This is a genomic window from Micromonospora sp. NPDC051924, from assembly GCF_055586005.1.
Genome location: NZ_JBVJJA010000022.1, coordinates 1 through 54,561, shown reverse-complemented (window position 1 = coordinate 54,561; position 54,561 = coordinate 1). Strand labels below are relative to the sequence as shown.

At 73.2% G+C, this 54,561-nt stretch carries 58 protein-coding genes; 24 read left to right on the top strand and 34 right to left on the bottom strand.

The genetic code is table 11. From position 1 onward, the window contains the following. Positions 1-141 precede the first annotated feature (141 nt). The 11 genes from ACZ6S5_RS18840 to ACZ6S5_RS18790 form a co-directional block, all read right to left on the bottom strand. Positions 142-987, bottom strand: coding sequence for a RecB family exonuclease (locus ACZ6S5_RS18840; protein WP_466002127.1), 846 nt, complete (start codon positions 985-987; stop codon positions 142-144). A gap of 140 nt (positions 988-1,127) precedes the next feature. Beyond that, complete coding sequence (locus tag ACZ6S5_RS18835; RefSeq protein ID WP_466002015.1) at positions 1,128-1,742, bottom strand: MarC family protein; 615 nt, start codon at positions 1,740-1,742, stop codon at positions 1,128-1,130. A 31-nt stretch (positions 1,743-1,773) separates the two neighbouring features. After that, on the bottom strand, positions 1,774-2,640 hold the full coding sequence (locus ACZ6S5_RS18830; protein ID WP_466002013.1) for a PHP domain-containing protein: 867 nt from the start codon (positions 2,638-2,640) through the stop codon (positions 1,774-1,776). A 54-nt stretch (positions 2,641-2,694) separates the two neighbouring features. Then, positions 2,695-4,029 carry a hypothetical protein gene (locus ACZ6S5_RS18825; RefSeq protein WP_466002011.1) on the bottom strand — a complete coding sequence of 445 codons (1,335 nt, stop codon included), beginning with the start codon at positions 4,027-4,029 and terminating at the stop codon, positions 2,695-2,697. Continuing rightward, complete coding sequence (locus tag ACZ6S5_RS18820) at positions 4,026-4,703, bottom strand: SigE family RNA polymerase sigma factor (RefSeq protein ID WP_466002010.1); 678 nt, start codon at positions 4,701-4,703, stop codon at positions 4,026-4,028. The genes ACZ6S5_RS18825 and ACZ6S5_RS18820 overlap by 4 nt, the downstream gene beginning before the upstream one ends. A gap of 103 nt (positions 4,704-4,806) precedes the next feature. Then, positions 4,807-5,676 (bottom strand): PH domain-containing protein, encoded by an 870-nt coding sequence (locus ACZ6S5_RS18815; protein ID WP_466002008.1) that lies wholly within the window; start codon positions 5,674-5,676, stop codon positions 4,807-4,809. Between the two features lie 6 nt (positions 5,677-5,682). Beyond that, positions 5,683-5,841 carry a hypothetical protein gene (locus tag ACZ6S5_RS18810; protein WP_200215318.1) on the bottom strand — a complete coding sequence of 53 codons (159 nt, stop codon included), beginning with the start codon at positions 5,839-5,841 and terminating at the stop codon, positions 5,683-5,685. Between the two features lie 118 nt (positions 5,842-5,959). Continuing rightward, a complete protein-coding gene (locus tag ACZ6S5_RS18805; protein WP_466002005.1) occupies positions 5,960-6,646 on the bottom strand; it encodes a DUF6758 family protein in 687 nt (228 codons plus the stop codon). 71 nt (positions 6,647-6,717) lie between these two features. After that, the gene (locus tag ACZ6S5_RS18800; RefSeq protein WP_466002003.1) at positions 6,718-7,341 is read right to left on the bottom strand and encodes a TrmH family RNA methyltransferase; all 624 of its coding nucleotides are present in this window, start codon (positions 7,339-7,341) and stop codon (positions 6,718-6,720) included. Positions 7,342-7,391: 50 nt separating this feature from the next. Further along, positions 7,392-7,883 (bottom strand): hypothetical protein, encoded by a 492-nt coding sequence (locus ACZ6S5_RS18795; protein WP_466002001.1) that lies wholly within the window; start codon positions 7,881-7,883, stop codon positions 7,392-7,394. Between the two features lie 178 nt (positions 7,884-8,061). Continuing rightward, positions 8,062-8,577: a MaoC family dehydratase gene (locus ACZ6S5_RS18790; RefSeq protein WP_302768842.1), complete on the bottom strand. Its 516-nt coding sequence runs from the start codon at positions 8,575-8,577 to the stop codon at positions 8,062-8,064. Between the two features lie 546 nt (positions 8,578-9,123). On the opposite strand from ACZ6S5_RS18790, the gene trxA reads away from it, so the two are divergent. The 3 genes from trxA to ACZ6S5_RS18775 all read left to right on the top strand — a co-directional run bounded on the left by trxA (position 9,124) and on the right by ACZ6S5_RS18775 (position 10,977). Continuing rightward, positions 9,124-9,492 (top strand): thioredoxin, encoded by a 369-nt coding sequence (trxA, locus tag ACZ6S5_RS18785; RefSeq protein ID WP_466001999.1) that lies wholly within the window; start codon positions 9,124-9,126, stop codon positions 9,490-9,492. Positions 9,493-9,637: 145 nt separating this feature from the next. Then, the gene (locus tag ACZ6S5_RS18780; protein WP_466001997.1) at positions 9,638-10,078 is read left to right on the top strand and encodes a hypothetical protein; all 441 of its coding nucleotides are present in this window, start codon (positions 9,638-9,640) and stop codon (positions 10,076-10,078) included. Further along, a complete protein-coding gene (locus tag ACZ6S5_RS18775; RefSeq protein WP_466002125.1) occupies positions 10,075-10,977 on the top strand; it encodes an MFS transporter permease in 903 nt (300 codons plus the stop codon). The genes ACZ6S5_RS18780 and ACZ6S5_RS18775 overlap by 4 nt, the downstream gene beginning before the upstream one ends. A gap of 125 nt (positions 10,978-11,102) precedes the next feature. Here the strand turns inward: ACZ6S5_RS18775 and ACZ6S5_RS18770 are convergent, their stop codons facing one another. Continuing rightward, positions 11,103-11,522, bottom strand: coding sequence for a thiol-disulfide oxidoreductase DCC family protein (locus ACZ6S5_RS18770; protein WP_466001996.1), 420 nt, complete (start codon positions 11,520-11,522; stop codon positions 11,103-11,105). On the opposite strand from ACZ6S5_RS18770, the gene ACZ6S5_RS18765 reads away from it, so the two are divergent. After that, positions 11,521-13,653: an intein-containing Rv2578c family radical SAM protein gene (locus ACZ6S5_RS18765; RefSeq protein ID WP_466001994.1), complete on the top strand. Its 2,133-nt coding sequence runs from the start codon at positions 11,521-11,523 to the stop codon at positions 13,651-13,653. The two genes, ACZ6S5_RS18770 and ACZ6S5_RS18765, sit on opposite strands and share 2 nt — an antisense overlap. 63 nt (positions 13,654-13,716) lie before the next feature. Next, positions 13,717-14,124 (top strand): CoA-binding protein, encoded by a 408-nt coding sequence (locus ACZ6S5_RS18760; protein ID WP_466001992.1) that lies wholly within the window; start codon positions 13,717-13,719, stop codon positions 14,122-14,124. A 12-nt stretch (positions 14,125-14,136) separates the two neighbouring features. Here ACZ6S5_RS18760 and ACZ6S5_RS18755 read toward each other — a convergent pair whose 3' ends face one another. Both ACZ6S5_RS18755 and ACZ6S5_RS18750 read right to left on the bottom strand, forming a co-directional pair. Next, positions 14,137-16,026 carry a hypothetical protein gene (locus tag ACZ6S5_RS18755; RefSeq protein WP_466001990.1) on the bottom strand — a complete coding sequence of 630 codons (1,890 nt, stop codon included), beginning with the start codon at positions 16,024-16,026 and terminating at the stop codon, positions 14,137-14,139. A gap of 94 nt (positions 16,027-16,120) precedes the next feature. Continuing rightward, positions 16,121-16,735, bottom strand: coding sequence for a TetR/AcrR family transcriptional regulator (locus ACZ6S5_RS18750; RefSeq protein ID WP_466001988.1), 615 nt, complete (start codon positions 16,733-16,735; stop codon positions 16,121-16,123). A 97-nt stretch (positions 16,736-16,832) separates the two neighbouring features. Between ACZ6S5_RS18750 and ACZ6S5_RS18745 the strand changes: the two genes are divergently transcribed. Continuing rightward, on the top strand, positions 16,833-17,477 hold the full coding sequence (locus ACZ6S5_RS18745) for a PH domain-containing protein (RefSeq protein ID WP_466001986.1): 645 nt from the start codon (positions 16,833-16,835) through the stop codon (positions 17,475-17,477). Positions 17,478-17,499: 22 nt separating this feature from the next. Here the strand turns inward: ACZ6S5_RS18745 and ACZ6S5_RS18740 are convergent, their stop codons facing one another. Next, positions 17,500-18,696 (bottom strand): acyl-CoA dehydrogenase family protein, encoded by a 1,197-nt coding sequence (locus ACZ6S5_RS18740; protein ID WP_466001984.1) that lies wholly within the window; start codon positions 18,694-18,696, stop codon positions 17,500-17,502. A gap of 180 nt (positions 18,697-18,876) precedes the next feature. On the opposite strand from ACZ6S5_RS18740, the gene ACZ6S5_RS18735 reads away from it, so the two are divergent. After that, complete coding sequence (locus ACZ6S5_RS18735; protein ID WP_466001982.1) at positions 18,877-19,293, top strand: DUF4190 domain-containing protein; 417 nt, start codon at positions 18,877-18,879, stop codon at positions 19,291-19,293. 3 nt (positions 19,294-19,296) lie between these two features. Here the strand turns inward: ACZ6S5_RS18735 and ACZ6S5_RS18730 are convergent, their stop codons facing one another. After that, a complete protein-coding gene (locus tag ACZ6S5_RS18730; RefSeq protein WP_466001980.1) occupies positions 19,297-20,190 on the bottom strand; it encodes an SDR family NAD(P)-dependent oxidoreductase in 894 nt (297 codons plus the stop codon). 117 nt (positions 20,191-20,307) lie between these two features. On the opposite strand from ACZ6S5_RS18730, the gene ACZ6S5_RS18725 reads away from it, so the two are divergent. Then, the gene (locus tag ACZ6S5_RS18725; protein WP_466001978.1) at positions 20,308-20,826 is read left to right on the top strand and encodes a DUF4190 domain-containing protein; all 519 of its coding nucleotides are present in this window, start codon (positions 20,308-20,310) and stop codon (positions 20,824-20,826) included. 45 nt (positions 20,827-20,871) lie between these two features. On the opposite strand, the gene ACZ6S5_RS18720 is transcribed toward ACZ6S5_RS18725, so the two are convergent. Beyond that, a complete protein-coding gene (locus ACZ6S5_RS18720) occupies positions 20,872-21,828 on the bottom strand; it encodes an HpcH/HpaI aldolase/citrate lyase family protein (protein ID WP_466001976.1) in 957 nt (318 codons plus the stop codon). 126 nt (positions 21,829-21,954) lie between these two features. On the opposite strand from ACZ6S5_RS18720, the gene ACZ6S5_RS18715 reads away from it, so the two are divergent. Together ACZ6S5_RS18715 and ACZ6S5_RS18710 are read left to right on the top strand one after the other, a co-directional pair. Beyond that, positions 21,955-22,779, top strand: coding sequence for an SDR family NAD(P)-dependent oxidoreductase (locus tag ACZ6S5_RS18715; RefSeq protein WP_466002123.1), 825 nt, complete (start codon positions 21,955-21,957; stop codon positions 22,777-22,779). A gap of 46 nt (positions 22,780-22,825) precedes the next feature. Then, positions 22,826-23,131 (top strand): hypothetical protein, encoded by a 306-nt coding sequence (locus ACZ6S5_RS18710; RefSeq protein ID WP_466001974.1) that lies wholly within the window; start codon positions 22,826-22,828, stop codon positions 23,129-23,131. 3 nt (positions 23,132-23,134) lie between these two features. Here the strand turns inward: ACZ6S5_RS18710 and ACZ6S5_RS18705 are convergent, their stop codons facing one another. Further along, positions 23,135-25,300 carry an APC family permease gene (locus tag ACZ6S5_RS18705; protein WP_466001972.1) on the bottom strand — a complete coding sequence of 722 codons (2,166 nt, stop codon included), beginning with the start codon at positions 25,298-25,300 and terminating at the stop codon, positions 23,135-23,137. Positions 25,301-25,361: 61 nt separating this feature from the next. Continuing rightward, positions 25,362-26,315 (bottom strand): DMT family transporter, encoded by a 954-nt coding sequence (locus ACZ6S5_RS18700; RefSeq protein WP_466001970.1) that lies wholly within the window; start codon positions 26,313-26,315, stop codon positions 25,362-25,364. A gap of 106 nt (positions 26,316-26,421) precedes the next feature. Here ACZ6S5_RS18700 and ACZ6S5_RS18695 point away from each other — a divergent pair, with 106 nt between their 5' ends. Beyond that, complete coding sequence (locus ACZ6S5_RS18695) at positions 26,422-27,129, top strand: HAD family hydrolase (protein WP_466001968.1); 708 nt, start codon at positions 26,422-26,424, stop codon at positions 27,127-27,129. 10 nt (positions 27,130-27,139) lie between these two features. On the opposite strand, the gene ACZ6S5_RS18690 is transcribed toward ACZ6S5_RS18695, so the two are convergent. After that, positions 27,140-27,655, bottom strand: coding sequence for a hypothetical protein (locus tag ACZ6S5_RS18690; RefSeq protein ID WP_466001966.1), 516 nt, complete (start codon positions 27,653-27,655; stop codon positions 27,140-27,142). A gap of 50 nt (positions 27,656-27,705) precedes the next feature. Then, a complete protein-coding gene (locus ACZ6S5_RS18685) occupies positions 27,706-28,575 on the bottom strand; it encodes a PhzF family phenazine biosynthesis protein (protein WP_466001964.1) in 870 nt (289 codons plus the stop codon). A gap of 33 nt (positions 28,576-28,608) precedes the next feature. Here ACZ6S5_RS18685 and ACZ6S5_RS18680 point away from each other — a divergent pair, with 33 nt between their 5' ends. The 3 genes from ACZ6S5_RS18680 to ACZ6S5_RS18670 all read left to right on the top strand — a co-directional run bounded on the left by ACZ6S5_RS18680 (position 28,609) and on the right by ACZ6S5_RS18670 (position 31,811). Further along, complete coding sequence (locus ACZ6S5_RS18680) at positions 28,609-29,889, top strand: magnesium transporter MgtE N-terminal domain-containing protein (protein ID WP_466001962.1); 1,281 nt, start codon at positions 28,609-28,611, stop codon at positions 29,887-29,889. Then, complete coding sequence (locus ACZ6S5_RS18675; protein WP_466001960.1) at positions 29,882-30,490, top strand: DUF1003 domain-containing protein; 609 nt, start codon at positions 29,882-29,884, stop codon at positions 30,488-30,490. Before ACZ6S5_RS18680 ends, ACZ6S5_RS18675 begins: the two co-directional genes overlap by 8 nt. 172 nt (positions 30,491-30,662) lie before the next feature. Next, a complete protein-coding gene (locus ACZ6S5_RS18670; protein ID WP_466001958.1) occupies positions 30,663-31,811 on the top strand; it encodes an Mrp/NBP35 family ATP-binding protein in 1,149 nt (382 codons plus the stop codon). 115 nt (positions 31,812-31,926) lie between these two features. On the opposite strand, the gene ACZ6S5_RS18665 is transcribed toward ACZ6S5_RS18670, so the two are convergent. Next, positions 31,927-32,349, bottom strand: coding sequence for a twin-arginine translocase TatA/TatE family subunit (locus ACZ6S5_RS18665; RefSeq protein WP_466001956.1), 423 nt, complete (start codon positions 32,347-32,349; stop codon positions 31,927-31,929). 72 nt (positions 32,350-32,421) lie between these two features. After that, on the bottom strand, positions 32,422-33,732 hold the full coding sequence (locus ACZ6S5_RS18660) for a S1C family serine protease (RefSeq protein WP_466001954.1): 1,311 nt from the start codon (positions 33,730-33,732) through the stop codon (positions 32,422-32,424). A 244-nt stretch (positions 33,733-33,976) separates the two neighbouring features. On the opposite strand from ACZ6S5_RS18660, the gene ACZ6S5_RS18655 reads away from it, so the two are divergent. Next, positions 33,977-34,597: an O-methyltransferase gene (locus ACZ6S5_RS18655; RefSeq protein ID WP_466002121.1), complete on the top strand. Its 621-nt coding sequence runs from the start codon at positions 33,977-33,979 to the stop codon at positions 34,595-34,597. A gap of 13 nt (positions 34,598-34,610) precedes the next feature. On the opposite strand, the gene ACZ6S5_RS18650 is transcribed toward ACZ6S5_RS18655, so the two are convergent. Then, positions 34,611-36,071, bottom strand: coding sequence for a leucyl aminopeptidase family protein (locus tag ACZ6S5_RS18650; protein ID WP_466001952.1), 1,461 nt, complete (start codon positions 36,069-36,071; stop codon positions 34,611-34,613). Between the two features lie 144 nt (positions 36,072-36,215). Beyond that, complete coding sequence (locus ACZ6S5_RS18645) at positions 36,216-36,383, bottom strand: DUF3117 domain-containing protein (RefSeq protein ID WP_013283866.1); 168 nt, start codon at positions 36,381-36,383, stop codon at positions 36,216-36,218. A 190-nt stretch (positions 36,384-36,573) separates the two neighbouring features. Here ACZ6S5_RS18645 and ACZ6S5_RS18640 point away from each other — a divergent pair, with 190 nt between their 5' ends. Beyond that, positions 36,574-37,392 (top strand): PaaX family transcriptional regulator, encoded by an 819-nt coding sequence (locus tag ACZ6S5_RS18640; protein ID WP_466001950.1) that lies wholly within the window; start codon positions 36,574-36,576, stop codon positions 37,390-37,392. A 4-nt stretch (positions 37,393-37,396) separates the two neighbouring features. Beyond that, positions 37,397-38,188: an enoyl-CoA hydratase/isomerase family protein gene (locus ACZ6S5_RS18635; RefSeq protein WP_466001948.1), complete on the top strand. Its 792-nt coding sequence runs from the start codon at positions 37,397-37,399 to the stop codon at positions 38,186-38,188. A gap of 102 nt (positions 38,189-38,290) precedes the next feature. Here ACZ6S5_RS18635 and ACZ6S5_RS18630 read toward each other — a convergent pair whose 3' ends face one another. The 5 genes from ACZ6S5_RS18630 to ACZ6S5_RS18610 form a co-directional block, all read right to left on the bottom strand. Continuing rightward, the gene (locus ACZ6S5_RS18630; protein WP_466001946.1) at positions 38,291-39,043 is read right to left on the bottom strand and encodes an SDR family NAD(P)-dependent oxidoreductase; all 753 of its coding nucleotides are present in this window, start codon (positions 39,041-39,043) and stop codon (positions 38,291-38,293) included. 66 nt (positions 39,044-39,109) lie between these two features. Then, the gene (locus tag ACZ6S5_RS18625; RefSeq protein ID WP_466001944.1) at positions 39,110-39,730 is read right to left on the bottom strand and encodes a hypothetical protein; all 621 of its coding nucleotides are present in this window, start codon (positions 39,728-39,730) and stop codon (positions 39,110-39,112) included. Positions 39,731-39,786: 56 nt separating this feature from the next. Beyond that, on the bottom strand, positions 39,787-40,371 hold the full coding sequence (locus ACZ6S5_RS18620) for a DNA-3-methyladenine glycosylase I (RefSeq protein WP_466001942.1): 585 nt from the start codon (positions 40,369-40,371) through the stop codon (positions 39,787-39,789). Between the two features lie 47 nt (positions 40,372-40,418). Continuing rightward, a complete protein-coding gene (locus ACZ6S5_RS18615) occupies positions 40,419-40,916 on the bottom strand; it encodes an SRPBCC family protein (protein ID WP_466001940.1) in 498 nt (165 codons plus the stop codon). Further along, positions 40,913-41,617 (bottom strand): DivIVA domain-containing protein, encoded by a 705-nt coding sequence (locus ACZ6S5_RS18610; RefSeq protein ID WP_466001938.1) that lies wholly within the window; start codon positions 41,615-41,617, stop codon positions 40,913-40,915. The genes ACZ6S5_RS18615 and ACZ6S5_RS18610 overlap by 4 nt, the downstream gene beginning before the upstream one ends. Positions 41,618-41,768: 151 nt before the next feature. On the opposite strand from ACZ6S5_RS18610, the gene folP reads away from it, so the two are divergent. Beyond that, entirely contained in the window at positions 41,769-42,638 is an 870-nt protein-coding gene (gene folP / locus ACZ6S5_RS18605; protein WP_466001936.1) for a dihydropteroate synthase, read from the top strand. Positions 42,639-42,664: 26 nt separating this feature from the next. Here folP and ndhC read toward each other — a convergent pair whose 3' ends face one another. After that, positions 42,665-43,042, bottom strand: coding sequence for an NADH-quinone oxidoreductase subunit A (gene ndhC, locus ACZ6S5_RS18600; RefSeq protein ID WP_466001934.1), 378 nt, complete (start codon positions 43,040-43,042; stop codon positions 42,665-42,667). A gap of 129 nt (positions 43,043-43,171) precedes the next feature. On the opposite strand from ndhC, the gene ACZ6S5_RS18595 reads away from it, so the two are divergent. From ACZ6S5_RS18595 to ACZ6S5_RS18585, 3 genes are all read left to right on the top strand, one after another. Then, complete coding sequence (locus ACZ6S5_RS18595) at positions 43,172-44,563, top strand: hypothetical protein (RefSeq protein ID WP_466001932.1); 1,392 nt, start codon at positions 43,172-43,174, stop codon at positions 44,561-44,563. A 288-nt stretch (positions 44,564-44,851) separates the two neighbouring features. After that, positions 44,852-46,699 (top strand): 2-oxoacid:acceptor oxidoreductase subunit alpha, encoded by a 1,848-nt coding sequence (locus ACZ6S5_RS18590; RefSeq protein ID WP_466001930.1) that lies wholly within the window; start codon positions 44,852-44,854, stop codon positions 46,697-46,699. Then, complete coding sequence (locus tag ACZ6S5_RS18585) at positions 46,692-47,726, top strand: 2-oxoacid:ferredoxin oxidoreductase subunit beta (RefSeq protein WP_466001929.1); 1,035 nt, start codon at positions 46,692-46,694, stop codon at positions 47,724-47,726. Before ACZ6S5_RS18590 ends, ACZ6S5_RS18585 begins: the two co-directional genes overlap by 8 nt. Before the next feature lie 79 nt (positions 47,727-47,805). On the opposite strand, the gene ACZ6S5_RS18580 is transcribed toward ACZ6S5_RS18585, so the two are convergent. Then, positions 47,806-49,584: a trypsin-like serine protease gene (locus ACZ6S5_RS18580; RefSeq protein ID WP_466001928.1), complete on the bottom strand. Its 1,779-nt coding sequence runs from the start codon at positions 49,582-49,584 to the stop codon at positions 47,806-47,808. Positions 49,585-49,920: 336 nt separating this feature from the next. Beyond that, the gene (locus ACZ6S5_RS18575) at positions 49,921-50,934 is read right to left on the bottom strand and encodes a potassium channel family protein (protein WP_466001927.1); all 1,014 of its coding nucleotides are present in this window, start codon (positions 50,932-50,934) and stop codon (positions 49,921-49,923) included. Between the two features lie 151 nt (positions 50,935-51,085). Between ACZ6S5_RS18575 and ACZ6S5_RS18570 the strand changes: the two genes are divergently transcribed. The 3 genes from ACZ6S5_RS18570 to ACZ6S5_RS18560 all read left to right on the top strand — a co-directional run bounded on the left by ACZ6S5_RS18570 (position 51,086) and on the right by ACZ6S5_RS18560 (position 53,324). Beyond that, positions 51,086-51,655, top strand: coding sequence for a helix-turn-helix domain-containing protein (locus ACZ6S5_RS18570; protein WP_466001925.1), 570 nt, complete (start codon positions 51,086-51,088; stop codon positions 51,653-51,655). 92 nt (positions 51,656-51,747) lie between these two features. Next, entirely contained in the window at positions 51,748-52,581 is an 834-nt protein-coding gene (locus ACZ6S5_RS18565; protein ID WP_466001923.1) for a TrmB family transcriptional regulator, read from the top strand. Positions 52,582-52,730: 149 nt separating this feature from the next. Beyond that, the gene (locus ACZ6S5_RS18560) at positions 52,731-53,324 is read left to right on the top strand and encodes an ATP-dependent Clp protease proteolytic subunit (RefSeq protein WP_466001921.1); all 594 of its coding nucleotides are present in this window, start codon (positions 52,731-52,733) and stop codon (positions 53,322-53,324) included. A 64-nt stretch (positions 53,325-53,388) separates the two neighbouring features. On the opposite strand, the gene ACZ6S5_RS18555 is transcribed toward ACZ6S5_RS18560, so the two are convergent. After that, entirely contained in the window at positions 53,389-54,267 is an 879-nt protein-coding gene (locus tag ACZ6S5_RS18555) for a trypsin-like serine protease (RefSeq protein ID WP_466001919.1), read from the bottom strand. Positions 54,268-54,561: the final 294 nt, after the last annotated feature.

Genomic DNA, 54,561 nt, shown 5'->3' with positions numbered 1-54,561 from the left:
TCACGCCGACCCGACACCCCGACCACCACCCGCCCTGACTGCACGGATCGCGGCGAACCGGCCCGACACACCACCTGGACACCCCGACCTGCCGCAAGCCGCCGGTGTCGGCGGGAAGGACTGGGCAGGCCGCCCAGCGGATCACTCGAGGTCGGCGGCCGGCTCAGCCGGTCGGTCCACGGCCGCCCACGGGTCCTTGCCGGGCGCCTGCGCGCCCTCCGGGCAGGTGCGCCGGTAGTCGCACCAGCCGCAGCGGGGGCCGGGGGTGGTGGGGAACGCGTCGTCGGGGTCGGCGCCGTCGGTGACCGCCCGCTCGGCGGCCATGATGTCCCGGGCGGTCTCCTCGGCCCGGGTGAGCTGTCGGTCCAGCGACTCGGGGGTGTGCTCGTGCGCGGCGACCGTGCCGGTGGGCAGGTGGTGCAACTCGACCCGCCGGCAGGGCCGGCGGAACACCCGCTCGGCCGCGTACGCGTACAGCGCCAGGGCCTGGGAGCCGCGCGCGTCGTCGGTGTCCAGCCCGGTGCGGCCGGTCTTGTAGTCGACGATCACCAGCTCGGGCCGCCCGTCGGGGCCGGGCCGGGAGTCGATCCGGTCGGCGCGGCCGTTGAAGGCGAGCACCGCGGTCTTGACCGCGACCACCCGCTCCACGCCGACCGGTTCGTCGGCCGGGTCCAGCCCCACCACGTATGCCTCCAGCCAGGCCAGCGCCCGGCGGAAGGCGTCCCGCTCCTGGTCGACGTCGCGGTAGCCCTCGCGGACCCAGGTGCCCTTCAGCAGGGTGCCCAGCACCTCGGGGCGGCGCCGGTCGGGGTCGAGGGCATACCAGTTCTTCAGGGCGTTGTGGACGCTGGCGCCGAGCGAGTTGTGCGCCCACGGCGGGCCCTTCGGCGGGGCGGGTCGGTCGACGTACGAGTAGCGGTAGCGCCGGGGGCAGTCCGCGTACGCGCCGAGCTTGCTGGGCGTGCAGACGAAGAGCCGCTCGGGCATCCCCTCGAAGCCGAGCTGCTCGGCCTGCTCGGCACGGGGTCGGGGCGGCCGGCCGCCGGTGGGTCGCCCGGTCGGGGAGAGTCGTCGCACGCCCCAGATCCTGCCACCCCGGTACGACAGCGCTGACCCGGCCGGCCGAATCAGCGCATGGTGATGTACTGCGTGACGAAGGCGGCGATCGCGTCGGCGATGAGCTGCACCGCGATGGCGGCCAGCAGCAGGCCGGCGATCCGGGTCAGCACCTCGATGCCGCCCGGCCGGAGGATCTTGACGATCCCGCCGGAGAAGCGCAGCACGACCCAGACCGCGACCATCACCGCGACGATCGCGGCGGCGATGGCGAGATAGTCGGTGAACCCCCCGGCCCGCTGCACGAAGAGCATGGTGGCGACGATCGCGCCCGGCCCGGCGAGCAGCGGCGTGCCCAGCGGCACCAGGGCGATGTTGGAGGTGGCCTGCTGGTTCGGGTCGTCGGACTTGCCGGTCAACAGTTCCAGGGCGACGAGGATCAGCAGCAGCCCGCCGGCGGCCTGCAACGCCGGCAGGTCGACGTGCAGGTAGGCCAGGATGGTCTGCCCCGCCACGGCGAAGACCACGATCACCCCGAGCGCCAGCGCCACGGCCTGCCAGGCGGCCCGGTTCCGGTCGCGCGCCGGCAGCGGCCCGGTGAGCGCGAGGAAGATGGGCATCATGCCGGGCGGGTCGACGATCACCAGCAGGGTCACAAAGACCTCGCCGAAGAGCTTGAGATCCACCCGGACACGGTAGCCGCGTCGCCGGAACGCTTCAGCCTGAAGCGACCGGGGTCACCCCGCCGGCCAGGGCGATGATCCGCTCGTACGCCGCCGGGTCGGTGGTGAAGGCACCGAGCTGGACCGTCTTGTGCGTGCCGTGGAAGTCCGACGAGCCGGTGACCAGCAGCCCCAGCTCGGCGGCGAGCCCGCGGACGTGGTCCCGCTCGGCGGGGCTGTGGTCCTCGTGGTCGGCCTCCAGGCCGGCGAGCCCGGCCGCCGCCAGCGCGGCGATCAGCTCGTCCGGCACGATCCGCCCGCGCCGGCTGGCCCGGGGGTGGGCGAAGACCGGCACCCCGCGGGCCGCCCGGACCAGGGCCACCGCCCGGAACACGTCGATGTCCTCCTTGGGCAACCGGTACCGCTCGCCCAGCCAGTCCGGCCCGAACGCCTCGGTGGTGGTGGCCACCAGCCCGGCCCGGATCAGCGCCTGGGCGATGTGCGGGCGGCCGACGGTGCCGCCGGCCGCCCCGGCCAGGATCTCCGCCCAGTCGACGTCGATGCCGTCGGCCTGGAGCAGCCGGACGATTCGCTCGCCGCGCTCCTCCCGGGCCCGCCGGACCCGGGCCAGCTCGGCGACCAGCTCCGGCTCCGTCGGGTCGAAGAGGTACGCGAGCAGGTGCAGCGGGATCGCCGGCTCGACGCCGTGCCAGCGGCAGGAGAGCTCGGCGCCCCGGACCAGGGTGAGCCCGGGCGGCAGCGCCTCCAGCGCCTCGTCCCAGCCGCTCGTGGTGTCGTGGTCGGTGATCGCCACCACGTCGAGGCCGACGTCGGCGGCGGCACGGACCAGCTCGGCCGGGCTGAGTGTGCCGTCGCTGGCGGTGGAGTGGGCATGCAGGTCGATCCGGGCGGCGGCGCTCACCCCGCCGACGCTACCGCCCCGGTGGGGCGCCCACCGTCGGGGCGGCGCGGTCGGTCACGGCGTGGTGCCGGCCACCACGACCAGCCGCTCGTCCCGGGTGACCCCGGCGACCGGTGACCCGGCGGGCCGCTCGCCGGCCACCACCCGGTCGGGGCGTACCCGGACCAGCCGGCCGGCGGGGTCGACGTGCAGGGCCACCCCGGCCGGCGTCCAGACCACCCCGTCGACCACCGCCGGCCCCGCGGGGCGGGTCGAGACGGTGGCGCCGAGGGTGCGCAGGTCGACCAGCAGGGCGTCCTTGCCGGCCCCGTTGACCAGCAGCCACTTCCCGTCCGGCGAGACGCCGGCCGCGCCGTCGGTGGCGAGGTCCGGCCCGCAGCCGGTGCGGACCGGGGCGAGGTTCCGGGTCGGGTCGAGCACGGCCAGGCAGGGCCGCCGGGGCGTACCGGCCGAGACCTCGCCGATCACCCGGCCGTCGGGCAGCGTCCCGTAGACGTTCAGCACGTCAGGGGCCGCCCCGCCCGGCTGCCCGCCGGCCGACCGGGACCAGAGGCCGACCCCGCGGCCGGGCCGCCGGATCAGGACGGCGTCGGCGGCGAAGCCGATCGGCAGGGCGTCCGCCGGCGCGGCCGTCCGGCTGGTCGCGACGAGCTGGCCGCCGACCACGCCGGCGGCGAGGATCTCCGGACCATCGCGCCAGGCGACCTGCCGGCCGTCGGCGGCGACCACCACGGCGTCGGCCCCGGCGAGCAGCACCTGCGGCGCGCTGCCGTTGGGCGGCACCCACCAGAGGGTACGGCCGGCCGCGGTGGCCGCCGAGGTGACGAGCCAGCCGCCGTAGTCCGGGACGCGCTGTGCCCGCTCCACCGCGCCCACTCCGGTCAGCTCCCGCTGCTCGCCGCCGCTGGTCTCCAGCCGGGTCCCGATGATCAGGTCGAGTTCGGCGCGGACCGGATCGGCGTCCGGGGGCGGGTTGCTGGCGGTGGGCAACGGGGAGGGCGTGAACCCGCGCGGGTCACCGAGCACCACGGTGGGCGTGCCGCCGTGCCCGGTCGGGCCGCCGAGCTGCGCCATCCCGGTGGTGACCAGCACGGTCGCCGCGCCGGCCAGGGCGAGCCCGGTGAGCGCACGGCGCCGCCCGCTGCGCCGGGCGCGGCGGATGGCCACGCCGGCCGGGTCGGCGGCGAGCGGCCGCGGCGTCGCGACGCGACCCGCGAAGGTGTCCCGCAGCGCCCGCTCCAGCTCGTCCTCGCTCACGGCCATTGGACGCTTCGGGCCGCCCGACTGGTTGTCGCAGGGATTCGACGTACGGCTCATGGCGCCACCTCGCTGCGCTCCGGCGGCGTTGCGCGGCACCGAGGCGCTGACCCTGCTGATCCGCTCGCTCATCGGGTTTCCGCCGGGACGGTGCTGACGGGCCGGGCGGCGGCGGGGGCGGTACGCGCGGCCGGCGGGCGGGCGGCGGCCGGCGGCACGGGCCGCGGCGCCACCGGCCGCGGCTGGGCCGGGGTACGCGGTGCGGGCCGGGCGGGTGCCGCCTCCGCCGGTTCGGCCGGCAGGCCGAGGGCGGCCTGGGAGCCCAGCCGCTTGCGGAGCGTGTTGAGCGCCCGGGAGGTCTGGCTCTTCACCGTGCCCGGGGAGATCTCCAGCAGGGCGGCGGTCTGCGCCTCGGACATGTCCTCATAGAAGCGGAGCACCAGCACGGCCCGTTGCCGGGCCGGCAGCGCCTGGAGGTGCCGCCAGAGGGCGTCCCGGTCGAGCTGCTGCTCGATCTCGTCCACCCCGGCCCGCTCGGGCAGCACCTCGGTCGGCCGTTCACCGTGCCAGCGCCGCCGCCACCAGCTGGTCGAGGTGTTGACCATGACCCGGCGGGCGTACGGCTCGATGGCCTCGATCCCGCCGAGCCGCTTCCACGCCAGGTACGTCTTGGTCAGCGCGGTCTGGAGCAGGTCCTCGGCGGTCGCCCAGTCCCCGGTCAACAGGTAAGCGGTGCGCAGGAGCGCGCCGGAGCGGGCCGCGACGAACTCGCGGAACTCCTCTTCCAGCGGGTCCCTGCTCGCCACCGCTCACCTCCGCACCCCGTCCTGCATGGCAGGTTGCCATGTCCGGGTGGGTCGGGTCGACGGCAAATGGTGCGCAATCCCTCCGATGTTCGGACGGAAAGTTTCACGCCCCGTCGTCGGCCTTGGCCTCGTCGGCCTCCTTGCCCAACCGCGCCTCGACGGCCTGCGGCTCGTACATCTCCTCGACGACGCGCAGGTAGAGCTCGTTCGGGTTGGGCAGATTCTTGATCTCGCGGAGCGCCTGCTCCTGCCCGGCGGACTCCAGCACGAAGGTGCCGTAGTTGAGCGCCCGGCCGGTCGGGGTCTGCTCGTACTTCATGTCGGTGACCCGGACCAGCGGCATCATCGCCACCCGCCGGGTGATGATCCCGTTGACCACCATCACCCGCTTGTTGGTGAGGATGAAGCGGTCGTACCACCAGTCGGCGACCCGCCAGGCGACCCAGCCCATCACGGCGAACCAGAGCAGGACCGCGACGGTGGTCAGCGCGCCGACGTCCCGCCCGGCGAGGAAGCCGGAGAGGTAGCCGAGGACGAAGGTCGCGGCGATGCCCACCAGGATCGGCGTGGAGAGGTGGATCCAGTGCCGCTTCCACTCGCCCCGGTAGCGCTCGGTGGGGAAGAGATAACGGGCCACCAGCGAGCTGGGCTCGTCCTCCAGGGGCAGCACGCGGCGGGGAGCCATGCCCTGGGCGTCGACCCGCAGCCCGGCCAGCTCGTCCTCGGAGATCTGCGGCGGCTGGTAGCCGGCCTCCGGGTCGCGGATCCAGGCGCGTCCCGAGCGCCCCTCGCCGGCGTAGCCCGGCCCGTCGCCGAAGGCGGCCTCATCCGAAAGGGAGGGACCGTCACCCAGGCCGGGACCGGCCCCGTACCCCGGACCGTCGTCGGGGCCGATCCGGGGGATGGGCTCGGTGTCCCGGCGCGACCAGTCCGGGTCGTCGGGGTCGAAGGGTGGACCGGAGGGGCTTCCCATCGGCGGCTAGGCGACCAGGCTCGTGAAGAAGTCGCCGAAGCCCTGCGCGATGTCCATGATGCCGCCGCCGAGGGACTTGGCGACGTCGGCGGCGGAGTTGGGCCGGTAGGCAATGAAGAAGATCAAGAATGCGACCAGGGCCCAGGTGAGGACCTTCTTGACCATGGTGGGCCATCCTCTCGCGCGGCGCCGGGTCCATTTACCCCAGTGGTACCCAGAGTATCAGCATGGTGTCGTACAGTGAATATCTGCGCCCGCTCCCCGATCCACCGGTGCCGGCCGGTCAGGCCCGCCCGTGCAGGTACGGAGACGGTGCGCCGTACACGAGTTCGGGCGGTGTCCACTCGGTGAGGTCGTGCAGCACGACTTCTTCCGCGAGGAGGTGACCCGCGCTCGCCGGCCAGGCTATCGCATGCAGCCACATTCCCCGAGCCTCGCCGGCGTACGCACTTCGATCTGTCGGCGAATTCACGAGCCATAGTGGAGTCGGGTGACCGCCCACTCTGATCTTCGCGTGCGGCACCCGTTCCGGGTGACCGGGCCCGGGGTCGGTGAGCGCCTCCTCGACCTGCGGCCCGGGGTCGGGACCGGGCAGTCCCGCGAAGCGGGACCCCAACCCGACGCCCGGCTCCTCGGCGACGAAGAGCAGGTCCGCCGGCCCACCGTCGAGGGGCGCCGGACCGGCGCAGGCGATGGCCGTGGCCCGGATCCCGTCCCGGTCGTCCCCGGCCCAGGCCACCCCGGTCAGGGTCCACCCGGTGGGCAGCGGCCACGGGCACCAGAGCGGCACGCCCGCCCGGCCGGACGGGTCGCCGGTGGCGGCCACCCGGTCCACCACGCTCGCCATGATCTCGGCGCTGATGTGCTCCGGCACGTGCAGTGGCGGCACCGGGCCGCAGCGCAGGCACCGGGACTCGCCGTGCATCAGGTCCGGCTCCCGGACCGGACCCGCGCACCTGGGACAACTCACCGCGACACTCACGTTCCCACCGTCACCCGGCACCACCCGGGCGTCAAGCGGAGCGGCCGGATCGGTGCCGTTCAGTCCGGCGGCGGACCGGCGTACGCGCGGATCCAGGCGTGCATGGCGATGCCGCTGGCCACCCCGGCGTTGATCGAGCGGGTGGAGCCGTACTGGGCGATGGAGAAGAGCTGGTCGCAGGCGGCCCGGGCGGGCTCGGACAGGCCGGGTCCCTCCTGGCCGAAGAGGAGCGCGCACCGGCGGGGCAGGGTGCTGGTCTCCAGCGGCTTCGAGCCGGGCAGGTTGTCGATGCCGACCACCGGCAGCCGCTGCTCCGCCGCCCAGGCGACGAACTCCTCGATGGTCGGGTGGTGCCGGACGTGCTGGTAGCGGTCGGTGACCATGGCGCCGCGCCGGTTCCACCGCCGCCGCCCGACGACGTGCACCTCGGCGGCGAGGAAGGCGTTGGCGTTGCGGACCACCGTGCCGATGTTGAAGTCGTGCTGCCAGTTCTCGATGGCCACGTGGAAGTCGTGCCGGCGCCGGTCCAGGTCCGCCACCACGGCCTCGCGCCGCCAGTAGCGGTACCGGTCCACCACGTTGCGCCGGTCGCCGTCGGCGAGCAGCTCCGGGTCGTACCGCGGGTCGTCCGGCGGGTCGCCGGGCCAGGGCCCCACACCCACGTCGAGCTGGTCGTCGGTCACGGTCTCCAGAGGGTACGGCCCGTCGCCGCCGCCGGCCGCCGGCACCCCGGTCAGCGCAGGTCCAGCGCACCGCCGAGCCGGTCGAGGAACCGCCGGTCGGCGGGGCTCGACCCGACCTCACCGGCCCGGCAGACCCGGGCCGCGACCGACTCCACCCACTGCCGGTACGCCGCCGAGTCGGCGGGGTCGGCGCGCCGCCGTAGCACCCGTACCGCCGCCCGGCAGGCGGCGAGCAGGTCGACGACGTCGGTGAGGCGCTCGTCCCGGGTGGCGGCGCCGTCGTGCCGGGCGTAGATCGCGGAGACCACGGCGCGGACCAGGTCGCTGTCGAAGGCCCGGCCGGCCGCCACCGCGTCGAGGCCGGCGAGCCCGGCCGCGACGCCGCGCGACGGGCGGCCGGGGCCCGGCGAGGCGGCGGCGACGAGGACCCGGCCCGGCAGGTCGGTCAACAGGTCCCACTCCGCCGTGGAGTAGGCGGCGCTGGTCAGCGGTGCGGCACGCCGCCCGGCGGAGGGCGGCTCTCCGGCGACGGAGGGTTTCATGTCGCCGCTCCGCTTCGCGCCGCGGCGCCGTGAGGCACCGACGCGCTGAGCCTGGTGATTCGCTCGCTGCGCTCGCTCATCGGGGGACCTCCGGCGTCAGCATATGCCCGGGAAGGTGAAAAGGACCCCTACCCCGGGGGAACGCCGGGGTAGGGGTCCTTTCGCGTACGCCGGGGCGTCAGCGCGGCTCGGGGAAGCTCGGCCGCTCCGGGTCCACGCCCTCGGGCACGGCTGCGGCCGCGTACTCCTTCTTGGGGACCATGACCTTGCGCCGGAAGACGCAGACCAGCGTCCCGTCCTGGTTGTAGCCGCGGGTCTCCACGGCGACCACGCCGCGGTCCGGCTTCGAGGAGGACTCCCGCTTGTCCAGCACCGTCGTCTCGCCGTAGATGGTGTCGCCGTGGAAGGTCGGTGCGACGTGCCGCAGCGACTCGATCTCGAGGTTGGCGATCGCCTTGCCGCTGACGTCCGGCACCGACATGCCGAGGAGCAGCGAGTAGATGTAGTTGCCGACCACCACGTTGCGCTTGAACTGGCTCGCCGACTCGGCGTAGTGCGCGTCCATGTGGAGCGGGTGGTGGTTCATGGTGAGCAGGCAGAAGAGGTGGTCGTCGTACTCGGTGACCGTCTTGCCCGGCCAGTGCCGGTAGACCGCGCCGACCTCGAACTCCTCGTAGTAGCGGCCGAACTGCATCCTTGTCCCCTTCGACGGGCGGCGATGGAGTTCGGCACAGCATGCCTTACCGCTTGTTAAGGCGACGACGGGGGCACTGCTGGTGCGGAAATGTCACACGGGCCGACCCGGGGGGAGACGCAATGAGCGGCGGGGCCCTCCCCGGCACCCGCCGCCCACGCTCTGATGCGGAAGATTCTGCCGTACGGCGATGCCGACCCGACAGAGACGGACGTCACATTTATCTTTTTGTTACGTTACGTTGGGTAACTTCCGACCATGTGAGAAGCGATCTCTGCAGGTCGGATAGCCGCTTGTCAAGTAGCAAATCAGCGATCCGTGGCGCTCGATCCCGACGATCTCCCTGGAAGCGCTCCCATCACGGCACGTCACGCAAGTGCACGACGCATTTGCGTTCCGCGACGCCGCCGGGACCGATTACTCTCGATGCGCCCGACCGTCATCGCAGGGCTGCGCTGCGTTTCGTCGCCCGCGTCACGGGAATTCCTGAACACCCACCCTCGTTCCACGGGACGTAGAAGCAATCCGCGCTGATCGGAGAGTGCAATGGCAACGGTTGAGCTGACCACCGCCAACTTTGACGAGGTGACCGAGCAGGACGGGATCGTGCTGCTGGACTTCTGGGCCGACTGGTGCGGTCCGTGCAAGCGGTTCGCCCCGGTCTACGAGCGCTCGTCCGACAAGCACCCGGACATCACCTTCGGCAAGGTCGACACCGAGGCCCAGCAGGAACTGGCCGTCAAGTTCAACATCAGCTCGATCCCGACGATCATGGCGATCAAGGACGGCGTGATCGTGTTCGCGCAGCCCGGGGCCCTCCCCGAGTCCGCGCTCGAAAACCTGATCGAGCAGGTGGAGAAGCTGGACATGGACGAGGTCCGCAAGCAGATGGCCGAGCAGGGCCACCAGCACTGAGCCGAGCCGCACGCGCCGACGGCCGGGTCCCCGACGGGGCCCGGCCGTCGCCGTTTCCGGGGCCTGTCGATGGCGACACGGTCAGCGAGCCATGGCCGACGGACGGACACCGCGGGGGGGCTTGGTCCCGTAACGTCCACACCCGATGGAGACCCTGACCACCCGCGGCCGCGCGATCCGGCTGAGCGCCACCGTGCTGGGGTTGGTGCTGCTCCTCGCCGGCACCGTCCGGGGCACCGACGACGACTTCCCGTTCGGCCCGTTCCGGATGTACTCCACCTCGGACCCGCCGGACGCCCCCGCGCCGGACACCCGGGTCGAGGGCGTCGACCGCACCGGGGCGGTGGTCACGCTGGGCCAGGACGCCACCGGCATCCGCCGCGCCGAGATCGAAGGCCAGCAGTCCCGGTACGTCGCCGAGCCCGACCGGCTGCGCCAGGTCGCCCAGGCGTACGCCGAGCGGCACCCGGCCGCACCCGCGCTGGTCGAAGTGCGCATCGTGATCCGCTGGTACGACATCCAGGGCGGCCGGCCGACCGGCCGGTGGACCGACCGCACCGTCGTGACGTGGCAGGACCGTCGGTGACCGGCTGGCTGACCGAGGCGGTGCCGCGCGGGCGGGTGGCCGCCTTCCGTACCCTCGTCTATCTCTTCGTCGCCGCGGACCTGGTGGTCTTCACCCCCTGGGTACGCAGCCGGGTGGACGTGCCGGGCGACCTCTACCGACCACTGCTGATCGGCCGGCTCCTCCCGCTGCCCACCCCCACCCCGGCGGTGGTCGGGGTGATCTTCTGGGTGCTGCTGGCCCTCGCCCTGCTCGCGGCGACCGGACGGGCGCCCCGGCTGCTCGGCTGGACGATCTTCGCCCTCTACTTCGAGTGGATGATCGTCGCGATGAGCTACGGCAAGGTCGACCACGACCGGTTCGGGCTCCTCGTGGCGCTGGCCGTGCTGCCCACCGCCGGACGGGCCCGGCACGGCGATCCCACCCGCACGGAGGCCGGTGGCTGGGCGCTGCGGGTCACCCAGATCGCGGTGATCTGCACGTACTTCCTGGCGGCCTGGGCCAAGTTCCGGTTCGGCGGGTTCGACTGGGCGACCGGCTCGGTGCTGGCCCGGGCGATCATCCGGCGCGGCACCGACCTGGCCGACCTGATCGCCCAGGTGCCGCACCTGCTGATCGTCGCCCAGTTCGGCATCCTGGCCTTCGAGCTGCTCAGCCCGCTGGTCTTCGTGCTGCCCGAGCGTTGGCGAGTCGCCGCCGTGGGCTTCTTCTACTCGTTCCACCTGGTGACCATCGCGACGATCACCATCTCGTTCGCGCCGCACCTGGTGGCGATGACCAGCTTCCTGCCGCTGGAGCAGGTCCGCCCGGTGGTCTGGGCCCGCCGGTTCCTCGCCCGCGGGTCCCGGTCCGACGGCGACCCCACCCCGATCCTCCCGGCCACCCCACTCGCCGGCTCCGACCCCGCCCCGAGCGCCTGACCACGCCGCCCACGCACACCACCGGGATCCGCGCAGATTCACGGAAAGAGTGGCCATCCACGGCGGAATGGCCACTCTTTCCGTGAATCAGTGACTGCGGCGAGCGCGCCCCAGGGGGCGGCGGGTCAGGCGTCGGGGGTGGGGCGGGCGGTGGGGCCGTAGAGGCGCTCGCGGGCCTCCTGCGGCAGCGAGCAGGCGGCGGTGCCGCCCGGCAGCCGGTGCCGGTTGCGGGCCACCCACCGGTACGCCGGCCAGGCCGCCACCCGGACCGGCGGGAAGCGCAGCCCGGCACCGGCGACCCGCCAGAGCGGCGCGCTCTCCCCCAGGAGCTTGGCGATGGCGTCCGGGCCGGAAGCGCGGGAGCCGTCGGCGCCCACCCACTGCACCGCCTCCTCGCACTCGGCCTCCGTCAGCCCGAGCGCCGCCAGGTCGGCGAACTGCCAGGGCACCACCCGGGCGCCGGTGGGGATCCGGCGCTCGATGAACTGCGCGCAGCGGGTGCAGAACGCGCAGTCGCCGTCGTAGACGAAGGTCGACGTCTCCATGCCCCCATCCTGCACCCGGCCGGCGCGCTCCGGTGGCCGGTGTCCGGCGCGTCACTTGCGGATCCTTCGTACGCATGTTCGAATGAGGGCCATGCGCTGGGACAACCTCTCCGCTCCCCCGGACGAGGGGACTCCCGACGGGGCAGCGCCAGCGACTCCACCCCTGCCGCTGGCGCTCCCCGGCGCGATCGCCCGCACCTTCGACACCCCCGGCTTCGCCGGCATGACCTTCTACGAGGTGCGCGCGAAGTCGATCATCAACCGGGTGCCCGGCCAGTCCCGCGTGCCGTTCGAGTGGACGATCAACCCGTACCGGGGCTGCAGTCATGCGTGCGTCTACTGCCTCGCCGGTGACACCCCGATCCTGATGGCCGACGGCCGCACCAGACCGATCAGCGAGCTGGCCCCGGGCGACCGGATCTACGGCACCGAGCGCAAGGGTGCCTACCGCCGATACGTGGTGACCACGGTCCGCGACGTCTGGTCGACGGTGAAGCGGGCGTACCGGGTCACCCTGGAGGACGGCACCACCCTGGTCGCGAGCGGCGACCACCGGTTCCTCACCGAGCGCGGCTGGAAGTACGTCACCGGCGCGATGGGCGGCGCCGGGAAGCGGCCGTACCTGACCACCCGGAACCGGCTGATCGGCACCGGCCGGTTCGCGGCCCCGCCCAAGGAGTCGGCCGACTACCGCCAGGGCTACCTCTGCGGCATGGTCCGCGGCGACGCGCACCTCGGCAGCCGGTTCCGGCTGGCCCTCGCCGACGAGGAGGCGCTCGATCGCACGCAGCGGTTCCTCGCCGAGGCGGGTGTCGAGACGGCGCGGTCCGCGTCCGCCCCGACCGGTGGGACCCGGCGGGCGATCAGCACCCTGCGCACCGCCCGGCAGCGGGACGTCGAGGCGATCACCGAGCTGATCCGCTGGCCGGACGAGCCGACGGACGACTGGCGGCTGGGCTTCCTCGCCGGCATCTTCGACGCCGGGGGCAGTTGCCGCCGGAGCGTCTTCCGGATCAGCGGCGGTGCCGACGAGATCCTCGGCCGGACGGCCGACGCTCTGCGCCACTTCGGCTTCTCCTGCATCCTTGAGCCCTCAGGGCGGCCCAACCGGGTCGGCCAGGTCCGGCTGACCGGCGGCCTGCCCGAACGGCTGCGTTTCTTCCACCTGACCGACCCGGCGATCACCCGCAAGCGGTCCATCGAGGGCGCCGCGCTGAAGTGCCGGGCCCGGCTCGGCGTGGTCAAGATTGAGGACCTCGGCCTGGCGCTGCCGCTGTGGGACATCACCACCGGCACCGGCGACTTCATCGCCAATGGCGTGGTCAGCCACAACTGCTTCGCCCGCAACACCCACACCTACCTCGACCTCGACGCCGGGGCGGACTTCGACCGGCAGGTGATCGTCAAGGTCAACGCCGGTGAGCTGGTCCGCCGCGAGCTGGCCGCCCCGCGCTGGCGCGGCGCGCACATCGCGATGGGCACCAACGTGGACTGCTACCAGCGGGCGGAGGGCCGCTACCGACTCATGCCGCCGATCATCGAGGCGCTGCGTGATTTCGCCAACCCGTTCTCGATCCTGACCAAAGGCACGCTGCTCCTGCGCGACCTGCCCCTGCTGCGGCAGGCGGCCGAGGTGACCCGGGTCGGGCTGTCGTATTCGGTGGGCTTCATCGACGAGGCACTGTGGCGGGCGGTCGAGCCGGGCACGCCGAGCCCGCGCCGCCGGCTGGACGCGGTACGCCAGCTCACCGACGCCGGCTTCCCGGTGGGGGTGCTGATGGCGCCGATCCTGCCCGGGTTGAGCGACGACGACGAGTCGATCGACGCCACCGTGGCGGCGATCGCCGCGGCGGGGGCCATCAGTGTCACTCCCCTGCCGTTGCACCTGCGCCCCGGCGCCCGCGAGTGGTACGCGCACTGGCTGGCCCGCGACTTCCCGCACCTGGTCCCCCGCTACCGGCAGCTCTACCGCTCGGGCGCGTACGCGCCGCAGGCGTACCAGCGGGAGGTGACCGCGCGGGTGCGGATGGCGGCCCGCCGGCACGGGCTGCACCGGGGCGAGGTCGGGGACAACCGGCAGCTACCCGCGGCACCGCCCCCGCCGCCGGCCGAGCAGCTCTCGCTGCTGTAGGGCCGACGCGGGGAGACCGGCGCTCGCCGGGTCGCCGGGCACCACCCGGGTTAGTCTCGGCAGATGCGTTCCGCCCAGCAGATCCTCGCCGACTCCGCCGTGATAGCCGTCGTGGGCGCGTCCCGCGACCCGGACAAGGCCGCGCACCGGGTGCCGCTGGAGATGCAGCGCCACGGCTGGCGGATCATCCCGGTGAACCCGACGGTGGACGAGCTCTTCGGCGAGAAGGCCTACCCGTCGCTGGCCGACATCCCGCACCCGGTCGACCTGGTGGACGTGTTCCGCCCGGCCCGCGACGCGGTGGAGGTGGTCCGGCAGGCGGTAGCGGTCGGCGCGCCGGCGGTGTGGTTGCAGCTCGGGATCTTCTCCGCCGAGGCGCGGCGGATCGCCGAGGAGGCGGGCATCGACTACGTCGAGGACCGCTGCCTGATCATCGAGCGGGCGGCCGGCGGGCTCAGCCGGCGGGGCTGACCCCCGCGCGCCTCACGGGCCGACGACCAGGGTGTGGTTGGCGAACGCGTCGGTGATCACCGCCCGCCCGTCGGGGGCGACGGCCATCAGCCAGCGCTGAAGTTCGGGAAAGAACCCCAGGTCAGAGAAGGTGTAGTACGGAACCTCGGTGAGTGGTACCCGCCGCGGTTCCCGGCAGGAGTGGTCGGCGCAGATCCGCAGCACGGCGCGGCCCGGCGTCGAGTTGGGGGCACCCACCTCGACATGGAAGCCGTCCCGGCTGCCGCGTTCGATCACCACGTCGTAGCGCTCGCCCTGCGGCCGATGGACGGTGGCGACCGGCGCGTCGTCCCCGCAGCCCGGGCAGCCGAAGACGTCGTCGAAGTCCAACGACACCAGTTCCTCCTCCGACGGCATGCCGGGCCGCGCTCCGCCACCGAACGGCGCGACCTCGGCCCGGCCGCAGTCCGAGGTGGTGCACCAGCCGACCGAGACCACGCCGGTAAACGGTGATCGGAAGGCGACGACCGGCTCTCCGCTCCTACGGGTTCGGATCATCAGTCGCGTCGGCGAGTTGTCGGGCGTATCGAGTGCACCGTCCACGAGCCCGAAGCTGGTGACCGTCGGGTCCACGCAGCGGACGTCGGGACAGCGGATCAACTTCAGCTCGACCCGGCGGGCTTCGGCGCGAACCGTGCCGTCATCGGAACCGGTGGGCCGGATCTCCATCGCGCTGGCGAGCAGGATCTCCCCGGCCGGTGACAGGGTGATCGCCGCCGCCCTGGATCCGCGCAGCACGGCCAGCGGCCCTTCGGCGCGCCGGCAGACCCGCCGGGCATCGCACTGCTCCAACTCGTGCTGGCCGAGGGCGTAGACGGAACCGTCCGGGCCGAAGGCCGCTCCCCCGTGCGGCTCGTACATCGTCACGGACAGCGTGGTCTGCCGGGTCGTCCGGCACCGGTCGTCGAGGCAGTCCTCGATCGCGTGCTGGCCGACGAGGATCGGACCTCGGCCCGCCGGCCAGGCCACCGCGATCATCCGGTGCGCAGAGCCGGCGTGGACGGTGACCTGGGGCAGCCGCTCCGCCGCGACGACGCCGCCGGCGAGCACCGTGGGGAGCAGCAGGGCGGCGATCCCCAGCGGGACGGTGAGCCGGCCGGGATGCCAGGTGCGCGGGCGGACCGGCTCGGCTGCGGGCTGCGCCCCGCCGCTGGCGCGGGCCTGCCCTCGCCCAGGCAGGTCGTGGTACACGGCCAGCAGGGTCCACGTCTGGAGGGCGGCCACCCCGATCAGGCTCAGGTCCCGCAGCAGCCAGGCGAGAGCGCCCTCGAGCGGGCCGGAGACATGCTCCTCGAAGTTCGCGAAGGCCCACCCGTACAGCAGGGCCGGCACCGCCACGCCGATCAGGAGGGAGAGGGCGAAGCTCGCCACCTGGCCGCGCACGTCGGCGGACGCGGCCCGGAACGCCGCCCGTCCCCGCAGGTCGTCGAGGACCGCGATCGGCAGCACCAGCGCGAAGCGGACCAGGAGCGGGGCGGTCGCCACGGCGAGCAGCGCGCCGACGACCCAGACCACCTCCGGGCGGGCGGGCAGCATCAACCCGAGCAGGAGGAACCCGACGAGCACCGTGACCACCCCGGCGGCCAGGGCCGCGGAGACCGTGGGGAGCGCCCGGACCGCGCGGCGCAGTGGACGGTCCTCGTGGGCCGCCGCGGCGACTCCCGCGGTCAGCGCCAGGGCCCAGCCGACCGCGACCACGAGCGCACCGACGACGCCGGCCGGCAGGACGAGCATCCCGTTGACCACCCGCGCCGGGTCGGCGCCGGGGATCGGGAGCAGGCCGAGGAGCAGCTGCACCAGAGACAACGGTACGAGCACCAGCACGAGGGCCGGGAGGGCCGCGCGGCGGCGTGGGGTCGGCACGGGGCGTACGGTACGGCCCGTACGCCACTCCCCGCTGTCCCCGGCACGCGGCTGACCGTGTGCCGCCGGTCCGCTGCCCGACGGGCCGACCGGCTCAACCGGCGGGTTGCGCCGGTCCGCAGATCAGGTCGAGCTGGGTGTCCAGGGCGGCGAGCGCGGTCTCCGCCGGATAGTGCCCGCCGAGCAGGTAGATCCCGAGTCCTTCCAGGACGGCGAGCAGGCCCACGGCGGCCCGGTCCGGGTCGACCCGGCGGTCGGCCGGCCGGGCGGCCTGCGCGGCGCGGATCTGCCCGGCGAGGAAGCCCAGCAGGGCGGCCGTCTCCTGGTGCAGTGCCGCGGCGGCGCCCGGCCGCACCGCCGTGTAGGCCAGGAAGGCCACGGCCACCCGGCCGTCGGCCCGGCGCGCCTCGTCGAGCGGCAACAGCTCGACCAGCATGGTGCGCAGCATCGTACGCGGGGCGGGGTGGCCGCCGAGCGCGGCGACCGCCCGGGTCACCCGGGCCTCGCCGTGCTCGCGAACGACGGCGAGGGCGAAGGTCATCATCTCGTCCTTGGTGCGGAAATAGTGCTGCACCATCCCGGCGGAGACCCCGGCCTCCGCCGCCACGTGCCGCAGGCTGACCGCTTCCAGCCCGCGTTCGGCTGCCACCCGCATCAGGGCGTCGGCGATCAGCTTGCGGCGCTCGCCGTGGTCGACCCGCTTCGGCATGCCCCCATGCTTTCACAATGCGACTGCATTGACACCCGGGCACCCCGCCGGATACGTTGCGACTGCAATGCAAAAACGCGAGCAGCGGGGGTGACCTGTGCGGAGGCGGAGTCCGGTCGCATTGCTGTGGAGCGCGGTCCGGTACGAGATCGGCATGTGGCGCAGCCTCTACCGCTGGCTCCTGCGCCGACCACCGACCACCGAACCCGGGGCCGAGGTCTTCGGCTACGTCGGCGTGGTGCAGCCGATCCTGATCGCCTTCATCGTCCTGTCGGCGGTCGAGATCCCGATCTTCGACCTGATCCTCCGGCACACCCTGCCGTGGCCGTCGGTACGGAAAGTCGTGCTGGCGCTCGGCATCTGGGGCCTGCTGTGGATGATCGGGCTCTTCGCCGGCCTGCGGGTCCATCCGCACGTCGCCGGGGCGGCCGGGCTGCGCGTCCGCAACGGCTTCTCCGTCGACTTCCTCGTGCCCTGGGCGGCAATCGCCACGGCCGGCGCCCACTACCGGTCGCTGCCGTCCAGCCGAGCCGTCCAGATCGAGCACGACGAGTCGGGGGCGATCCTGAACATCGGCGCCGGCAAGCAGACCAGCGTCGACCTGGTGTTGCGCGAGCCGCTCTCGGTACGGCTCCCGAACGGCCCGAGCGAGCCGGTGCGGGAGATCCGCCTCTACGCCGACGACCCGTCGGCCCTGGTCGCCCTTGTCGAGAAGGGGCCCCTGCCACACCGAACGCGTTGACAGGGACCCCGGCTCGCAACCGTCAGAGCTTGTACTCCTTGAGCAGGCCGCGGGAGATGATGGTCTTCTGGATCTCGGAGGTGCCCTCGCCGATGAGCAGGAAGGGAGCCTCCCGCATCAGCCGCTCGATCTCGTACTCCTTGGAGTAGCCGTAACCGCCGTGGATGCGGAACGCCTCCTGGACCACCTCGGCGCAGTACTCGGAGGCGAGCAGCTTGGCCATGCCGGCCTCGACGTCGTTGCGCTGGCCGGCGTCCTTGAGGCGGGCCGCGTTGACCATCAGGGCGTGTGCCGCCTCGATCTTCGTACCCATCTCGGCGAGCTTGAACGCGACGGCCTGGTGCTTGGCGAGCGGCTGGCCGAAGGTGCGGCGCTGCTGGGCGTACGCGACGGCCAGTTCGAACGCGCGGATGGAGATGCCGCAGGCCCGGGCGGCCACGTTGACCCGGCCGACCTCGATGCCGTCCATCATCTGGTAGAAGCCGCGCCCGACCTTCTCCTCGCCGCCGAGCACGGCGGAGGCGGGGACGGTGACGCCGTCGAGCACCATCTCGGTGGTCTCGACGCCCTTGTAGCCCATCTTGTCGATCTTGCCGGGGATGGTCAGACCGGGCGCGGTCTCGCCGAAGCCGGGCTCCTTCTCCAGCAGGAAGGTGCTCATGTTGCCGTAGACCGAGTCGGCGCCGGTGTCGGTCTTGACCAGGGTGGCCACCACCGAGGAGTACGCGCCGTTGGTCAGCCACATCTTCTGGCCGTTGAGGACGTAGTTGTCGCCGTCGCGGACCGCCTTCGACTTGATCGCCGAGACGTCGGAGCCGCACTCCGGCTCCGACATCGAGAAGGCGCCGCGCACCTCGCCGGTGGCCATCCGGGGCAGCAGCCGGGCCTTCTGGTCGGCCGAGCCGTGCTGCGAGACCAGGTACGCCACGATGAAATGGGTGTTCACGATGCCGGAGATCGACATCCAGCCACGGGACAGCTCCTCGACCACCAGGGCGTAGGTCAGCAGGGACTCGCCCAGGCCGCCGTACTCCTCGTCGATGGTCAGGCCGAACAGCCCCATCTCGCGCATCCCGTCGAGGATGTCGGTGGGGTACTCGTCGGCGTGCTCCAGCCGCTGGGCGTGCGGGATGATCTCCTTGTCGGCGAACTCCCGGACGGTTTCCAGGATCGACCGCTGCACGTCGGTCAGGCCGGGCGTCTGGGCGAGTCGGGCCATCTCAGCCTCCGGGGAATCGGCGCATTACTCATGGGTAACTGAACGCTCGGTCAGTATCGACCCCGCGACCGGTGAGGCCAAGGTGACCAGTCCACACAACCGCTGTGAAAAGGTTCACCGCTGCGAGTAGCGTCCGCAAGAGAGAGGGCCGATGACCTGCGACGGAGGGGGCGAGCAGGCGTGAGCCAACCACCCGGCGAGCCGGACCAGCCGCCGTCGCCGTACGAGCCGCCGTCCTACGGCCAGCCGTACGGAGGCCAGCCGCAGCACCCGCAGTGGGGGCAGCAGCCGCCGTACCCGCCGCAGCCCCCGTACGGCCAGTACGGGCCGCCCGGCGAGGCACCGCGACCGCGCGGCGGCGGGCCGAACGTCCTCGCCGTGCTGTCGTTGGTGTTCGCCTTCGTCTTCGCCCCGGCCGGGATCGTCCTCGGTCACCTGGCCAAGCGGCAGATCCGGCAGACCGGCGAGGAGGGCGACCAGCTCGCCACCTGGGGTCTGATCCTCAGCTACGTGTTCACCGTCATCGGGCTGCTCGCCTGCTGCGGCTGGATCGGCCTGGCCTGGTGGGCGAACTCCGACAACGGCAACTACCGCTGACCGTCAGCGGAACTCGGCCTCGCGCACGCTGTTGCCGCCGTCGACCACCAGCATCTGCCCGGTGATGTAGGAGGCCGCCGGCGAGCAGAGGAAGGCGATCGCCGCGGCCACCTCGTCCGGCGTGCCGGGGCGGCCGACCGGGGTGCCCAGACCCTGCTTGATCTCGGCGGCGGTCGACGCGGCGGTGTAGATGGTGCCCGGCGCGACCGAGTTCACCGTCACGCCGTCGGCGATCATCTCCATCGCCAGCGCCCGGGTCAGCCCCACCACGCCCGCCTTCGCCGCCGCGTACGCGGCCTCCGTGGGCAGCGCGTTGACCGGGCCGGCGGTGGCCGCGAGGTTGACGATGCGACCCCAGCCCCGCTCGGCCATCCCGCCGATGAACGCGCGGCTGCACAGGAACGCCGTGCTGAGGTTGCGGTCGATCTCGCCGCGCCACTCGTCGTAGCTGAGCTGGGCCACCGGCCGCAGCACCTCCGGACTGGCCCGGCTGGCCAGCCCCGCGTTGTTGACCAGCACCTCGACGTCGCCCAACTGCTCGGCCACCGCGTCGGCGAGCGCGCCCACCTCGGACTCGTCGGTGAGATCGGCGACGAAGCCGGTCACCCCCAGCTCCTCGGCGCGCTCGTGGATCCGCCGGGTGGTGGAGACGATCGCCACCCGGGCGCCCAGGTCGGCGAGCCGGCGCGCGGTGGCGTACCCGATGCCGTCCGGGCTGCCGGCACCGGTGACCAGCGCGACCCGGCCGTCCAACCGCATGGTGACCGGCTCGGCCAGCGGCGCCGGCTGGTCGTCCTGGTCGGCGGACCCCGCCGGAAGGCCGCTCCGGGTGCGGCGCACCGTCCCCGGCCGGCTCACGTCCCGTCGCGACCGGCCGCCGCGCGCGTCAAGTGCCATGCCGCGATCCTGCCCGTTGTGGACGTTGCGGGCAACGCGGCACCCGGTAAGCCGGTCCTCCGGTTTGCCCGGCGCTGGCTACCCTGACGGCACCCGAAGAGCTACGGAGATGAGCAGATGAGCTATCCCCCGCCGTCCGGTGGTTGGCACGACCCCTCCGCGCCCGGCCCGCAGTCGGGCCCGCCGGCCGACCCGACGCTGCCGATGGGCGGCAGCCCGATCCCGACCCAGCCGACCTCGGCGGACCCGTACGCCTCGCCGGCCTACCCGACCGCGGGCGACCCGTACGCCGCACCGGCCTACCCGACCGCGGGCGACCCGTACGCGGCGAGCGGCTACCCGCCGGCGGCCTACCCGGCGTACGCCGCTCCGTCGACCAAGACCAACGGGCTGGCCATCGTGGCGCTGGTGCTCGCGCTGGTCGGCTTCACCTCGTGCATCACCGCCCCGATCGGCGCGATCCTCGGCCACGTGGCCCGCAAGCAGATCCGGGAGACGGGCGAGCAGGGCGACGGCATGGCGAAGGCCGGCATCATCATCGGCTGGATCCTCACCGGCCTGATGGTGGTGCTGATCGTGGTCTACATCGTGGCGATCGTCATCGCCGTCAACAACGACAGCTCCAGCGGCTACTGACGCGGACGGGCCGCCCCGGTCCCGGGGCGGCCCGTCCGGCGACACTCATTCCGAGGGCGGGGTGAAGGACGAGGTACGGCTCATCCCGGCCGCCCGGCCCTTGGCCGCGATCACCAGCGCCATCTTGCGGGAGGCCTCGTCGATCATCTCGTCGCCGAGCATCACCGCGCCGAGCTTGCCGCCCGCCTCCGAGGTGTAGTAGTCGTACGCGTCGAGGATCAACTCGGCGTGGTCGTAGTCGGCCTGGGCCGGGGAGTAGACCTCGTTGGCCGCGTCGATCTGGCCCGGGTGCAGCACCCACTTGCCGTCGAAGCCGAGCGCCGCCGAGCGCTTGGCCACCTCCTGGAACGCGTCGACGTCCCGGATCTGCAGGAACGGGCCGTCGATGGCCTGCTTGTCGTGCATCCGGGCGGCCATCAGGATGCGCATCAGGATGTAGTGGTAGGGGTCGCCCGGGTAGTCCGGGATCAGCGCGCCGACGACCAGCGACTTCATGTTGATCGAGGCCATGAAGTCGGCCGGGCCGAAGATGATCGTCTCGACCCGGGGCGAGGCGGCTGCGATGGCGTCCACGTTGACCAGGCCCGCGGCGTTCTCGATCTGCGCCTCGATGCCGATCCGGCCGACCTCCAGGCCGAGGGTCTTCTCGATCTGGGTGAGCAGCAGGTCCAGCCAGTGCACCTGCTCGGCGTTCTGCACCTTCGGCAGCATGATGCAGTCCAGGTTGGCGCCGGCGCCCTCGACGACCTCGATCACGTCCCGGTACGTCCACGGCGTGGTGAGGTCGTTGACCCGGACCACCCGGGTCTTGCCGGTCCAGTCGCCCTCGTTCAGCGCGGCGACGATGTTCTTGCGGGCGTCCGGCTTCGCCAGCGGGGCGACGGCGTCCTCCAGGTCGAGGAAGACCTGGTCGGCGGGGAGGCCCTGGGCCTTGCCGAGCATCTTGACGCTGGAGCCGGGTACCGCGAGGCAGGACCGGCGGGGGCGACCGACAGCGGCCATGGATGCGCTCCTTCCAGCGTCCGGCGGGCGCCGACGCCAAGATTTCGAGAAATCGAGAACTTAACGATCCCAAAGGGCGTTGTGACGCCACGGTAACCTCGTGCCGTGACCGGGGTGAATGGACCTGTGGAAGATCTCACTGAGCGTCGGATCGTGGTGATCACCGGCGCCAGCTCGGGCATCGGGCTGGCCGCCGCGGTCGACCTGGCCGGCCGTGGCGACCAGGTGGTCCTGGTCGGGCGGGACCCGGCCCGGCTGCAGGCCGCCGGGGACCGGGTCCGCGACGCCGGCGGCGAGCGCCCGGAACTCTTCCGGGCCGACTTCGCCGTGCTGGACGACGTCCGCCGGCTGGCCGAGAAGCTGCGCGCCGCGTACGACCGGATCGACGTGCTCGCCAACAACGCCGGCGCGATCGTGCTCCAGCCGGTCACCACGGTGGACGGCTTCGAGCTGAGCATCCAGGCCAACCACCTCGCCCCGTTCCTGCTCAGCAACCTGCTGCGGGACCGGATCGGTCGGATGGTGGTGACCGCCTCCGGCGCCCACCGCAGCGGCGCGCTGGACCCGGACGACCTGAACGCCACCCTGCGCGGCTTCCGGCCGTACCGGGCCTACGGCACCAGCAAGCAGGCGAACATCCTGTTCACCGCCGAGGCGGCCCGGCGCTGGCCCGACGTGCCGGCGTACGCGTTCCACCCCGGGGTGGTGCGCACCCGGTTCGGCGCGGACAGCCCGCTGGTCTCGCTCGGCATGCGGCTGCTGCCCTTCCGCAGCCCGGAGAAGGGCGCGGAGACGCTGATCTGGCTGGCCAACCAGGACCCGGCCCGGCTCACCACCGGCGGCTACTACTACGACCGCCGACCCCGCCGGCCGCTGGCCAAGGCGCGCGATCCGCAGCTCGCCGCCCGGCTCTGGGCCGCCAGCGCGCAGGCCGTCGGCATCGACGCCTGAGCTTCTCCGGGCCCGGGCTGGGCGGGCGGCTGGGATACTCCAGCGCATGACGACGGGGCATCACGACACCGACTCCGCAGGGGTCCTGCTGGTCGCGCTGGTCGACCTGAGCGCCGACGCGGAAGCCGGCCGACGGTACGAAGACGCGGTGCTCGCGCTGCTCGGGCGGCACGGCGGACGGCTGGAACGGCGGCTGCGCACCGGGGACGGGCGGACCGAGGTGCACGTGATCCGGTTCGCCGCGCGGGCCGGTCACGAGGCGTTCCTGGTCGACCCCGAGCGGGCCGCGCTCCGGGCCGGGCTGGGCGACGCCGCCCCCACCACCCAGGTGCTCGAGGTCCAGGACGTCTGACGGTCATTCGGCCACGTGCACGGGGACGCTGGTGACCACCACCCCGGGCAGGGCCCGCAACGCGGCCCGGAGCCGCTGCTCGGCCCGGCTGTGCAGCAGCCGGTGCCGGCGGCGGCGCAGCACCACCTCGGGCACGATCACGGTCAGCGTCAGGTCCGGCCGGGCGACGTGCAGCGCCTCCAGGTAGTGCGCCAGCGGCCCGATCACCGACCGGTACGGCGACACCACCGTCTCCAGCCGCAGATGGTCGCCCCAGGCGCACCACTGTTCCCGGAACCGGTCCGCCTCGGCCTCCTCGGGCGCGATGTGCACGGCCAGCGTCGGCTGGCCCAGCGACGCCGCGTATGCCAGGGCGCGCAGCGAGGCCCGGTTCAGCCGGGCCACCGGCACCACCACCAGGTGGCGTACCTCCTGGGGCAGTTCCTCGCCCTCGGCGGACCCGGCGGGGCCGCGCGACCCGGCGGCCGACGGCGGGTGCAGCGCCAGGGCCCGGTGCAGCGTGGCGTAGTGCCGGTGGATCCGGCGGAAGAGCAGCACCAGCAGCGGCACCGCGACCACCACCACCCAGGCGCCCTCGGCGAACTTGGCCACCGCGGCGGTCACCAGCACCAGCCCGGAGAGCACCGCGCCGACCGCGTTGAGCACCAGCTTGCGGCGCCAGCCCGGTCCCCGGTGGCGCCGCCAGTGCACCACCATGCCGCCCTGTGACAGGGTGAAGGCGAGGAACACCCCGACCGCGTAGAGCGGGATCAGCGACGCGGTGTGCCCGCCGAACACGACGAAGATGAGCGTCGCCGCCCCGGCCAGCGCAACCAGCCCGTTGCTGAACGCCAGCCGGTCCCCCATGTGCAGGAAGCGGCGGGGCGCGTGGCCGTCCCGGGCCATGAAGAAGAGCAACCGGGGGAAGTCGTTGAACGCGGTGTTCGCCGCCAGGAGCAGGATCAGCGCCGTGGTGGCCTGGAGGAACGCGTACCAGGGTCCGGTGGGGAAGGTGACCCGGCCGAGCTGGGACAGGATCGTCTCGTCCGCCCGGGGCGCCAGGCCGTCCAGGTGGATCAGGCCGACCAGGCCGGCGAAGAGCGCCACCAGCATGGCCACCATCCAGGCCAGCGTGGTGCGGGCGTTGCGCCACTCGGTGGGGCGGAACGCGGGCACCGCGTTGGACACCGCCTCGATGCCGGTCATCGACACCGCGCCCGAGGAGAACGCGCGCAGCACCAGCAGCAGGCCCAGCCCCTCGGTGGCTGGCACCGCCGGGGGCGGCACCGGCGCGAAGCCGCGGCCCGCCGCCCGCGCGTAGCCCACTACCAGCAGCGCGAGCACGGCGGCCACGAAGGCGTACGTGGGCAGCACGAAGATGTTGCCGGCGGTGCGTACCCCGCGCAGGTTCCCGGCGAGCAGCACGGCGATCACCAGCACGCCGAGCGGGACGGTGGCCGGGGCCAGCCCGGGCAGCGCCGAGGTGACCGCGTGCACGCCGGCCGCCACCGACACCGACACGGTCAGCACGTAGTCGAGCATCAGCCCGGCCGCCGCCGCCAGCCCCGGGGTCCGGCCCAGGTTGTCCCCGGCCACGATGTAGGACCCGGCGCCGTGCGGGTACGCCGGGATGGTCTGGCGGTAGGACAGCCCCACCGCGACCATCAGCACCACCAGCAGGGCGGCCAGTGGCAGGGAGAGCCCGAGCGCGGCGCTGCCGGCCAGCACCAGCACGGTCAGCATCGCCTCCGGCCCGTAGGCCACCGAGCTGAGCAGGTCGGAGGAGAGGATCGGCAGGGCGACCAGCTTGCGCATCCGCTCGTAGAGCACGGCGGCGCTGGACAGCGGCGGGCCGACCAGCGCGCGGCGGAGCCGGGTGACCGCTCGGCCGGCCCGGGTGTGGGGCAGGTGGGCCGGCGCGGTGGCGACCAGTTCGTCCGGCTGCTCGACGGTGAACATCTCGATCGGCGCCAGCCGGCCGAACCGGGTCGGTGCCGGGTGCCCCCGGTTCCGGCCGAGCGTCGGGTCGACCGGGAGGTCGTCGGGACGGCGGGGGCTCTGCCAGTGCTCCCCGATCCGCCCGAGGGCGGCCCGTTCCTCGGGGCCGAGCGGCGGGAACTCGGCCGAGGGCGTGACGACGGTGCCGCGCTCGGCCGCGTCGTCGCCCCGCTGGTCCGCTTCCGTCCCCATCCTCCGCACTCTCACCGATGTCGGCGGCCCGGGGCCGTGCTTTGCGGAAAAGCGGTGGGGGTCAGTCGCCGAGCGGAGCCGGGTCGGCGGGCACGGCGACCGGTTCGGTGCGGCGGCCGGCGCGGGCGCCGCCCAGGATGACCACCGCGACTCCGGCCAGCAGCAAGGCCAGCCCGGGCAGGGCGAGCGGGCGGGGCAGCTGACCGAGCCAGACCCAGGCGATCAGCGCCGCCCCGGGCGCCTCCAGCAGGATCAGCACGCTGACGGTGGTGGCCGAGACCCGGCGCAGGGCGTAGTTGAACATCGAGTGGCCGAGCAGCTGGGCACCGGCCACCAGGCCGAGGATCGCCAGCCAGGTGCCTGCGGCGTAGCCGTGCAGGCGGACCCCACCGAGCAGGCAGACCACCAGCAGGACCGCCGCGCAGACCCCGTAGCAGATGGTGGTGTAGGTGGTGGTGCTGATGGTGGCCCGGGCCCGCTCGCCGAAGGCGGTGTAGACGGCGGCGAACATGCCGCCGGCCACGGCGAGCAGGTCACCGGCGAAGGCCCGGCCGGAGACGCTGACGTCGGCCCCGGTGGCGAGCGCCGCGCCGACCACGGCGAGCGCGATGCCGGCCCAGACCGCCGGCGGCAGCCGCCGCCCCTGCCAGCGGGCGATCAGGCCCTGCCAGACCGGCTGGGTGGCGACCAGCGCGGTGGCCGCGGCGACCGTGGTGAGCTGCACGCTCGGCATCCAGGTGGCGAAGTGCGCGGCCAGCGCCAACCCGGACAGTACGCAGTACAGCCCCTCCCGGCGGCCGGCGCCCACGGTCAGCGCCCGGAACTCCGCCCGCCGGCGGGCCAGCGAGAACGGACCGAGCACCGCGATCGAGAGCATGTTGCGCCAGAAGGCGATGGCGAGCGCCGGCGCGGCGGCGAAGGCGACCAGCGGGGCCGACGAGGAGACGGCGGTGACGGCCAGCGCGAGCGCGCCGAGGGTCAGCGGTTCGAGTGGCCGGTGCGGATTGGACGACACGGAGAGCAATCCTCACACGACCGGGGGACAGCACGGAACGTCAGCGCTCGGTTACGATCATGCCCGTCCCGGCGACCCTCCCCTCGACGCCCGGAGGCACTACCCCATGCCCAGGCACCAGGCGGTCCTGTTCGACTTCTTCGGCACGCTGACCCGCTGCGTCCAGCGGGGCTCCGCCCACCGGGCCACCGCCGACCTGCTCGGCTGCCCGCTCGAGACGCTGACCGAGGTGCTCGACCGCACCTACTACCAGCGCGCCAGCGGCCGGCTGGGCAACGCCGAGGCGACCCTGCGCTGGGTCTGCGAACAGGCCGGGGTGCACCCCTCCGACGCGGCGGTACGCGCCGCCGTCGCCTCCCGCCACCGGGCCGTACGCGCCGACACCCGGCTGCGGGACGAGGCGGCGCCGGTGCTGGGCGGGCTGCGCCAGCGGGGCATACGCACCGGGCTGATCAGCGACTGCACGCACGAGCTGCCGGCGTTCCTGCCCCAGCTCGCGATCGCGCCACTGCTCGACGTCCGCGTCTTCTCGGTGCAGGTGGGCTGTTGCAAGCCGGACGCGGCGCTCTACCTGGCCGCCTGCCACCGGCTCGACCTCGCCCCGGCCGACTGCCTCTACGTCGGCGACGGCGGCAGCCAGGAGCTGACCGGCGCGGAGCGGGCCGGCATGACGGCGGTCCGGCTGGCCGCGCCGGACCTGGCCGACCACATGGTGTTCAACGCGGACCGGTCCTGGGACGGCCCGATCCTCTCCTCGCTGGCCGGGGTGCTCGACCTGGTCGACGCGGTCGCCGCACCGCTCGCCGCCGGGTGACCGGTGCCGGTCAGCGGCGGCGGACCTTGTGCAGCCGGAAGGGCTTGCGGGTGGCCCGCACCACCGGGGCCTCCCGGGGCGGCTCGGCCAGGGACTCCGCGGGCAGGTCGCCGCCGGCGACCGGGGTGCCCGCCGGGGCCAACCGGTTGACCGCGCAGCCCTCAGCGGCCCAGCGGGTCACCAGGTCGGCGACGGGGCCGGGGGCGTTCAGCCGCTTCGCCGCGACCAGCGGCGCGGCGGTCTCCCACTCCTCGGTGCCCGGTCGCAGCCGGGTCACCCGGGCCGGCCAGGTGACGATCCGGCCGCCGTGGTCGCCGCGCAGGGTCACCTCCACCGCGTCCGCGTCGGCCAGGCCGGGCGCGGACTGCTCGCCGGATCCGGTGACCACCAGGAGCGCGCCGTCGAGCGGCAGGCACCACAGCGCGTACGCGGGTCCGCCGCCGACGCTCACCCAGCAGACGGCCGCCTTCTTCACCGCCTCGTCGACGAGTGGTGTCGTCCCCGGGCTGTCCAACTCGTCCGTCACACCGGCATCCTCTCCTACGCCCGAGCAGTCCGTGGCGGTGCCGCCGCCGCTCAGCCCACGAAGGGCGGGACGGCGATCTCGCCCCGCGCCACCGGCATCACCTGGCCGGTGACCGTCGCGCCCACGGCCACCCCACCGGCAGCGGTCACCGTGCAGGACAGCGTCGAAGGCCGGTGGATCTCGACACCCTGGCGGATCGCGTACTCGGAGCGGCCCTCGCCGGGCAGCAGCCCGCTGGCGACCAGCCACACGCCCAGGCCGAGGGCGGCCGAGCCGGTCGCCGGGTCCTCCGGCACGCCGAGCCCCGGCACGAAGACCCGGGCGTGCGCGGTTTGCGTTCCGGCTTCCCAGGAGAAGACGCTGACGTGCTCCACGCCGTACCGCTCCGCCGCCGCCGCGTTCATCCGGGCGCGGGCCACCGCGTCCGGGCGGACCGGAAGGTAGGGGAACTCCAGGCCGCAGCCGGCGACCCGGGGCGCCGGGCCGGCGTGGTCGGCGGCGGTCAGCCCGACCATCTCCAGCAGCGGCTCCGGGTCCAGCTCGGGGCCGAGCGTGGGCGTGCCGCCGGTGAGGGTCGCGCCGGTGGCGGTGACCTCGATCGGCAGCACCCCGGCGCCGCACTCCTGGGTGACCCGGCCCACCTCGAACATCCCGCGTCGACCGGCCGTCACCGCGGCGCCCACACTGGGGTGCCCGGCGAACGGCAGCTCCGCCGCCGGGGTGAAGATCCGCGCCCGGTACGTCGCGCCGACCTGCGTCGGCGGCAGCACGAACACCGTCTCGGACAGGTTGAACTCGAGTGCGAGCGCCTGCATCTGCTCGGTGGCCAGCGCTTCGGCGCCGAACACCACGGCCAGCGGGTTGCCGGCGAAGGGGCGATCGGTGAAGACGTCCACGATCTCGTAGGCCAAGGTCGACATGTTGATAAACACTAGGCCCTTAGGCTGGTGCCCGTGAGCACGCCGAACCGGGTCTACATCGCCCGACTCGCCGGAGTCGCCGTCTTCGACCCGAACGGCGACCAGGTGGGCCGGGTCCGGGACGCGGTCGCCCGGATGCGGCCGACCCAGCGCCCACCGGAGGTGGTGGGCCTGGTCGCCGAGATGCCGATGCGCCGGCGCATCTTCCTGTCCATCAACCGGATCACCTCCATCGACCCGGACGCCGTGGTGCTCGGCAGCGGCACCCTCAACCTGCGCCGGTTCGAGAAGCGCCCCAACGAGGTGCTGGTGCTCCAGGAACTGCTGGACCGGCGGGTCCAGCTGGACACCGGGCAGTCCGGTTCGGTGGTCGACGTGGCGATGGAGTGCAGCCGCGGCGGCGAGTGGGCGCTGACCCGGGTCGCCGTTCGCGAGCAGACCGGCCGGCTCACCCGCCGCGGCCACCTCCACCAGGTCGAATGGGACCGGGTACGCGGCCTCGGCGGGCTCGGCGATGCCCGGGGCACGGCCAACCTGCTCGCCGTGCTGGAGGACATGCGCCCGGCCGACCTGGCCAACGCACTCCAGGACCTGCCCGACACCCGACGCAACGAGGTCGCGGCGGCCCTGGACGACGAGCGCCTCGCCGACGTGCTCAGCGAGCTGCCCGAGCACGATCAGGTGGAGATCCTGGCCGCGCTGGACCGGGAGCGGGCCGCCGACGTGCTGGAGGAGATGGACCCGGACGACGCCGCCGACCTGCTCAACGAGCTGCCCCCACCGGAGCAGGACGTGCTGCTCGACCTGATGGAGCCGGACGAGGCCACCCCGGTACGCCAGCTCCTCCGCTACGCCTCGGGCACCGCCGGCAGCGTGATGACCTCCGAGCCGGTGATCCTGCCGCCGGACGCCACGGTGGCCGAGGCCCTCGCGCGGATCCGCGAGCCGCAGCTCTCTCCGGCGGTGGCCGCACAGGTCTTCGTGGCGCGGGCCCCGCTCACCACCCCGACCGGCCGCTACCTCGGCATGGTCCACTTCCAGCGGCTGCTCCGCGAACCGCCGGCGGACCTGCTCGGCGGGATCGTGGTCAACGACATCGACCCGCTCCGGACGACCACCCCGCTGCCGGAGATCACCCGCCGGATGGCCACCTACGATCTGGTGGCCATGCCGGTGGTGGACCGGACCAACCGGCTGGTCGGGGCGGTGACCGTGGACGACGTGCTGGACCACTCGCTGCCCCCCGACTGGCGCGACCGGGACGCCATGGTGAGCGCGCCCGCCACCGGCGAGGAGGCCGGCGCCGATGGTTGACCAGCGACGAACCGAGCGGCTCGACCAGCCGCGCGCGCCCCGCGGCCTCCGGCTGCCGCGGATCGACCAGGAGACCTTCGGCCGGGTGGCCGAGGGCATCGCCCGCGGCATGGGTACGGCGAACTTCCTCGTCTACATGACCCTGGTCCTCACCGCCTGGTTCCTGTGGAACACGCTCGCCCCGGCGAACCTGCGCTTCGACCCGTACACGTTCACCTTCCTGACCCTGGTGCTCTCCCTCCAGGCGTCGTACGCGGCCCCGCTGATCCTGCTCGCGCAGAACCGGCAGGCCGACCGGGACCGGGTGGCGCTGGAGGAGGACCGGCGGCGGGCCACCATGCAGAAGGCCGATACGGAGTACCTGGCCCGGGAGATCGCCGCGCTGCGCATCGCGATGGGTGAGGTGGCCACCCGGGACTTCCTCCGGTCCGAGCTGGCCCGGCTGGCCGAGGAGCTGGACGAGGCGGCGGAACGCCGGCGGAGGCTGGAGCGGAAGCAGCAGGACCGGGAGGCCCGGCGGCAGGCCGGCGGCGAACCGCTCGACGAGCCCCGGGACGACCTGGACGGCGACTACGCCCACGACGGGCGCTTCGAGGGCTGACCCGGAGCGTATTGAACGCCGCGCGCCTCAAGGGGCCGGGCGCGCGGCGTTCGTCGTGAATCGTCCCACTTCGCGACACGCCCCGTCCACCCCTCGGTCCGGGTCATCGATTCGCTCACACCGGCCCCCGCCAGCGGCGGCCGCCGATGACCACCGACGTAGCATGGCGGGCATGTCAGCACCCGTCAGCACCGTCTCCGACGCGATCCAGGCCGCCCTGGCCACCGTCAACGACCCGGAGATCCGTCGGCCGATCACCGAGCTCGGCATGGTCCGTTCCGCCGAGGTCGGCGACGACGGCGTGGTCCGCGTCGAGCTGCTGCTCACCGTCGCGGGCTGCCCGCTGAAGGACAAGCTGCGTACCGACATCACCGCCGCCGTCGGCGCGGTGCCCGGGGTGACCGGCGTCGAGATCGAGTTCGGCGTGATGAGCCCGGAGCAGCGGCAGGAGCTGCAGGCGAAGCTGCGTGGCGGCGGGGCCACGGCCGAGCCGGTCATCCCGTTCGCCCAGCCCGGCTCCCGCACCCGGGTGTACGCGGTCGCCAGCGGCAAGGGCGGCGTCGGCAAGTCGAGCGTCACGGTCAACCTGGCCGCCGCGCTCGCCGCCCGCGGCCTCTCGGTCGGCGTGGTCGACGCGGACATCTACGGCCACTCGGTGCCCCGGATGCTCGGTGCGGAGGGCGCCCCGACCCGGGTCGAGGACATGATCATGCCGCCGCAGTCGCACGGCGTGAAGGTCATCTCGATCGGCATGTTCACCCCGGGCAACGCGGCCGTCGTGTGGCGCGGCCCGATGCTGCACCGGGCGCTGCAGCAGTTCCTCGCCGACGTCTACTGGGGCGACCTGGACGTCCTCCTGCTGGACCTGCCTCCGGGCACCGGCGACATCGCGATCTCGGTGGCCCAGTTGCTGCCGAACGCGGAGATCCTGGTCGTCACCACCCCGCAGGCGGCCGCCGCCGAGGTGGCCGAGCGGGCCGGCGCGATCGCGCTGCAGACCCACCAGCGGGTGGTCGGCGTCATCGAGAACATGTCCTGGATGGAGTTGCCGGACGGCTCCCGGATGGAGGTCTTCGGCGCGGGCGGCGGCGAGGCGGTCGCCGAGTCGCTGACCCGGACCATCGGCGCGCAGGTGCCGGTCCTGGGGCAGATTCCGCTGGACACCCGGGTCCGCGAGGGCGGCGACGCCGGCACCCCGATCGTGCTGGCCCAGCCGGACGCTCCCGCCGCCAAGGCCCTGGTCCAGGTCGCCGATCGGCTCGCCGTCCGCCGCGAGTCCCTCCTCGGCAAGCCCCTCGGCCTCAAGCCCGCCGGCCGCTGACCGGGCACCGCACCCAAGATCCACCCTGATTCACGGAAAGAGTGGCCATCCCGCGTGGGATGGCCACTCTTTCTCTGTATCTGCGCCCGGGGTGGGGGGCGCGGGGGGCGCCGGGTCAGGTGGCGTCGTCGTAGCTGGGGCGGGGGGCCGGGGCGGGGACACCGCCGGTGGCGGTGGCCGGGCGGGTGCCGTTGGTCCGCAGGTCGGTCGCCTTGGCGACGTCCTTCAGGTCCTCGTGCACGCCGGAGACGTCCTGGCGGATGTTGTCGTACATGCTCTGCAGCGGCTTCCGGATGGCCTGCTCGTCCTCCTCGCTGAGCAGGTGCTTCCGGATGAACGCCTTCGGGTGCAGATCCTCCAGCTGGATGTCGGTGCCCAGCTCGCGGCTCAGGTCGCCGGTGGCGTTGCGGGCCATGGCGCGCAGGTTGCGGACCATCCGCAGGCCGTCGCTGATGACGGCGGGCAGCCGGTCACCGAAGATCAGCAGCGCCAGGAGCAGCAGCGCAGCGATCTCCCACCAGTTCAGGTTGTCGAGCACTCCGGCCTCCTCGTGCGTGTCACGCCCAGACTACGCACGTCGCGGGGTGGTCCGGGAGGGGGTGACGGCAGCTCACTTCGCGTCTGCGGCGAGCGTCACGGAGGCGCTCTGCGTGGCCGCTCCCCGCCGGTACTCGACCGTCACCACTGACCCGGGTGCGTACTTGCGGACCAGGGCGACCAGGTCGGTGGGCTCGGTCATCGGGTGCCCGTTCAGCCGCAGCACCACGTCGCCGGCCTTGAGGCCGGCCGCGGCCGCCGGACCGGCGGGCTCCACCGAGTTGAGGCGTACGCCGGTGCCGCTGGCCGCGCCGGTGCCGCCGACCTGGGCGCCGATCACCGTACGCCGGGCCCTGCCGGTGCCGATGATGTCCTGGGTGACGCGTTTGGCCTGGTTGATGGGGATGGCGAAGGCGAGCCCGATGTTCCCGGCCTCCTGCCCGTCGGCGACCAGCGACTTGATCGTCGAGTTCACCCCGACCACCCGCCCGGCGGCGTCGACCAGCGGGCCGCCGGAGTTGCCGTGGTTGACCGCCGCGTCGGTCTGGATCGCCGCGTAGTAGCGGGTCGGACCGCCCGGCTCGCCGGCCTGCATGGTCCGGTCCAGGGCGCTGACGATGCCGGCGGTGACCGTGTTCGCCAGGGAGAGCGGCGAGCCGATGGCGAGCACCGGGTCGCCCACGGCGAGCGCGTCCGAGTCGCCGAACTCCACAGGCTTCAACCCGGTACGCGCCACCTTGATCACCGCGATGTCCGACTCCGGGTCCTGCCCCACCACCGTGCCGGGCGCGGTACTGCCGTCGCCGAAGATCACCGTGGCCTTGCCGGGGCCGCCGGAGACCACGTGGTCGTTGGTGACGATGTGCCCGTCGGCGCTCACCACGAAGCCGGAGCCCTCGCTGGTGCCACCGAGGCTGTAGACGCGGATGGTCACCACGCTGGGCAGCACCTTCTCGGCGACGCCGGCCAGTGACTCGGGCTTGCGCTGGGCGAGCGCGGGCGCCTGCCCCGAGGACGCGCCGAGGGTGGCGGCCTGGCTGCCGCCCCGCAGGAAGGCGTACGTCAGGGCGCTGCCGAGCGAGCCGGCCAGCAGCGCGGTGATCAGCGAGATCAGCACCACCTGCCGGATCCCCGGCCGGCCCGGGGCGTCCGGGTCGACGAGCGGCTCGGGCTCGCCGGTGCCCCCGGCCGGAGCCGCCGGGACCACCACCGCGGCCGGGGCGTACGGGTCCCGCCAGGGGTCGGCGAGCGCGTCGGACCACCAGGGCGAGCTGCCCCCACCGGCGCCGTGCGGCGGGTCGCCGGGCGCCGGCCGTCCCGCCGGTGCCGAACCCCCGCCGGGCCGGCGCCAGTCCCAGCCGTCGGTCACGTCGGTGCCTCCCACTCCGTCCCGCGCGTCCCGTGCCGGGCCCCGGCGGAGCCGGTGACCGTGACACACGGGACACCGTCCAGGATTGCACGGATGCCACGGGTGCAGTCAGGGGTTGCCCGCCCGTGATCGTTCCGAGCCGACTCGCGGCTGCGCCCATCCGAGGCCGCCTCTAGGCTCATACCGCCAACCGACCCCTCGCACCACTCCCGCCGCCCGGAGGTGTCCCATCGTCACGGTCGCCGACTCCGGCAACTCGATCGCCCAGGCACTCCAGTTCGCCGAGTCGTACGTCACCGAGGACCTCGTCCTGCGGACGGCCCGCAGTCTCGCCCACGAGGTGGGCGTGGACGCCGTCACCCCGGGGGCCGGCGCCGCGTTGCGGCTGCTCGCCGCCGCCGGCAACGCCCGGGCGGTGGTGGAGATCGGGACCGGCACCGGGGTCAGCGGCGTCTGGCTGCTGCGCGGCATGCGCCCCGACGGCGTGCTCACCACCATCGACGTGGAGGTGGAGCACCAGCGGATCGCCCGGCGGATCTTCCTGGAGGCGGGCTTCCCGTCGGGGCGTACCCGGATCATCACCGGCCGGGCCCTCGACGTGCTGCCGCGGCTCGCGGACGGCGCCTACGACCTGGTCTTCGTCGACGCCGAGGCGACCGGCTTCACCGCCTGCGTGGATGCCGCGCTGCGGCTGCTGCGCCCGGGCGGGGTGCTCGCGCTCAACGGCGCGCTGGCCGGCGGCCGGATCGGTGACCCGGCCGCCCGCGACGTGGAGACCGTCACCGTCCGGGAGACCATCAAGGCGCTCCGGGAGTCGGAGCACTGGATCCCGGCGTTGCTGCCGGTCGGGCACGGCCTGCTCGCCGCCGTGAAGGGCTGACCCCGCCGGGCGGTCAGCCCAGCGTGGCCAGCCAGCGCAGCAGCCCGCGTACGCCCCAGCCGGTGGCGCCCTTGGTCAGCTCCGCGTGTGCGTCCTCGGACCACGAGGGGGCGGACATGTCCACGTGCACCCAGCGGTCCCGCAGCTCGCCGGTGAACTCGCGCAGGTAGAGCGCGGCCACCACCGAGCCGGCGCCCCGGTCCGGGGAGCTGTGCAGGTCGGCGATGTCGCTGCCGAGGTACTCGACGTAGTCGGCCGGCAGCGGCATCCGCCAGGCCCGCTCGCCGGCCGCCTCGATCGCCGCCAGCAGGTCGGCGGCGAGCTGGTCGTTCTCGCTGTAGAGGGCGCCGTGCCGCTTGCCGAGCGCCACCGCGTTCGCGCCGGTCAGGGTGGCCAGGTCGACCAGCAGGTCGGGCTCGAGCTCGCGCACCGCGTACGCCATCGCGTCGGCGAGCACCAGCCGACCCTCGGCGTCGGAGTTGGTGGTCTCGCTGGTCAGGCCGCCGTAGTGGCGGACGATGTCGCCGGGGCGGAACGCCGAGCCGCTGACCATGTTCTCGGCGAGCGGGGCGAGGGTGGTGACCCGGACCGGCAGCCGCAGCGCGGCGGCGCCCAGCGTCGCCGCGATCACCGCCGCCGCACCGGCCATGTCCTTGCGCATCAGCTTCATCGCCGGCACCGGCTTGATCGAGATGCCGCCGGTGTCGAAGGTGATGCCCTTGCCGACCAGCACCACGTGGGTACGCGCGTCCGCCGGCCGCCAGTCCAGCTCGAGCAGGCGGGGTCCGCTCGCCGAGCCGCCGCCGACGGCGAGAATGCCGCCGAAGCCCTCGGCCGCCAGTTCCTCGGGGCCGCGTACCCGCAGGTGCAGGTCGGGGTGGCCGGCGGCCGCGGCCTCGACCTGCTGGGCGAACCAGGCCGGGTTCTTCACCGAGGAGGGGGTGTTGGTCAGGTCGCGGGCCAGCCGGGTCATCTCCGCGGTGGTCCGCGCCGCGTCCAGGGTGGGGGTGAGCGCCGCCGGGTCGGTCACCACGACGTCCACCTCGGCCAGCGCGGGCGCGCCGCCGGCCTCGGTGAGCCGGAACCGGTACGACCCGAGCAGCAGCCCCTCGGCCAGGCCGCGCAGTGCCGTCGTGGCGTCGGCCGGCAGCGCCACCGTGACGTGCGTCTCATCCTGGGCGGCCCGGGCCAGCGCCGCTCCCGCCGCCCGCCAGCCCTGCTCGTCACCCTCGCCGACGCCGAGGAGGACCAGTCGCGCGGGCGTGCCGCCGGGACGCAGGTGCTCCCGCGCCTCGCCCGCGTCCCCGGTCAGCCGGGCGGCGGGGATCAGCGCGGCCGCCTCCTCCCGGACCTCGTCGGCGGGCGGCGAGGCGGTGGGGACCAGCGTGGCCGGCGTGTCCGACCCTTCGCGACGTACGGGCAGGACGAGGGTGTCGAGCCGCGCGGGCTCGCTCACCAAACGGATGGCCAGCACGCTGGACCGCACCTCCGGAAAGTTTTCAAAGAAGGACAATTCGCCAGAAGCCAGCCGGCGAAGACCCTGAGCCACCGGCGGAGCCGGTGGCTCAGGGAAGGACGAACCGTCCGCACGACACCCGTCGTGCGGACCGTTCCTCGATCAGCCGGCGGCCGCCTTCAGCGCGTCACCCAGCGCGGTGGCCTCGTCGGGAGTCATCTCGACGACGAGCCGGCCACCACCCTCCAGCGGGACCCGCATGACGATGCCCCGGCCCTCCTTGGTGACCTCCAGCGGACCGTCGCCCGTCCGCGGCTTCATCGCCGCCATGTTGTCTCCCCTCAGACCTACACCAGGGTCGGTGGGTTGCCCCACAGCCACTTCGCCATGACCACCCGCAACCACCACGGGGGCCTCGACCCATGATTTTCCCTGATGAACACCGCCGGACCCAAACCGAAGCAGCATTGATGTAACAGCATCTAGCTTATCTTGGATAGGCCTGTCACAATGTGCGGTCATGCAGGCACGGTCGGCACTCTTCGACCTGTACGGCGACCACCTCCGGGCGAGGGGTGGACGCGCACCGGTCGCCGCCCTGGTCAAGCTGTTGGCGCCGCTCGGGATCGCCCCTCCGGCGGTACGCACCGCGGTCTCCCGGATGGTCCGCCAGGGTTGGCTGGATCCCCTCCGGCTCGTCTCCGGACCCGGCTATTCGATCACGCCGAAGGCGGCCCGCCGACTGGACGAGGCGGCCGCCCGGATCTACCGCACCGGCCGGCACAGCTGGGACGGCCGGTTCGACCTCCTGGTGCTGGAGGCCCCCGCCTCCCGCCGCGACCGGCAGCGGCTCGCCGCCAACCTGACCTTCCTCGGCTACGGCACGCTCGACGACTGCACCTGGGTGGCGACCCGCCCGGGTGAGGACGTGGACGTGCTGCTCGCCGAGGCGGGCGTGCGCTACGAGCGGTTCACCGCCGCGCACGCCGCCGGCACACCGGGCGCGATGGGCGTGGTCCGCCGCGCCTGGGACCTGACCGAGATCGGCCGGGCGTACGAGCGGTTCGTCGCCGAGCAGAAGCCGCTCCTGTCCGGAGTGACGGTGCGCAGCAGCGACGAGGAGGCGTACGCGGCCCGGTTCGCGCTGGTGCACGCGTGGCGTACCTTCCTCTTCCGGGACCCGCAGCTGCCCCCGGCGCTGCTCCCCGAGCGCTGGCCGGGCACCAGCGCGGCCAGTTTCTTCGACCGGCACGCGGCCCGGCTCCGGCCGGCCGCCGACCGGTACGTCGAGCAGTGCCTCGACGCCAGCAACCGCCTCGCCCGACAGAAGGGTCGTTAGAAACGTGACCGAGCCGCTGCTCGTCGACCGCACCGACGCCGTCGTCACCCTGACGCTGAACCGCCCGACGGCGATGAACTCGCTCGACGTGGCGCTCAAGGAGGCGCTCCGGGACACCCTGGCCGAGCTGGAGGCCGACCGGTCCTGCCGGGCGGTCGTGCTGGCCGGCGCGGGTGGCTCGTTCAGTGCCGGGCAGGACCTGCGGGAGCACGTGCAGACCCTCGAATCCGCCGACGCCGACCCGCTCGCGACCGTGCGGGCGCACTACAACCCGATCGCCGCCCGGCTGGCCAACCTGCCCAAGCCGGTGGTCGCCGCGGTCCGGGGGATGGCCGCCGGCGCGGGCGCCTCGCTGGCGTTCCTCGCCGACTTCCGGATCGGCGGGCCGAAGACCCGGTTCCTGATGGCCTTCGCGGGGGTCGGGCTCGCGGCCGACACCGGCGCCTCCTGGACGCTGCCCCGGCTGGTCGGTCACGCCAAGGCCGTCGAGCTGCTGATGCTCGCCGAGCCGGTGGGCGCCGAGGAGGCCTGCCGGCTGGGCCTGCTCACCAGGCTGGTGGACGACGACGAGCAGGTGCTGCCGACCGCGCAGGAGCTGGCCGCCCGGCTCGCCGCCGGCCCGACCGTGGCGTACGGGGCGATCAAGCGCCAGCTCTCCATCGCCGACGCCGGCACCCTGGCCGACGCCCTGGCCGCCGAGGCGCAGGCCCAGTCGATCTGCGGCGCCACCACCGACCACCGGGCGGCGACGATGGCCTTCGTCAACAAGCAGAAGCCGACCTTCGAGGGCCGCTGACCCCTTTCAAGATCCGCGCAGATTCACGGAAAGAGTGGCCATTCCGCGCCGGATAGCCACTCTTTCCGTGAATCAGGCCGCTCGACCTCGCGGGAGGGGCGGTCAGCGGGCGGTGTAGCCGCCGTCAACTGGGATGGTGTGGCCGGTGATCCAGGCGGCGTCGTCGGAGGCGAGGAAGAGCACCACGCCGGCCACGTCGTCCGGGGTCGGGATGCCGGGCTTCGGGTTGAACGACTCCATCTGCCGACGCATCTGCGCCGGGTCCGGCGCGCTGTCGATGAAGTGCTCCACCAGCGGGGTCATCACCACGGTCGGGGCCACCGCGTTGACCCGGACACCGCGCGCCGCGTACTCGATCGCCGCCGACCGGGTCAGGCCGACGATCCCGGCCTTGGTGAAGGTGTACGGGGAGATGTTCTCCTGGGCGGCCAGTCCGGTGGTGGACGAGGTGTTGACGACCGCGCCCCCGCCGCCGTGCAGCAGCGCCTGGATGCCGTAGCGGAGCACGAAGAAGACCCCGTCCCCGTTGATCCGGCGAACCTTCTCCCAGTTCTCCACGTCCATCTCGTGCAGCGGCTGCTGCCGGCCGTCGATGCCGGCGTTGTTGAAGATGACGTCGATCCGGCCGTACCGCTGCATCGCGTCGGCGACGGCCTGCTCCACCGAGGTCGCCTCGCCGGTGTCCACGGTCACCGCGTACCCGTCGGGGAGGCTCGCGGCCACCCGCTCGGCGCCCTCGGCGTTGATGTCGGCGACCACCACCTTCGCGCCCTCGGCCGCGAACCGGCGGGCCGCCCCCTCACCCAGCCCGGACGCCCCGCCGGTGATGAACACGACCTTGTCCTGGAAGCGCATCCGACCCCCTCGCGCGCGGCCGGCCGGCACCGGCCCCTCCCGGCACGGTAACCGGGGCGCGACGGGTCAGTCGTCCTCTTCCGGATCCTGGTTGGCCTCCACGCCGAGCACGAACGCCTGCATGGCCAGTTCGTCGCCGGAGGGCGAGACGAACGCCGGCAGCTGCCGCGGGCCCAACTCCTGCACGTACGACCAGAACAGCCGGACCGCCTCGGCCGGCGAGGCCGCCTCGATCGGCAGGTCGAGGCTGACCAGCCAGGACCGGCGGGCCGGCGGCGGGCCGAGCCGGTCGGCCAGCCCCTGCCAGGCGGCCGGGTCGAGCCCGGTCAGCGGCCCGGCGAGGGCCAGCCCGGCGACCGGCACCGGCTCGTCGAGCACCCGCCGGGTGTACGTCACCACGAGCGCCCCCGGGGCCGCCTCGGACTGCGGGTCGTCCGGGTCCTCGCGGGTCTCGGCGGTGGCCAGGGCCACCCGGCCGAGCGCCACCAGCCGCAGGGGCTCGTCGACCAGCACCGCGACCGGGTCACCGGGCCGGGGGCGGGCGGCGCCGTCCAGCCCGGTCAGCTCCAGCGTGTCGTGGTGGACCAGCCGCTCGGCCTCGTACCGCTCGGCGGGCAGCAGCACCGCCCAGGCGCCGGGCGTGGTGGCGTCGATCGTCCCGCTCGTCCGCAGCTCGGTGTCGGTCATGGTGCCATCCCACCACGCCGGGGCGGCCGCGGTGCCGACGCCGTCCGCCGGACGGGTCACGCCCCGGCCGGACCCCGGGTCACGTGGCAGCCGGCGAGATGGTCGTCCACCATGCCGGTGGCCTGCATCAGCGCGTAGGCGGTGGTCGGGCCGACGAACCGGAAGCCCTGCTTCTTGAGCGCCTTGGCCAGCGCGGTGGACTCCGGGGTGAGCGCCGGCACCTCCGCGAACGCCTCGGGCCGGGCGGCCCGGGGCGGCGGCGCGTACGACCAGAGCAGCGCGGAGAGGCCGTCGGGCAGCTCCAGGGCGGCCCGGGCGTTGGCGATGGCGGCCTCGACCTTGGCCCGGTTGCGCACGATGCCGGTGTCGGCCAGCAGCCGGGCGACGTCGGCCTCCCCGTAGCCGGCGACCTTCTCGATCCGGAACTCGTCGAAGGCGAGCCGGAACGCGGGCCGCTTGCGCAGGATGGTCAGCCAGGACAGCCCGGACTGGAACGCCTCCAGCGTCAGCCGCTCGTAGAGCGCGTCGTCGCCGCGCAGCGGCCGGCCCCATTCCTCGTCGTGGTAGACGGCATAGTCCGGGGTGCTCGCCCCCCAGGCGCAGCGGGGCAGCCCGTCGGCGCCGGTCACCAGGTCAGTCACGGCGTACACGGTAGGCCAGCCCACCGACAACCCGTAGCGACCGGGGCTCAGGGCAGCCGGCCCTGCTCCACCAGCCGGGCGAACTTCTTCAGCGCCTGGGTCAGGCTGAACTTGGAGCCGGGCCAGAGCACCGGCCAGGCCACCCGGCCGGCGGTCCCACCGGGCAGGTGGAACCACTCGTGCCAGACCACCTGGGTCCGGTCCCGGTCCATCGGGGTGCAGCGCAGCACGCCCGGGCCGCGCAGCAGCTTGCCGCAGTGCACCACGCCGACCTCGTACGGCGCGTCCACCCGCACCACCCGCATCTCGTCCCGCAACGCGGCCGGTCCGAGCGCGGTGACCGCCTCGACCAGGCTCCCCTCGCCGCCGTCCCCCTCGACCACCTTGACGGTGGTGAACGGGATCCAGTCGGACTGCCGCTCCCAGGCGGTCAGCGCCGCGAAGACCCGTTCGGCCGGGGCGTTGACCACCACCGTCGCGGTGACCTCGCCGGCACCGGGCTGGGCCGCCTCGGCGAAGTCGTCGGCCTCGCCCGGCGCGGTCACGCCGACTCCGACCGGACCACCGCACCTCGCGTCCCCGCACCCTCGACCTCGTGGTCGGCGGGGGTGTCGGTGGATCCGTCACCTGTCGGCGTGGCCGGATCGGCGGTGGCGGCAGTCGGGTCGGTCGACGGACGCAGGGACGGCTCGGCCTCGGCGGTCGCGTCGGCGGGCACAGCGGGCGCCGCCGGCGCGGAGATGGCAACCGTGGGACCGGCGGCGGCGCCCGTGATCGGTGCCGTCTCGTCCTCGACCGCGGCGGCGGCGGGTGCCTCGGCCAGCCCGGCCTCGGCGGTCAGCCCGCCGGCCGGGGTGGCGTCCTCGGTCGTGGTGGCCGGGCTCGTCGCGGCGGCCTCCGCCCGGGCCCGGCGCAGCGCGTCGGCCTCCTCGGTCCGGCCCTCGCGGAGCGCGGCGACCTCGGCCTCCAGCACGCCGATCAGCTCGGCCTTGTAGCCGATGTCGTACGCCGCCCGGCGCATGGCCTGGTCGACCTGGGCCATCCGGTAGCCGCGCAGGGCGGTGTCGAAGCGCACCTCGGCGACGTCCGCCTCGTCCAGCGGGCGGCCGCCCGGCAGGGGCACGGCCCGCCCGTCCGGCTCGACCGGCACCAGACCCGGATCGCGCCCGGAGACCAGCACCGTCACCCCGAACACCACCGCCGCGACGGTCAGCGCCACGACCAAGAGGAGCAGAACCTCACCCATGGGGAGATCGTGGCATGCGGGACGGCGCGGGGCGAGCCCTCCACCGCTCCGATCATGAATCGAAACCGGGCGTACCGCCCGGGCCGCTCAGGGCGGGACCGGATAGCGTCGGGGGCGGGCCGGCGTGGGACCGGAGATCAGGAGGCGGGGCATGGCGGCGGAGCTGCGGCTCGGTGGGCGGACCTTCTCCCCCGGTGAGCTGGTGGTGATGGCGATCGTCAACCGCACGCCCGACTCGTTCTTCGACCGGGGCGCCACCTTCGCCCAGGACAACGCGCTGCGCGCGGTGGAGCGGGCGGTCGCCGAAGGCGCGGAGATCATCGACATCGGCGGGGTGAAGGCCGGGCCGGGCGACGAGGTCGACGTGGCCGAGGAGATCCGCCGGACGGTGGACACCATCACCGCGGTCCGGGACGCCTTCCCCGACGTGGTCATCTCGATCGACACCTGGCGGGCCGAGGTGGCGGTGGAGGCGGTGGCGGCCGGGGCCGACCTGCTGAACGACACCTGGTCGGGGGCGGATCCGGCGCTGGCCCGGGTCGCCGCCGAGACCGGCGCCGGGCTGGTCTGCTCGCACGCTGGCGGGCTCACCCCGCGTACCCGGCCGCACCGGGCGGCCTTCGACGACGTGGTGGCCGACGTGGCCGCGACGGTGACCGGGCTCGCCGACCGCGCGGTCACCCTCGGCGTACGCCCGGACGGAATCCTGATCGACCCGGCGCACGACTTCGGCAAGAACACCCGCCACTCGCTGGAGATCACCCGGCGGCTGGCGGAACTCACCGACACCGGATGGCCGCTGCTGGTCGCCCTGTCGAACAAGGACTTCATCGGCGAGACGCTGGACCTGCCGGTGCCGGAGCGGCTGGAGGGGACCCTCGCGGCCACCGCCGTGTCGGCCTGGCTCGGCGCCCGGGTGTTCCGCGCCCATCAGGTACGCGAGACCCGCCGGGTGCTCGACATGGTGGCCTCGATCCGGGGCGACCGGCCGCCGACGCTGAGCCGCCGCGGCCTGGCCTGACGAGCCCGCCGGGCACTCAGGCCGGGTCAGGTCCAGCGGAGGATGTTCTTGCGCCAGGCGTAGAGGATGCCGAGCGCCACCACGGCGACGAAGACCGCCATCTCGACGACGGTGGTCACGCCGAACCCGGGCCGGTCGAAGACCAGCGCCCAGGGGAAGAGGAAGACCGCCTCGACCGCGAAGAGCACATACAGGTACGCGTAGACGTAGTAGCGGATCTGCATCTGCGCCCAGTCGCCGCCCACCGGGTCGAGACCGCACTCATACGTGGATCGCTTGCCCCAGGGATCGGCCGGACGGGCAGGACGTAACACCCGATTGGCCGAGAACGCAGTAACGAAGAAGAGAACGGCGGCGAGCAGCAGGAGACCGAGCGTGGCGTACGAGCCGAGGTAACCGGTCACGGTCGGGAGCCTACCGTCCCGGCAGTCGGGGCGTCCCGAACACGTTACGGATTTGTTTCCTTGTGGGACTAGTGCCCGAAGGCAACCGTTACCAAATAATGGAACCTCGCTGAGCGTCACGGAGGACAGATGGCCCGCCCCCGCGTACGCCCCGCTCGCCGGGTCGCGCTACGACGTACTGCCGCGCTGTTCGCGCCCGCGTTGGCGGCCGGCATCGTGGCGGCGGTCGCGGTCGCGCCCGGGTGGGCCACGGCCTCACCGACGGTGACCGGCGTGGTCCGAGCGGCCACCGACCCCGCGACCGACCCGGCCACCGATCCGACCGACGCCACCCCCACGGTGGATCCGACCGCGACGGAGCCGACCACCGCGCCGCCGACCGAGAGCGCGCCCCCGGAGACCACTCCGCCGCCACCGCCGACCACCGAGCCGGCGCCGACGACCACCGCCCCGGGCAACCCCGTGCCGACCACCACCGCACCGACCACCACGAGCGCGCCGCCCCCACCGCCGGTGGTTCCCCCGGCCGAGCCGGGCCGACCGGCCGGCGGTCAGCTCGGGGTACGGGTCACCACCGAGGACGTCTCGCTCACCTCCGCCTACTGGAACGCCGACAGCACGGTGACCACGTTGCGGGTGACCGTGACGAACACCGGCAGCGCCCCCGAGCGGATCCGTCTCGGCTACACGCTGCCGGCCGGTCTGACCGACGCCGGCACCCCGGGCTGCCTCTCCTCTGGGGGCGGCGGCTACCGCTGCGGTGAGTGGACCGCCCCGCCAGGGGCCCGGTTCAGCAGCACGATCCGGATCCGGGTGACCGGTACGGCCTGGAAGTCCATGCCGCTGAGCGGATCGGTCCGGGTGACCGCCACCGCACCGGGCATCGCCGGAACGGCCACCGACGACGAGGGGTTCGCCGTCCTCTTCCCGCCCGGCCCACCGGTGCCCGGCATCTCGCTCCGCGCCGACGAGGTGGTCTTCGACATCAGCGGCGCACCGAGCGCGCTGACCGTAAGCCTCGGCAACACCGGCAAGGTCGACGCCGCCGGACGGGTCGACGTGGTCCTCCCCGACGGGGTGACCGCCACCGACCCGCCGGCCGGCTGCACCGTGGTCGCCCCGGACCGCACCCGCTGCGACCTCGGCACCCTGCCGGCCGGACGCACCACCGACCTACGCCTGCCGGTGATCGCCACCCCGGAGGCCCAGCGGCAGGCCCCGCTGGCGGGTGCGGTGGTCGGCCGGCTGGACCCGCGCAGCGGACGCGACCGGCAGGTACAGATGAGCTTCCGGATCACCGCCGCGGCGGCGCTGACCCCGCCGGCCGGCACGCCCGCCCCGACCGGCTCCCAGGGCGTCCTGGCCGCCGCCGAGCAACGGACCGCCGGAAACGGGGTCAACTCCACGCAGCAGACGGCGATCATCCTGATCGTGGTCTCCGGGCTGCTGGTGGTGCTCGCCCTGGCCCTGGCGACCACCTCACTGCGCCGCCGGATGACCGATTCGAACGGCGGGGAGTGACCCGCGCAGGCCCGGGCCTGCCGTCCGGTGATCTGGATTACGGGTCGCGGTACTAAACCCCGCAAAGCCGGGCATACACCGGCCCGATCAGGTCCCATACGTCGGACCTCCACCAAGGTGGCCCTAACGGCCCGACGTAGGCTCTGACGTGAGAAATGGAGCGGGCCGCCCCAGGTGGGGACGGCCGGCGGCAGCAGCGCGTCAAGGAGGGCACGTGGCGGGGCAAGGCGGGGTCACCACACTGTTCAGCCGCCCCTGCGACGGCGCTGAGCGAAGCGAGGTGCGGGCGTGAGCAAGCAGATCCGTCAACTCGACCGGGTGGTGATCCGATTCGCTGGTGATTCCGGTGATGGGATGCAGCTCACGGGTGATCGGTTCACGTCGGAGACGGCGCAGTTGGGGAATGATATTTCGACGTTGCCGAATTTCCCGGCGGAGATTCGGGCGCCTGCGGGGACGCTGCCGGGGGTGTCGTCGTTCCAGGTGCATTTCGCCGACTACGACATCCTGACCCCGGGTGATGCGCCGAACGTGCTGGTGGCGATGAACCCGGCGGCGCTCAAGGCGAACCTGACGGATCTGCCGCGCGGTGCGGACATCATCGTCAACACCGACGAGTTCACCAAGCGGAACCTGGCCAAGGTGGGCTACACGGTCAGTCCGCTGGACGACGACTCGCTCGCCGGCTACGTCGTGCACCCGGTGGCGCTGACCTCGATGACGGTCGGCGCTCTGGCCGAGCAGGACGTGTCCAAGAAGGACGCCGAGCGGGCCAAGAACATGTTCGCCCTCGGTCTGCTCAGCTGGATGTACTCCCGGCCGTACGAGTCGACGCTGCGCTTCCTGGAGCGTAAGTTCGCCGCCCGACCCGAGCTGGTCGCGGCGAACATCGCCGCCTTCCGGGCCGGCTGGAACTTCGGCGAGACCACCGAGGACTTCTCGATCCGGTACGAGGTCAAGCCGGCAAAGATGGTGCCGGGCACGTACCGGAACATCACCGGCAACGCGGCGCTCTCGCTCGGCCTGGTGGCCGCCGGCGTCCGCTCCGGGCTGCCGGTTTTCCTCGGGGCGTACCCGATCACCCCGGCCTCGGACATCCTGCACGAGCTGAGCAAGCACAAGCGGTTCGGTGTGGTGACGATGCAGGCCGAGGACGAGATCGCCGCGGTCGGCGCGGCGCTGGGCGCCTCGTACGGCGGCTCGCTCGGCGTCACCACCACCAGCGGCCCGGGTGTCGCGTTGAAGAGCGAGACGATTTCGCTGGCGGTGGCCCTGGAGCTGCCCCTGGTCATCGTCGACGTGCAGCGGGCCGGGCCGTCCACCGGCATGCCGACCAAGACCGAGCAGGCCGACCTCAACATGGCGCTGTACGGCCGGCACGGCGAGGCCCCGGTGGCGGTGATCGCGCCGAAGTCGCCCGCAGACTGCTTCCACGCGGCCATCGAGGCCGCCCGGATCGCGCTGACCTACCGGACGCCGGTGATCCTGCTGTCGGACAACTACGTCGCCAACGGCTCCGAACCCTGGCTGCTCCCCGACGTGGAGTCGCTGCCCGACCTGCGGGTCGAGTTCGCCACGCAGCCCAACGGGGAGGACGGCACGACCTTCCTGCCGTACCTGCGCGACCCGGAGACCCTGGCCCGGCCGTGGGCCATCCCCGGCACACCCGGGCTGGAGCACCGGATCGGCGGCCTGGAGAAGGCCGACAAGACCGGTGACATCTCGTACGACCCGGCCAACCACGACTTCATGGTGCGGACCCGGGCGGCCCGGATCGAGACGATCCCGGTGCCGGACGTCGAGGTGGAGGACCCGGACGGCGACGCCCGGGTGCTGGTGCTCGGCTGGGGCTCGACGTACGGGCCGATCGGCGCGGCGTGCCGCGGCCTGCGGCAGCGCGGGCTCCCCATCGCCCAGGCGCACCTGCGGCACCTGGCGCCGATGCCCGCCAACCTCGGTGAGGTGCTGCGTGCCTACGACCGGGTGGTGATCCCGGAGATGAACCTCGGCCAGCTCGCCCACGTGATCCGCGCCCGGTTCCTGGTCGACGCGATCGGCTACAACCAGGTCCGCGGCCTACCGTTCACCGCCGCCGAGCTGGAGACCATGCTGGAAGAGGTCGTGAAGAATGTCTGAGCCCGTCGCCCTCAAGCTCACCGCGAAGGACTTCAAGTCCGATCAGGAAGTGCGCTGGTGCCCCGGCTGCGGTGACTACGCGATCCTGGCCGCAGTCCAGCAGTTCATGCCGGAGCTGAACATCCCCCGGGAGAACATCGTCTTCGTCTCCGGGATCGGCTGCTCGTCGCGCTTCCCGTACTACATGAACACCTACGGGATGCACTCGATCCACGGCCGCGCCCCGGCGATCGCCACCGGCCTGTCGGTGTCCCGGCCAGACCTGTCGGTCTGGGTGGTCACCGGTGACGGTGACGCGCTCTCCATCGGCGGCAACCACCTGATCCACGCGCTGCGCCGCAACGTCAACCTGAAGATCCTGCTGTTCAACAACCGGATCTACGGCCTGACCAAGGGCCAGTACTCCCCCACCTCCGAGGTCGGCAAGATCACCAAGTCGACCCCGGTGGGCTCGGCGGACGCCCCGTTCAACCCGCTGTCGCTGGCGCTCGGCGCGGAGGCGACCTTCGTCGGCCGCACCATCGACTCCGACCGCAAGCACCTCCAGTCGGTGCTGCGGGCCGCCGCGCAGCATCAGGGGTCGGCGTTCGTGGAGATCTACCAGAACTGCAACATCTTCAACGACGGCGCCTTCGACCAGCTCAAGGAACCGGCCACGCGGGATGACTACCTGATCCGGCTGGAGCACGGGCAGCCGATCACGTTCGGCAAGGACGGCCAGTTCTGCGTCGTCCACCCACCCGGCGGGTTCGGCCTCGAAGTGCGCGAGACGGCGGCCACCCCAGCCGACGACATCGTGGTGCACGACGCGACCGTGACCGATCCGGCCTACGCCTTCGCCCTGTCCCGGCTGCCCGGACTCGACCTGCGCAACACCCCCATCGGCGTGTTCCGCTCCGTCGACCGACCCGCCTACGACGCCGTCGTGCAGGAACAGGTCACCACCGCCAAGGCGAAGGCCGAGGAAAGCCCGGAGCAGCAACTCGCCGGCCTGCTCGCCAGCGGCGACACCTGGACGATCATGTAGCTCGACCAGCGACAACGGAAAGGGCCCGCGACCGTGAGGTCGCGGGCCCTTCCCGTTCAGCCGTGGTACGTCAGCCCGATCAGAAGACCAGGTTGAAGTAGTTCCAGCCGGTGGAGATGACCTTGCCGCTGGCGTTGATCCAGTTGCCCTTACCGTCCGTGGTGTACATCCGCAGTCGGTAGCTGCTGTCGACGCCGAGCATGTCCATCATGTTGTCGCCGTTCCAGTCGCCCGGCGTCACGATGTTCTTGAAGCCGCCCCAGCCGCTGCCGATCTGGGTGCCGGCCGGGTTGGTCCAGCCGCCCTTGAGGTCGGTCTGGTACATCCGCAGGTAGCCGGTGGAGGTACGGCCGATCAGGACCTCCTTGCCGTCACCCTTCCAGGCGCCCGGGGTCAGGAACAGGTTGAACCCGTTCCAGCCGGTGCCGATCCGGGTGCCCGCCGGGTTGAGCCAGCCGCCCGCACCGTTGCTGGTGTAGCGCCAGAGCTCACCGTTGGACTTGCGGACCATCAGGCTCGGCAGGTTGTTGCCCAGCCAGTTGTTGGTCACCATCAGGGCGGTGAAGTTGCCCCAGCCGGTGCCGATCTTCTTCGCACCGCCGACGAAGTTGCCCTTGCCGTCGGTGTTGTAGATGTACAGCTCGCCGAGGGTGTTGACCGCCATGATCGACGGCTTCTTGTCGCCGTTCCAGTTGTAGACCCGGAAGACGCGCTTGAAGCTGCCCCAACCCTTGTTGATGATCCGGGAGTCCCAGAAGCCGCCGTACCCGTCGTTCTCGAACCCGCTGCCCACGTGCATCCACAGGTTGCCGCTGGCGTCACGGGACATCAGGTCGGTGTGGCCGTCGCCGGTCCAGTCGGCGTTGACCAGCGGCGGACGGGTGAAGTCCGCCTTGATCGCGTTGGAGTAGTAGTTGACCTCTTCGTAGTAGCCCGGGTGCTCACCGCAGTTGCCGTAGCCCCAGTCGGTGATGCCGACCTGCTTGCCGTTCACCAGCAGCGGACCACCGGAGTCGCCGCCGCAGGTGTCGGCGGACGGCGTGGTGGGCGTGCCGTTACCGGCGCAGAGCATCCGGTTGTTGTCGTACCCGATGCCGGCAGCGTTGGCGTCGCTGGAGCAGTAGGCGTCGGACTGGACCGGAACCGACGCCTTGCGCAGCCGGGTGTCCCCCGGGTCAGTGTTCGAGTCGGTCACGCCGTACCCGACGATGTCCGCCGTGTCGCCGACCGCGTACGCCGCCGTGTCGCCCTGCGCGGCCAGGCTGACCGGCGTGTAGGCCGAAGGCAGGTTCGTCTTCAGCGTCAGGACGGAGACGTCGTCGAGGATCGTGGTGGCGGTGCCGGCGTACTGCGCGGCGATGTTCCAGCCCTGGTGGGTCCAGGTGGAACCGACCTCGGCGACGTACCCGACGTTGGGCACGATGTTGCCGTACGCGTCGAGGAGCTGGTCGTGCCCGGCGATGACCCGGGTCGTACCGGCGCCGTCCGCGGTGCAGTGCGCCGCCGTCAGGATCTTGTTGGGCGCGACGACGGTACCCGTGCACCAGCCGATGCCGGCGTTGTTGTCCAGGTAGGTGACGACGCCGACGATCCACGGGTACTGCGAGGCGCTGACGGTCGTGCCCCCGACGATCTTCGGGGTCGCCCCGGTGGTCGTCGACTGGAACAGCGGGCCCTTCAGGCCAGCGGTGGGCGGGGTGAAGTTACCCGCCCGGAAGTGCGGCAGCTTGGTCGACCGGTCGGCCTGGACGCTCGACGCGTCGTACGTTCCGCCGGCCGCGGCGGCCTGACCGGCCGTGCCCGGCGCGACAGCCGCCGCACCACCGAGGGCGAGACCGGCAGCCAGGATTCCGGCCACCCGCCGCCGTCGGGCTCGTGCGATGTTTGCCTCTTCAGCCACTAGTTTTCCCGTCGTTCGGTTATCGAGGCACTCGAAATTGCCGATGTGACGGGGCGCCGCAGGAGCTGACGACGAGATTCGAGGTCGTGACCTCGCGTGACAGTGGATCCCCCGTGTCCGAGCCAATCAGGAGGCGCCGGCGACAGATCGGGCGCCGCGTCCGTTGGCAATTCCAAGCGGCCTGACCGTAGCAAGGCTTGAGAAAGAATTAAAGATCCGACCGGCGGAAACTTCGATGCCCGATTCGCAGCTCATGACCCTGCGAACGGCCATGGTGGGTCGACAACGGACCGGTCAGGGCAGGACGGTGGGCGTCGGCCGGTCGTCGCGGACGTGGACCAGCATGTCGCCGGTCTCGATCACCGCACCGGCCTTGTCGTTCAGGGTGACCACCTTGCCCCGCCGGACCAGCGCGATGACCAGCGAGTCCAGCTCGCGCGGCGACCTGCCCACCTCGTCGCGCTCGGCCGAACGCATGGCCAGCGCCATGCCCTGCCCCGGGGTGAGCAGGTCCTCGACCACGTCGATCAGCGGCGGCGCGGTGGTGGAGAGACCGAGCAGCCGCCCGGCGGTGGCCGAGGAGACGATGACGTGGTGCGCCCCGCTCTGCTTGAGCAGCGGGGCGTTCTCCGCCTCGCGCACGGCGGCGATGATCCGCACCTGACCGGCGGTCAACTGCCGGACGGTCAGGGCCACCAGCACCGAGGCGTCGTCGCTGTCGGTCGCGATGATCACCGCCTTGGCCGTCCGGACGTGCGCCTCCTCCAGCACCGACGAGCGGGTCGCCGAGCCCTCGATCGCGACGAGTCCGGCCGAGGTGGCCTGCCGCAACGCGGCGCCGCTCCGCTCCACCACCACGATCCGGGACTTGTCCAGGCCATTCTCCAGCAGCGCGGAGACGGCGCTGCGGCCCTTGGTGCCGTAGCCGCAGATGATGACGTGGTCCTTCACGATTCTCCTCCACCGCGACAGGCGACGGCCGGTCCGGTACTGCTCGGTCAGGACTTCCAGGGTGGTGCCGACCAGGATGATCAGGAAGATCACCCGGGCGGGGGTGACGAACAGGACGTTGACCAGGCGCGCCGACGGGGCGGCCGGGGTGATGTCGCCGTACCCGGTGGTGGAGAGCGAGACCACCGCGTAGTAGAAGCAGTCGAGGAGGGTGAGGCCGTCCTCGTTGACGTCGCGGTAGCCGTCGCGGTCGATCCAGACCACGGTCACCACGGCGAGCACCAGGGCCAGGGCGGCGAGCAGGCGCAGACTCAGCGCGCTCAGCGGCCCCCGCCGTTGCGCGGGAAAATGGATCACCGTCGGTCCTGCTCCGCCGCCGTCGCCTGCACGTGCACAAGATAACGGGTACGCGGCCGCCCGGCCTCCCGGGTGGCGACCGGGCCGGTGTCCGGTACCCGGACGGGGCATGATGGGGAGGTCCCGGGACCACGACCGCGAGGAGGCCCGCATGTCGTTGCTGCGACGGGTGATCGGCGGGGTGCTGCGCCGGGTGCGGCTGCGGCAGGGCCGCACGCTGCGGGAGGTGGCCCTGGCGGCCGGGGTCTCGCTGCCGTACCTCTCCGAGGTGGAGCGCGGCCGCAAGGAGGCCTCCTCCGAGGTGCTGGCGGCGATCTGCCGGGCCCTCGGCATCTACCTCTCCGACCTGCTCGAGGAGGCCCGCGACGAGCTGCGCCGGGCCGAGCGGCGGGCGCCGGTGACGTCGGGCTCGGGTCTGGTCCGGCTGGAGCGGGCCCCGGCCCGCCGGGACGAGGTGCGCCTGCGCGTCGGGTCCCGCCCGGGCCGGCCCCAGCCACACGTGCTGCGTCGGCCCCGGCTCGGCGGCACGCCGCTGCTGGGCACCCGCGGCACGCTCACCGGCCTCGGGCTGCCGGCCGGTGGGCCGCTCAGCGCCGGGATCGGGTACGCCACGCCGACCATGCCCGGCACCCGGATCTGGCTGTTCCCGTCCCCGCCGCCGGCACGCCAGCGGCCGCGTACCGGCCGGCGGGTGGCGCGGCGACGGACCGCGCGCGTCTGACGGCGGTCACCGGCCGCGGCGGAGGGGCGCCCGCCGCCGCCGGCCGTGATCGATCTCCCCGCGCCGGTGTCCCGGCAGCTACGGTGTGTGCCATGACCGGCGTAACGCCCCTCATCGACGCCCTCATCGGTTTGGGCCTCACCCAGTACGCCGCCCGCGCCTACCTGGCCCTGGTGGTCCGCGATCGGTACACCGCGGCGGAGCTGGCGCGCGCCTCCGGTGTGCCCCGGCAGCGGATCTACGACGTGCTCAACTCGCTGAACGAGCGCGGGCTGGTCCGGGTGCGCCCCGGCCCGGTGGCGCGCTACGCGGCCGTCGACCCGCAGGCGGCGGTCAGCCGGATGATGGAGGTCCATCGCAGCGCGTACGAGCAACGCGAGCGGGCCGGCACCGAGCTGATCGACCAGCTCGCTCCGCTGTGGACGCGCGGGCGGTCCGAGGACGACCCGCTGGACTACGTCGAGGTCATCCGGGACCGGGAACAGCTCGGCGAACGGTTCGCCGAGCTCCAGTCGAGCGCCCGGCACCAGCTGCTCACCCTGGCCAAGATGCCCTACCTGGTGGTGGAGAACCCGGCCGGGATGGAGGCGGCCCAGCGGCTGGCCCGCGAGGGCGGGGACGTCCGCTGCGTCTACGAGCACGCGATGCTCGACGACCTGGCCCTGGTGGCGCACACCCGCGGCTTCGTGGACGCCGGCGAGCGGGCCCGGCTGGTCGCCGAGGTGCCGATGCGACTCTGCATCGCCGACGGCGCGCGGGTGCTCATGTCGATGCGGGACCCGCGGGCGGACGACGCGTCGAGCACCTCGCTGCTGATCGAGCACCCGGCGCTGGCCCAACTGCTCATCCAGGCGTACGAGTCGATCTGGGCGGCCGGCGAGGAGTTCCAGGCGGCGGTGGTACGGGTGGTGACGCCGGCCGGCTGACCCTCCGCCACCGCCCGGCCACTTCTGCCCAGGGCGGATCTGCCGCCGGCAGAATCGCTGGGCCTCCGGCCACCGCCCGCCGGAGGCTGGAGGCGGCCGGTTCCCGGGCGGCCCCTTCGCCCGCCGGCGGCACGGAGGGTGGTCAGGTCATGGGGTACGGCATCTGGATGCTCGACGAGGGGCAGCCGTCGTTCGGCGACCGGGTCTTCGAACGGCTGCTCAAGGAGCGGATCATCTTCCTCGGCACCGAGGTCACCGACGCGTCGGCCAACCAGATCTGCGCGCAGATCCTGCTGCTGGCCGCCGAGGATCCGGAGCGGGACATCTTCCTCTACATCAACTCGCCGGGCGGCTCGGTCACCGCGGGCATGGCCGTCTACGACACCATGCGGTACGTCAAGAACGACGTCGGGACGCTGGCGCTCGGGCTGGCCGGCTCGATGGGGCAGTTCCTGCTCTGCGCCGGGGCGGCCGGGAAGCGGTTCGCACTCCCCCACTCGCGGATCATGATGCACCAGCCGTCCGGCGGGATGGGCGGCACGGCCGCCGACATCACCATCCAGGCGGAGAACATGCTGCACGTGAAGCGCACGATGCAGGAGCTGATCGCCGGGCACAGCGGGCGCACGCTGGACGAGATCCAGCGCGACTGGGACCGGGACCGCTGGTTCACCGCCGAGCAGGCCCGCGAGTACGGCCTGATCGACCAGGTGGTCACCCGGGCCGAGCAGCTCCCCGGCTGAGGGGCGACCGGGGACGGGGGCGGCCGGCGGGGTGCACCCGCCGGCCGCCGGTCGTTCAGCCCGGTCAGGGCAGGTCGACGAACTCGCCCAGGAAGCCTCGGGCGCTCGGGGTGTCCACCCGGTACGCCACGTTGGTGGCGTAGCAGGGGGTGTCGCCGGTGATGGTGGTGCCGGCGAGGACCAGCTTGCCGTCGACGGTGGCGAAGTTCGGGCCGCCGGAGTCGCCGTAGCAGGCGCCGCCGTAGCCACGGCTCTCGTTCATGGCCAGCCGCAGCCAGGTCTTGTTCAGCGCGTCGAAGCCCAGTTCGGCCTTCATCCGGACGCCGCCGCCCGGGTGGGTCTGGCCGCCGGGGCCGTTCAACGCCTCCTCCGTGCCGTACCCCATGACCTGCCAGGTCGTCGCGTCGAGCTGGCGGGAGCCGAGCGTGTCGAAGAGGCCGGCGGTGGGCAGCGTCGCCGGGGTGAACGGCCACCGCTTCGCGAGCGCGTCCGCCTGGGCGTCGGTGAACTCGATGACCGCGATGTCGTGCGCGTCGGCGGAGTTGCCGGGGTAGTCGGGGCTGGTGTGCTCGGTGCCCTCGACCCCCACCTCGGCGGCGATCTCGGCCGGGCTCAGACCCTTGGCCTTGGCCTTGTCGAGCGCGCCCTGCACGTCCTGGTCGAGCGAGACGTAGAAGCGCACGCCGGACGACCAGTCGGTGGTGCAGTGCGCGGCGGTGAGAAACGTGTTCCGGTCGACCATCGTGCCGGAGCAGTACCAGTCGATGGTCTCCGAGACACCGTCTCCGTCCCGGTCCCAGAGGGCCAGCATGGCGCCGACCTCGGTGCGCTCGGGAGCGGGCTGGGCGTGGTAGGTGTTGATCGCCGAGGCCGGGGTGGCGCCGGCCAGGACCGCCGCGACCGTCGCGGTGGCCAGGGAGGCGAGTAGAGCGGAACGACGCAAAGGGTCCTCCGTGGTCAGAGTGGGCTCGGGCCTCGGCGACGGCCGGCGTCGGACACGCCCCCTCGATCGCGTCCGGCGACCCGACGCGGGGTGGCCGTGCACTGCCGGGCCTCGATGTACGGGCGAGCCTATGACCGGTCACGCGCCCGCGCACCGGGTGACGGGCGCAGCGCGTTCGGAGAAATTCTCGTTACACCGGAGCGGGGGGGGGGGGGGGGGGGGGGGGGGGGGGGGGGGGGGGGGGGGGGGGGGGGGGGGGGGGGGGGGGGGGGGGGGGGGGGGGGGGGGGGGGGG

Excerpts from the sequence above, each read along its gene's own strand:
- ACZ6S5_RS18795 (WP_466002001.1), bottom strand. The coding sequence starts at position 7,883 with ATGAAACCCTCCGTCGCCGGAGAGCCGCCCTCCGCCGGGCGGCGTGCC.
- ACZ6S5_RS18585 (WP_466001929.1), top strand. The coding sequence starts at position 46,692 with ATGTCTGAGCCCGTCGCCCTCAAGCTCACCGCGAAGGACTTCAAGTCC.
- ACZ6S5_RS18815 (WP_466002008.1), bottom strand. The coding sequence starts at position 5,676 with ATGGGAAGCCCCTCCGGTCCACCCTTCGACCCCGACGACCCGGACTGG.
- ACZ6S5_RS18670 (WP_466001958.1), top strand. The coding sequence starts at position 30,663 with ATGTCAGCACCCGTCAGCACCGTCTCCGACGCGATCCAGGCCGCCCTG.
- ACZ6S5_RS18810 (WP_200215318.1), bottom strand. The coding sequence starts at position 5,841 with ATGGTCAAGAAGGTCCTCACCTGGGCCCTGGTCGCATTCTTGATCTTC.
- ACZ6S5_RS18720 (WP_466001976.1), bottom strand. The coding sequence starts at position 21,828 with ATGGCCGCTGTCGGTCGCCCCCGCCGGTCCTGCCTCGCGGTACCCGGC.
- folP (WP_466001936.1), top strand. The coding sequence starts at position 41,769 with ATGGCGGCGGAGCTGCGGCTCGGTGGGCGGACCTTCTCCCCCGGTGAG.
- ACZ6S5_RS18610 (WP_466001938.1), bottom strand. The coding sequence starts at position 41,617 with ATGGGTGAGGTTCTGCTCCTCTTGGTCGTGGCGCTGACCGTCGCGGCG.
- ACZ6S5_RS18840 (WP_466002127.1), bottom strand. The coding sequence starts at position 987 with ATGCCCGAGCGGCTCTTCGTCTGCACGCCCAGCAAGCTCGGCGCGTAC.
- ACZ6S5_RS18750 (WP_466001988.1), bottom strand. The coding sequence starts at position 16,735 with ATGCCGAAGCGGGTCGACCACGGCGAGCGCCGCAAGCTGATCGCCGAC.
- ACZ6S5_RS18645 (WP_013283866.1), bottom strand. The coding sequence starts at position 36,383 with ATGGCGGCGATGAAGCCGCGGACGGGCGACGGTCCGCTGGAGGTCACC.
- ACZ6S5_RS18765 (WP_466001994.1), top strand. The coding sequence starts at position 11,521 with ATGCCCCCATCCTGCACCCGGCCGGCGCGCTCCGGTGGCCGGTGTCCG.
- ACZ6S5_RS18675 (WP_466001960.1), top strand. The coding sequence starts at position 29,882 with ATGGTTGACCAGCGACGAACCGAGCGGCTCGACCAGCCGCGCGCGCCC.
- trxA (WP_466001999.1), top strand. The coding sequence starts at position 9,124 with ATGGCAACGGTTGAGCTGACCACCGCCAACTTTGACGAGGTGACCGAG.
- ACZ6S5_RS18695 (WP_466001968.1), top strand. The coding sequence starts at position 26,422 with ATGCCCAGGCACCAGGCGGTCCTGTTCGACTTCTTCGGCACGCTGACC.
- ACZ6S5_RS18730 (WP_466001980.1), bottom strand. The coding sequence starts at position 20,190 with ATGGCACTTGACGCGCGCGGCGGCCGGTCGCGACGGGACGTGAGCCGG.
- ACZ6S5_RS18780 (WP_466001997.1), top strand. The coding sequence starts at position 9,638 with ATGGAGACCCTGACCACCCGCGGCCGCGCGATCCGGCTGAGCGCCACC.
- ACZ6S5_RS18770 (WP_466001996.1), bottom strand. The coding sequence starts at position 11,522 with ATGGAGACGTCGACCTTCGTCTACGACGGCGACTGCGCGTTCTGCACC.
- ACZ6S5_RS18625 (WP_466001944.1), bottom strand. The coding sequence starts at position 39,730 with ATGACCGACACCGAGCTGCGGACGAGCGGGACGATCGACGCCACCACG.
- ACZ6S5_RS18725 (WP_466001978.1), top strand. The coding sequence starts at position 20,308 with ATGAGCTATCCCCCGCCGTCCGGTGGTTGGCACGACCCCTCCGCGCCC.
- ACZ6S5_RS18685 (WP_466001964.1), bottom strand. The coding sequence starts at position 28,575 with ATGTCGACCTTGGCCTACGAGATCGTGGACGTCTTCACCGATCGCCCC.
- ACZ6S5_RS18630 (WP_466001946.1), bottom strand. The coding sequence starts at position 39,043 with ATGCGCTTCCAGGACAAGGTCGTGTTCATCACCGGCGGGGCGTCCGGG.
- ACZ6S5_RS18570 (WP_466001925.1), top strand. The coding sequence starts at position 51,086 with ATGTCGTTGCTGCGACGGGTGATCGGCGGGGTGCTGCGCCGGGTGCGG.
- ACZ6S5_RS18640 (WP_466001950.1), top strand. The coding sequence starts at position 36,574 with ATGCAGGCACGGTCGGCACTCTTCGACCTGTACGGCGACCACCTCCGG.
- ACZ6S5_RS18565 (WP_466001923.1), top strand. The coding sequence starts at position 51,748 with ATGACCGGCGTAACGCCCCTCATCGACGCCCTCATCGGTTTGGGCCTC.
- ACZ6S5_RS18710 (WP_466001974.1), top strand. The coding sequence starts at position 22,826 with ATGACGACGGGGCATCACGACACCGACTCCGCAGGGGTCCTGCTGGTC.
- ACZ6S5_RS18705 (WP_466001972.1), bottom strand. The coding sequence starts at position 25,300 with ATGGGGACGGAAGCGGACCAGCGGGGCGACGACGCGGCCGAGCGCGGC.
- ACZ6S5_RS18740 (WP_466001984.1), bottom strand. The coding sequence starts at position 18,696 with ATGGCCCGACTCGCCCAGACGCCCGGCCTGACCGACGTGCAGCGGTCG.
- ACZ6S5_RS18790 (WP_302768842.1), bottom strand. The coding sequence starts at position 8,577 with ATGCAGTTCGGCCGCTACTACGAGGAGTTCGAGGTCGGCGCGGTCTAC.
- ACZ6S5_RS18825 (WP_466002011.1), bottom strand. The coding sequence starts at position 4,029 with ATGAGCGAGCGGATCAGCAGGGTCAGCGCCTCGGTGCCGCGCAACGCC.
- ACZ6S5_RS18560 (WP_466001921.1), top strand. The coding sequence starts at position 52,731 with ATGGGGTACGGCATCTGGATGCTCGACGAGGGGCAGCCGTCGTTCGGC.
- ACZ6S5_RS18595 (WP_466001932.1), top strand. The coding sequence starts at position 43,172 with ATGGCCCGCCCCCGCGTACGCCCCGCTCGCCGGGTCGCGCTACGACGT.
- ACZ6S5_RS18760 (WP_466001992.1), top strand. The coding sequence starts at position 13,717 with ATGCGTTCCGCCCAGCAGATCCTCGCCGACTCCGCCGTGATAGCCGTC.